Genomic DNA, 55103 nt, shown 5'->3' on the forward strand with positions numbered 1-55103 from the left:
CGGCCAAGACCTATGGCTCCATGGACAACGTCAACTCCGCCTACTGATCAGTAGCAGTAGCAGTACGCCAAGAGGGCGGCGGCACCCGGCACACCAGCCGGGGCCGCCGCCCTCTCCGCTGCCCGCCGCGCGGTGGCGTTCACCACAGGAGCGGCGTGCCCGCGTGGGGGAGTGGTTCTACCGTCCGCCGGGTGGTGAGTCGTTGGCCGATGTGGCGGTGCGTCTACGGGATCTCCCGGTGGAGCTGCGGGACGCGGCGGCCGGTCGGCGGGTCCTGGTGGTGGCGCATGACGCGGTGGCGGTGGCCGTGCGCCATGTTCTGGCCGGACTGGGCAGTCCGGTACCGGATCTCACTCCGGTGCCCAACGCGTCGATCTCCCGGTGGACCGGCGACCGTATCCGGCTGCGGCTCGCTGAGTACGGTGCGTCCGCCCACCTGAAGGGGCTCGCACCGCCATAACGGACAAATGGGAGGGGTGGGCCGGCGCGAAGGACCCGGTTGCGTGTGGTGAGGCCGGGGGTACGGTCGGAGCCCGCGGCGGGAGAGGGGGCGTGATGGGGTCTTGGCCCGGACTCGGGGTGGGCATCGGCTGGCGGGAGGAGATCGATGTCGTGGTCGAGCAACTCCCGGGCGTGGAATGGGTGGAGGTGGTCGCCGAGCACATCTGCCCGGACGAACTGCCCGTCTCCATCCGTCTGCTCCGGGAACGTGGTGTCCCCGTGGTGCCCCATGGAGTGGGGCTGGGACTGGGCGGGGCCGAGCCTCCGCAGCGGGCGAGGCTGGCGCGACTGGCCCGGGCTGCCGGGGCGTTGTCCGCCCCTCTGGTCACCGAGCACCTGGCGTTTGTCAGGAGCGGCGGGCTGGAGGCGGGACATCTGCTGCCGGTGCCGCGTACCCGGGAAACGCTGCGGGTGATCACGGAGAACGTCCGGATCGCCCAGCAGGAACTGCCGGTTCCGCTGGCCCTGGAGAACATAGCGGCCCTTTTCTCCTGGCCTGGCGATGAGTTGACCGAAGCACAGTTTCTGGCCGAACTGGTGGAGCGGACGGGCGTGGGGCTGCTGCTGGATGTCGCCAACCTGTACACCGGGCGCATCAACCTGGGCGTGGATGTGCCGGCCGAGCTCGACCGGCTGCCGCTGGAGGCGATCGCCTATGTGCATGTGGCGGGCGGCCGGCTGGACGGCGGCATCTGGCACGACACCCATGAACACCCCCTGTCCGAGCCGGTATTGGAGCTGCTGGCAGAGCTGTGTGCCCGGACGGTGCCGCCGGGAGTGCTGCTGGAGCGGGACGGGAACTACCCGCCGCCCGGCGAACTCGCCGCCGAGCTGGCGGTGATCACGGGCGTGGTGGGTGCTCGGGCGAGTGCCCCGGGGCCGTGGGCACACCCAGCTGACCGGTGAATGCCGCCCGGACAGCGGGCCGCGAGTGATGAGCCCTGGCACACTGGCTGCGACCACGCACCCGCGTGCGGCGCCGGCTTCCGTCGTCCCGGGGGACCCGTTGCCCGCGTACGCGGTACCGACCGCCCCGAGACCCGAGGGGACACCATGTGGGCCATACCCTTCCTCATCTGTGGCGTGCTGGTGGCCGTGGGCGCCTGGCGGCTGCGTGGGTCAGGGCCGGAGGCATGGCCCTCGCCGCCCAACGGCCTGACGGCGCACGACCTTTCGCTGTACGACCTTGCCTACCTCAGCGGTGGCGCGCCACGCATGGTGGTGACCGCGCTGGTGGCCATGCGGCTCGAAGGCCGGCTGATCGTCTCGCGCTCCGGCACGGTCACGGTGACCGATCCCGCGCCGGTGAACGAGGTCGAGGCCGCGATCATCGCCGCGTTGGGCGAGAGCCGCCGGCAGAAGCTGAACGCGATGGGGCGACCGGTTCTCCGCGGCCGGGCGGTCCGGGCCATTGGTGACCGGCTGGCCCGGCAGGGGTTGCTCACCCCGGCCGAGACGCCCGGCCCCGACCCGGCACTGGCCAACGTCCGTGAGTTCCATGGGTGGATGCTGGTGGTGGCGCTGGTGGTGGGAGTGGTCACCGTACCGCTCGCCACGGCGACCGGAGACGGCGGCCCATGGGCCCTGCTCGCCTTTGTCCTCCTGCTGGCCCTCGGCGCCGTACCGTTGATCGGCTTCCGGCTCCACCGGCCCGAGCGGCCCACCAGAGCCGGACGGGCCTGGCGGGCGTCCCTGAACGAGAACGCCTCCTGGTCGCCGGACGGCCTGGGCCTCGATGCCCGGACCGTCGGCAGCCTCAGGCTGTTCGCGCTGTGCCGTGCGAATGAGGTGCCCGGCCTTGAGGACGCGGAAGTGCGCCTCCTGATCGATGAGTTCGGGACCCGTCGGCGGTTGGAACGGGCGGCCCGCACCGCGGTCGGAACGGCCGCTACCGGTTCTGCGGGCGTGGCCGGCGCCTCGGCCGTCGGCTGCGGTTGCGGAACCGGCCATGGCGATGGCGGAGGCCACCATGGTGGTGGGCACAGTGGTTGTGGTGGGTGCGGAGGGGGATGCGGCTGCGGCTGCGGAGGCTGACCATAAAACAGGCGGGCATGGTTGCAAGCCCGTAGGGCGACCAGCCCGGAGAAAGGCGAGCTCGGCGCTTCGTTAGGGTGAACGGATCATTCCGGAAGAAAGGCAACGGCGTTCACGGTGACCGAGTCCCGCCCCCATACCCTGTTTTCCTTCGGCACGTTGCTGGACAAACGAGTGCAGACCGCTCTGTTCGGCCGAGCCGTGCCGAGTTCCGCGGCATCGCTGGCCGGCTATACGACCAGGCCCCTGCCGATCACCGATCCGTCCGTGATCAGCACCAGTGGACTCGATGTGCACCTGACCCTGGAGCGCAAGATCGGCGCCGCGGTCGAGGGCGCCGTGCTGCACCTCACGGATCAGGACCTGGCCGCAGCCGATGCCTATGAGGTGGATGACTACGTCCGCCGGCGGGTGCTGCTTTCCTCCGGGGAGAGCGCCTGGGCCTATCTGGACGCGAAACCGCTGCGTGCGGCAGCGCGCATCGTGATCGCGGGCGACAGCATCGCCTATGGGCGCTGCGACCCGCAGGGCGGCTGGGCAGCCCGCCTGGCGGCTGCCCATATCGCCGGGAACGAGGCCGAACACCGGCTGTTCAACCTGGCCATCCCCGGCAGCACCCTGACCGGTGTCGGCGAGCAGACGCCGCCGTTGCTGGCTCCCCGGCTGCCCGACACCCTCCTGGTCGCCGCCGGCATCAATGACTCCGCCCTGCCGCTCGCCGACGCAGGGACTCCCCGCGACTGGTCGGCGGACATCGCGGACAATCTCACCGCCCTGGCCGCCATGGCCCTGACCCATAACGCACGACTCGTGGTCATGGGACCGATATGGCTTGATGAGGCACGCACCCGCGACTACGAAGGTCTGCGCTTCACCGAGGAGCGCGCGCTGAGTCTGCGTGAGTCCATACGCGCCTGGTGCGCCGAGAGCTATGTGGACTTCCTCGATATGTGGGAGCCGCTGCGCGGCAGGCCGGAACTGCTTGTCGACGGCCTGCACCCCAACTCCGAGGGGCACCGGGTTCTTTACCGGTACCTCGACTCCATCAGCCGCTGAGGATCGAGCGGTTACCGGCTGTCGGCGCGCCCTATGATGCCGCTTGGCGCAGGGCCGCCGCGGTGGTGGCTGGATCGTAGTCCGGTGCGACGCCCTCGATGAGGACAACATCGGCCTGGGTGTGGTCCGTGCGCAGGTGCAGGATGCCTTGGTAGGCGGGGGAGCCGTACCAGGCCCGGGCGTTGGCCAGGTCCGGGAACCCGATGACCACCGCCGCCGCCCAGCGGCCCTCCAACTCGTACTGCTCGCCGCCATGGACCAGGAACCTCCCGCCGAAGGGGTCGAGGGTTTCCTGTATCCGTTCGATGTACTCGATGACCTCGGGGTGGTTGCTGGTGCGGTGGAAGTGGGCGATGGCATAGGCGGTCATGGAACGCTCCTGTGGCTTCGGACGGGGTGGGGGCGGGGTGGTTCGGCCTTCGGTGACCAGCCTGCCGTCGGTCGCCGGGCCCGTCGATTACCTGCGGGGTAAGAGGCCAGTTACCGGGCGGTCGCAGTGGCAGGATGACGGGGTGGTGACGAATCAGTTGTGGGCAGAGCTTCACGATGACCTGCTGGCGGCGAAGGTGTTGGTGTACGAACCGGGTGGTTTCGTCTGCTCATTGCCGGTGCCCGAACCGGAGAGTGCTGGTTACGCGGCTTGCGGGTTCACTCTCGACGGCCGCTCGGTCCGGTTCCGCGTGGCCAGGACCACCCCGACGAAGGTGGGCCAGTTCGTCACCGTGTGGCAGCGGTCCGAGGAGGGGCGGACCCGGCCCTTTGACGCCGACGACGGGGTGGACCTCCTCGTCATCAGCAGCCGCGACGACGGCGGCTTCGGACAGTTTGTGTTCCCCCGCGAAGCACTGTGCGAGCACGACATCTTCTCCCGCAACGGCTCCGGCGGGAAACGCGGATTCCGCGTCTACCCACCATGGGTGACCACGACCAACCGGCAGGCCCGCAGTACGCAGGCATGGCAGGTCAACTATTTCTTCCACCTCGGCCAGGACGGGCCCGCCGACCCGGGACGCGCCCACGCCCTCTATCACCCGTAGGTGCCGGCTGCGGGGCCGGACGGGAACTATGCGACCGGCGCAGCCGACTTCTCGGTCGGCACCTTCGCGGCGTCCACGCGTCCGCGGACGCCGCACCGGCCAAGGAGACAAAGCCAGTGCCGTTACGCATCAGGTACAGACGTAGTGCGACGGGTGCCACTCACACCCCTGAGTGGTTTAGCGCTCGGTCGGGGATATAGATGCGGCCGAGCGCGTGGGGATGGGTACTGCACCCGGCATGTGCGCAGATATCGCTCCCGGCGTCTATGTCAGGGAACTGCCCAGCGGGGTCCGCACCATCCAGGGAACGGGCACCTCCACTGGGCTACTCGGTGCGGCGCCCGGAGGCCGGGCCGCCCAAACTGGTGCGCAGCTGGAACGAGTTCGTGGACACCTTCCACTTCCGTTCCGAGCTGACGGCGGAGCAGGCGGGTGATGAATTCCATAGGCTTTGCGAGCCGCATGATGATTTCCAAAGGGCGGACGAACGGCTGTCGAGCGAAGCCGTTCCCGATCTGGTCGCCTCGAGTACACAGGTTCCGTGTGGCTGGCTGGCTTCCTGCTGGGGGTCCACGGAAGTGGCAGTCCGTCGCCTTCCGCGCGCGGCACGGGAAGTGGTCATCCGCGACCCAGGCGTCCTTCCCCGTAGCCCCCGTAGCCCCCGTAGCCCCCGAAGTCCTCGCCCGTAGTGCCCTGTTGCCCACAGGGTGAAGGGCCGTGGCCGGTCCGGGCCGGCTCAGTCCGTTCCCAGTTCCAGGCGGTCCAGCAGCCCGGCCGCCGCAAAGGCATCGATCAGGTGCGTGCGCCCCTCGGTGAAGTGGCCCCAGCTGTCGAAGTGGACGGGGACCACCCGGCGCGCGGCGAGGATGGCGGCGGCCTCGGCGGTCTGGGTGCTGTCCAGAGTGAGCAGGGCGCCGTCGAACAGGGCGGTCCGGGCGGCGCCGGCGAAGAGGACGGCAGTGTCCACGGGGGCGAAGCGGTCGGCTATCCGCTGGACCAGGGCCAGCGAGGCGTTGTCGCCGCTGACATAGACGGTGGGCAGGTCGGCGGCGGTCAGGACAAATCCGATCACCTCGCCGGTGACGGGTTCGCAGCCCTCGGGCCCATGCTGAGCGGGAGTGGCGGTCACGGTCACGGTGCCGCCGTCGGGGCGGGGCAGGCTGACGGTCTCCCAGGCGGCCAGGCCACGGGCGGTGCCGCCCAGGCGCCCCGCGCCGCCGTGCGTGGTGAGGACCAGGGGGACGTCGGCCAGCAGCGCCCGGCCGGAGTGGTCGAGATTGTCGGGGTGCTCGTCATGCGAGAGCAACACCACGTCCACCGGGCCGAGTTCGGCGGGGGCCACGGCGGCGGGGGCGGTCTTGGTAAGGACATAGCCGTTGCCACGGGGGTACTCGCCGGGGGCGTCAAAGGCGGGATCGGTCAGGAACCGCAGTCCGCCGTACTCGATCAGGGCGGTCGGACCGCCGAAGACGCTGACGGGGATCTGCTCGAGGGGCGTGCTGGTGCTGCCGGCCATGATGTCCTCACGGTTGAAAGAGAAGTTTTCCGTGAGAGGAAGGTAGCGGAGTCTCATGGAGAAGCGCAACGATTAACATGAGAACCATGAAGGAGACAGCGACCGGCGAGCCCGCCCACTCGGTCCCGCCGCCCGCACCGGGCGCGGAGCGCTACCGTGCGCTCGACTTCGCCAACACCGCACTCGACCTGCCCGGCGGCCAGCACCTGGACCTGCTTGATTCGCCCGGGGCCGCGGCGAGTTGGCTCATCGAACACGACCTCGCACCGGCGGACACCAAGCTCTACGCGGTGTGCACGGACCGGCTGCGCGCCCTGCGGGATCACCTGCGGGCCCTGCTCAGGTCCCGGATCGACGCCCTTCCCGCGCCGGACGACGCACTGCGTGCCGTCAACGACGCCCTCACCAGCGCCCCGGCCGCCGCGCTGCTGCGCTGGGATGCCATCCAGGGCCTGCACCGGGTCCAAGCGCATCCCACCGACCAGATCGTCAGCCACGCCCTCGCCGTACTCGCCGCCGACGCCGCCGACCTGCTCACCGGCCCCGATGCCGAGCGGCTCGCCGCCTGTGGCTCGCCCCCCTGCCGGCGCTATCTGCTGCGCACCCACGCCCGCCGCCACTGGTGCTCGGTGCGCTGCGGCGACCGCGCCCGGGCGGCCCGCGCCTATGCCCGCCGAACACAGGCCGGCGGGGGCTGATACGGGTCTCCACCGCCCCGGCGACGGTGGGGCCAGGGGGTGGTGGAAGGATTCGGTGTATGGCCGGGCTTGTGCCCGGGCCCGGGATCCGGACTGCCTTGGGGGTACGGGATGAAGGTCGTGATACCGGGTGGGACGGGCCAGGTGGGGACGATCCTGCGCCGTGCTCTGACCGCCTCCGGACATGAGGTGGTGGTGCTCACCCGGCGCCCGTCGCGCGCCGGTGATGTCCGCTGGGACGGCCGGAATCCGGGCCCTTGGGCGGAGGAGCTCAATGGCAGCGATGTTGTGATCAACCTGGCCGGACGGAGCGTCAGTTGCCGTTACACCGAGGACAACCTCCGGGAGATGATGGACTCCCGAGTGGACTCCGCCCGAGTCGTCGGTGAGGCCATCGCGGCCGCCCGCCGCCCGCCGCGTGTCTGGTTCCAGATGAGCACCGCCACCATCTACGCTCACCGCCATGACGTGCCCAACGACGAGCGGACCGGTGTCATCGGCGGCGACGAACCGGGAGTTCCGGGGTACTGGGCCTTCAGCGTCGACATCGCCCGGCGCTGGGAGCAGGCGCAACAGGATGCCACCACCCCGGACACCCGGAAGATCGCCCTGCGTTCGGCCATGGTGATGAGCCCGGACCGTGGCGGTGTCTTCGACGTGCTGCTGTGGCTGGCCAGGCTCGGCCTGGGCGGGCCCGTGGCGGGCGGCGCCCAGTACATCTCCTGGATCCACGACCAGGACTTCGTCCGTGCCATCGAGTTCCTGATCGACAGGGAGGACCTCGCGGGGGCGGTCAATCTGGCCGCCCCCGGCCCCCTTCCACAGCGAGCGTTTATGCGCACCCTGCGCACCTCCTGGGGGATGCCGGTCGGCCTGCCGGCCACCAAGTGGATGGCCGGGATCGGTGCCTTCGCCCTGCGCACCGACACCGAACTCCTCCTCAAAAGCCGCCGCGTTGTGCCGGGCCGCCTGATGGAGTCCGGCTTCGCCTTCGACTACCAGCGGTGGCAGCACGCCGCTCCCGACCTGGTGCGGCGGGTACGGCAGCGGTGAAGGCGGACCGTGCCGGGTTGGGCACCGGGCGCGGGGTCACCTGCCGCGCTCACCGGCGAGCGCGCCCCTGAGCGCCCGTTGCCGGTAGGCGCAGTAGACCTTCGCCGGGTCGGTGTAGTAGCGCCACGGCGTGGCGTTGACATAGCCGTCCACCTGCCGGAACTGCTCCAGGGCCGCCTCGTGTCTGCCCTGCTTGGTCAGGAAGTAGGCCAGCAGGTGGCGGGCGCCGGCCAGGCCGGGGTGGTCCGGGCGGGCCGCCGCGATGTCCACCAGGGCCGCATCGGTCAGCGCCCGCGTCTCCGGCCGGCCGTATGCCTCGCTGGGGGCGTCACTGTCGTGGTGCTCGTACCAGCTGATGACCGGCAGCAGGGTCAGCAGGCTGCCGGGCGGCGCCGAGGCCGCGGCGCGGGCCGCGAAGTCGCGGGCGAGTTCCGCGGAGCCCTGCCACTTCGCGCACCAGTACTGAAGGGCGCCGCAGTGGGCCGCGTAGTGGTACGGGGCGCGGGCGGTGACCTCGTCCCACAGCTTGTGCAGCGTCTCATGCGGGGCGCCGAGCCCCTTGTGGAGCGGGATCTGCTGGATGTACGGAGTGGGGTCACCCGGCAGGGCCAGCGCCTCGGCCCGGGCGAAGTCCTCCTGGGCCTCCCGCAGCACCCGGTGGAAGCCGGCGAACTGCTCGACGGTGGTGTTCCTGGCCCAGCCCGAGCCGCGGATCTCCCAGGCGAGGCACACCTTCGCGGCCGCGTGGACCACGGCCGCGTCCGGGTCGTCCGGGCGCGCCGCCTGCCAGGCACGCAGCCAGCCGTCCTCCTTGGCCGCCGGCCCGGCGATGATCTCGACGAGATGGCAGCGGCGCTCCCAGTCCGTGCCGGCGGCGGCCAGCGCCCGGGCGGCGGGCTGCCAGTCGTCCCGGGCCAGGGCGGCCAGGACGGCGTCCGCCTCGGGGTCGGGGAAGGCCCGGTCGGTCCGCTGCCGCTCCGGTGGCAGCAGGCCGGCACCGGCCTTGGCGGCGAGCGAGGCGGCCTTCGCCGAACGCCGCTTGTTGCGCAGCCAGAAGAACAGCGTCAGGGCGAGGATGGCGATGGGGACGATCCTGATCATGGATAAAGGTCTCCGGATATCCGGTCGGGTTCGGGGCGTCGGTTCAGCAAGCGAGCAGGGTGCGCAGTGATGCGGTGTCCGGGATGTCGGTGACGGCTGCCCGGACCGCGGCCGTCACCGCTTCCTCCGTGTCCTCCGTGGTGCCGGTGCCGGTGCCGGTGCCGTTCGCCGGCAGCCGGAGCCGCGCCCGGTCGGACCAGGACAGCTCCCAGCAGGCTCCGGTCTCCTCCACCAGGGCCAGTTGGGCCAGCCGGTGCAGCCCCGCCGCCAGCGCGGGGCGCTGGAACTCGCGCGCCGCCCGGCCGGTCGCCCGCGCCGCCTCCGGCGACTTGGGGAGGTGGTCCGCGACAAGCCACAGCCGCCCCATGTCGGCGGCGTCCAGCAGGGCGGCAACGTCCCCCGAAGCGCTGCCCGTTGACAGCCCGGCCGCCATCAGGGCCATCCGCAGCGGTTGCGCCGCCTCCTCGGCCTGCTGGCGCATCGCCCGGTGCACCAGCTCCGGCCAGGTCACCCGCTCCAGCGCCAGCGCCTCCGGGGTGAGGACGGCGCCCTCGAGCTCCGCCAGCACCCGCTCGGGGTCGCGCAGCAGCGCCAGTGCGGGTCCGGCGGTGGCCACCGCACGGCCGTCGTCCGGCAGGGCCTCGATGATCCGCACCCGCTCGGCCACCGGCGGGTGCGAGTCATACGGTGTCACCTCCGCCGGCGGCAGCTCGTCGCGCAGCTCCGCCAGCCTGGACCGGCGCCGGGGGTCGGCAAGGAGGTGACGCAGCCCGCCGAAGACCTCGCCGCGCGGCGGGAGGAGCCCCACCGGGACGCCCACCGTGGCATAGCTGTTCAGGTAGAAGTCCTGGGCCGCGTCCAGGACGGCGATCTCCCGCAGCGCCGAGGCCGTGGCATCGCGGCCCGCCACCCCGGCCGCGATCCGGTCGGCGGCGAGCTCCTGCTGCCGGGCCACGCTGTGTGTGGCCCGCAGATAGAAGCGGGCATACGTCTGGAACGGCTTGGCCATCATCCGGTAGCCGAACCCGGCACCCCGAGTGTCCACCCGCTTGGCCCTGCGGCCCTTGCTCAGCGCTTTGGCGGCCTTCCGCTCCTGCCGGGACCGCTCCTTGCCGATCCGCTGCTGCTCCCGCTCCCGGAACGCCTCGACCGTCCGCCCCACACAGTCGCGGCCGCGCCGGGTGATACCGGTCAGCCGGGTGTCGGCGTTGCCGTAGTGGCCCAGCTCATGGGCGATCACCGAGTGCAACTGGGGCCCGGACAGGCCGGCCAGCAGTGGCACACCGAGGTAGAGGCGACGCCGCCCGCGCAGGAGACCCAGCAGCCGGGCGTCCTCGGCAACGGCGGCGTTCACCTCCCCGGTGAGCAGGATCTCGTCGGGCGCCCGGGTGCCGGACCGCTCGGCCAACGAACGTACGGTGCGCCACAGTTCGGGCTGCTCGGCCTCACCGACCGCTAGCCCGGGCAGCTCGTCGCCCCCGCCCCGGCCGAAGGCGAAGACGCCGCGCAGCACCGGGAAGCCCAACAGGGCCAGTATCACGGTCAGTTTGATCGAGGCCGGATGTACCCCCTGGCTCCAGACCGCGACATCGGCGCCGATGAGTACGCCGAGAACGACAAGGGCGAGCAGATAAAAACCAGCCAGCAGCAGAAGTGCGCGCAGCGCGCGCAGGGATGCGCCCACAGGGCAGAGTCCCCCCAGATTTTGTCAAGGCATTGGAATGGGGGCATCGTATGTGCGATTTGCGGGTGGGCGTTGGGATTTTCGCTGATGCCTGGGCGGCGTACCTCGCGCTGGTGAGCGGCAGCGCCGGAGCGCATCGGTCAATGGCCGCCGGAGGGAACGTCGCAGCCGAAGTGGTCGGGGTAGCCGCCGAAGGAGTCCGCCCGGGCGGAGGAGGGGTTCATGGTGCCCTCCAGGCATATGGCGGTCGTGTCGATGAGGAAGCTGATCCCGGGGGAGCCGTCCTGGTGCACCCGTACCTTCCCGGCCGGATAGCCAAGGCGGATGAGCGTGCTACGGGCGCTCCCCACACTGAAGTCACCGCGTCTGCGCAGCGGTTCGAGCGCGGTCTCGATCCGCTTGGCGGCCGCGAGCCCCTCGCAGCGGCGCTGTCCGTGCAGCGGGAGGGGAAACTTGAAGCCGTTGTTCTCGGCGTAGTGGTCGGTGGGTGGTGTGGCCGGGTCCATGGTGTCCGCCGGCATCGATGGCGTCGGCGTGGGGCTCTCGCCGGGGCATGGGAAGTCCATGGGTGCGGTGGGCGTTGCCGCCGCGGGGCGCGAGGGCCCGGCCGCGCCGGCGTCATCCCCGGACCGATCCGTTCCGCATCCGGCCGCCAGTATCGCCAGCGCCGCCATCGGAAGTATTCCGAGCCGGAACCCGGTCCTTGTCCTGGTCGTCGTCATGTACCGACCTTCCCGCACCTCAGCGGCGGGTGTCATGAGTACTTCCGCTCAGGGGACTTGGCGGTGTTCTCCGGGCCGGCTACCGAACGCCCCCAGGAGAACGGGACCTTGTGCACACCGCCGGGCCGGCCAGGCGCCCGGTGCGGCCGCCGTCGGCCACACCGGACACCCAACCGTCCAGAACGTGACCCGCCGGTTCGACAGTCGCAGAACGACCGCACCGAGCAGGGGCCTTGCGAAGGGAGCGAGGCCGCCGATCCCGGTCGTACCCGGCGCGGGAAACGGCTCAGACGACCAGGACCCGGCGCCCTCGCGTATGACCGGCCTGGCTGTCGATATGCGCCGCCGCGGCCTCGGCGAGCGGGTACGACTTCTCGACCGGGATATGGAGCTTTCCCCGCGAGATAAGGCGGACGGCCTCGGCGAGTGCTTCCGGAACGCTCCCGGCCACGCCGGAGAACCGGACACCGAGGTCCGGCGCACCGAGATCGGCGATGGAGATCACCTTCTGCGGATCCCCGGTCAGCTCGATGAGCTCGCGGATCACGCCCGAGCCGGCCAGATCGAGAGCCGCGTCGACCTGGCCGAGCCGCCGCACCCGCTCGACCCAGCCCTCGCCATAGGTCGTGGCGATGGCACCCAGGCTGCGCAGGTAGTCCTGGTTCGCGGCCCCGGCCGTGCCGATCACCGTGATGCCCCGGTCGCGGGCGATCTGCAGCACCGCCGATCCGACTCCTCCGGACGCACCGCTGACCAGCAGCGTCTGCCCGGACCGCACACCGACCTCGCGGATGATGCGCAGCGCGGTCTCCACCACGGAGGGGTATCCGGCCGCCTCCTCGAACGTCAGGCCCTCGGGCATGCGGGCCCAGGCGGACAGTACGGCGAACTCGGCATAGGTGCTGGAGCCTTCGCCGAAAACATGGTCGCCGACCCTGACCCCTTCGACGCCCTCACCGATCTCGTCCACCACCCCGGAGGCGTCCAGCCCGACTCCGGAGGGCAACTCGATCGGATGGGCCTTGAGGATCTGGCCTTCACGGATTCTCCAGTCGACGGGGTTCACACCCGCCGCCCGCACGGCGATGCGTATCCGGCCGGGGCCCGCGTGGGGCTCCTCGGCATCCATGAGGTGCAGAACGTCCGGGCCGCCGAACTCGGCGAAGCTCACTCTCTTCATGCGGCCGACCATAACCCTAACGGTTAGTGTTTTGGAACTGTTCCGCCTTTGTATTTGATAGCGTCAGGGCATGACCGTGCCGTCCGGACGTCGTGAGCGCAAGAAGGCCGCGACCCGTCAGAAGATCGCTGACGCCGCCCTGCGGCTCTTCCTGGAGCGCGGGTATGACGCGGTGGGTATCCGCGAGGTGGCCGCCGAGGCCGACGTGGCCGTCACCACGCTCTTCTCCCACTTCGCCTCGAAAGAGGCCCTGGTGTTCGAGCAGGACGAGGACTTCGAGAAACGCCTCGCGCGGGCTGTCTCCGGCCGGGGGCCGGATGAGCCGTGCATCCCCGCGCTGCGCCGCGAGATGCGGGCCATGGTGCGGCATTGCGCGGGGGACGATGCCGCCCCGATCTGGCGCATGATCGACGAATCACCCGCCCTGCGGGAGTACGAGGGGGCGATGAGGCTACGCCATGCGGAATCGCTGGCAACGGCCATCGCCGCCGATCTCGGCCTGTCGCCGACCACCACGGCCTGCCGGTCGATCGCGAGGTTTGTGATCGACGCCCATTCGCTGGCCCGTGAGGCGGCCGATCCGGAGGCCGCGGTGGACGAGATCTTCCGGATGATCGAGGCGGCCTGGGAGGTCGCCTTCCCGCTGCGCAAGGACAAGGACAACGAACAGACTGCACAGCCCCCGGCGGTGGGGGGTGCGTGACCGCAGACGGTGCGGTCCTCCAGCGCCAAGTGGTGGCCCGACGCCGGGTTCGGAGCGCCGGCCGTGAATCGGTGATGCCCACGGTCGGCTTCCGATGCCGCCCGGCCGCCTTGCGTCCCGTTCCGTGCGGCCGGTGGTTCAGCGGACCCAGTTGCCGGTGAGGGTCTGGACGGCCGAGCCGTCGAGGTCGGTGAGCTTGGTGCCGACGAACTCGCGGGCCCATGCGGAGGTCTGGATCCGGAAGGCCGGGCGATCTCCGGTCAGGGCCTCGATGACCGGGGCGGCGGCCTCGGCCGGAGTCTGGGCGTTGCCGAAGGCCTGCTGGGTGCGGGCGATGTACGCCTGGAGGGCCGGGGCGTAGGGCCCGGCCTCGGCGAGCAGGGCGGGGATGTCGAGGCCGAGGTTGGCGACGAACTCACTGGCCACCGCACCCGGTTCGACCACGGTGACATCGACGCCGAAGGTGGCGGCGACGGGGGCGAGAGACTCCATAAAGCCCTCGACGGCGAACTTGGCCGCGCAGTATGCCTCGTTGAAGGGCTGGCCGACGATGCCGCCGACGCTGGTGACGGTGATCACCCGGCCCTGGGAGGCACGCAGGTGGGGGAGGGCGGCGCGGGTGGCGGACACCACGCCGAAGAAGTTGACCTCCATGGCGGTGCGGACATCGTCGAGGCTGCTCAGTTCAATGGTGCCGACCTGGGCGGCGCCGGCGTTGTTGACCAGGGCGTCGAGGCGGCCATGCTCGGCGATCACCTCGTCCAGGCAGGCGGCGATGCTCTCGGGGCCGACCACATCCAGGCGCTTGACCTGGATACGGTCGGTGACCTTGTGCTCGGCGGCGGCCTTGAGCAGGGCCTCGGCCTTGCCGGTGTCGCGCATGGTGGCGATGGTGGTCCAGCCGGCCCGGGCGGCGGCGATGGCGATGGCCAGGCCGATGCCGGAGGAGGTTCCGGTGATCAGGACGGTCTTCGGGGAGCTCATCAGGGTTCTCCTCATGCCTGTCGAAATGCCTGTCGAACAGGCCCTGGGCAATAAGCGGGGAGTTCCCCACTTAGCTTCGACGCTAACCGGGGAAGTCCCCGGTTGTCCAGCTAGACTGGCTCTTCCGACGAAGGGAACACCTTGACCAGCCACCCGAGCCCGCTGCGCGCCGATGCCCGCCGCAACCGGGAACGCATCCTCGAAGCCGCCGTGCGCGCCTTCGCCGAGCGGGGCGCGGACGTTCCGATCGACGCGATCGCCAAGGCCGCGGGGGTCGGCTCGGCCACGCTCTACCGCCACTTCCCCACCCGCGAGGCGCTGGTCGAAGCGGCCTACCGCAATGAGCTGGTCCGGGTCTGCGACAGCGTCGCGGAGCTGTTGGCCGATTTCCCGCCGGACCAGGCGTTGCGCCGGTGGATGGACCGGTTCATCGACTATCTGACCGCCAAGCAGGGCATGGCGGAAGCCCTGCGGGCCGCGGTCGCCTCCGGTGCGGACCCCTTCGCCGAGACTCTCGACAAGCTCGGCACCGCGATCAGCACCCTGCTGCACGCCGGCGCCGAAGCCGGTCTGCTGCGCTCGGACATCGACCCGCTCGATGTCGGTCTCAGCCTCTCCGGCGTCTCGCTGGTCACCAGCACTTCCGGCCAACGCGAACGAGCCGGCCGCCTCCTCGATCTGATCCTGGACGGACTCCGCTATGGAACGGACCACTGACCCGGAGGTCCCGTAGGGGTTGGTTCAGGGTCTGCTCAGGGGACTTCCGGGGGCGGCCGGGCAGGCGCCGTCCCTAAGCTTGTAGTCATGACAGCAGTGTTCCCACAAGCCGCTCCTTGGAGCGAACAGCGCGCCTCGCATGCCGACCGTGAATCGGCCGTAGGACACCTTCAGCGGGCGGCAGTTGAGGGCCGTCTCGACTTCGACGAGCTGGACGAACGACTCGAGCAGGCGCTCAACGCCAGGACGCATGGCGAACTGGCCGCATTGCTGGCCGATTTGCAGGGTCTGGAGGGGCAGGGGCACGGTCAGGAGGTTGTGCGGGACGGCCCCCTGGTGCTCAAGGGCGGGATGCATGGCGTTGTCCGCAGGGGCCGGTGGAAGGTACCGCCGCGCTTGACGGCTTATGGGGGCATGGGCGGGGTCGTTCTCGACTTCACCCAGGTCGAATGCCCGCTGCGATCCCTTGATATCGAGGTCCATGGGCAGATGGCCGGCGTCACGATCGTCATACCCGACAACTGGTCCGCCGAGACGGACGGCGTTGAATCCGGCCTGGGCGGCGTCAAGGACAGGACCACCCCTGACCACTCCCCGGACACCCCTCTGGTCCGCCTCTCCGGCACGGCCGGCCTGGCGGGTGTCGTCATCCGCCACCCCAAGGCGCGGGAACGGCGCCGGCTGGAGCGCGAGTTGAAGGCGATCGGCTCCCGGTAAGCCGGTCCACGGAGGGAGGGCGCGCGGCCCGGGCCGGCATCCGCGCCGGGACGGCCGCGCGATCCCGCGGGGGCAGCGGGATCGCCGTTTCGGGCCCGCCCGCCATTTCACCCATGGCTGCCGCATAAGTGGGCGCAAAGGGGTACCCGAAGGAGTATGCCGAGCGAGGTGGCATAGCCGGCTCGCTGTGCGACGAGAGCGAGGAGTCCCTGATGACCAGGGTGAAAGAGGCTGTAGAGGTCGATGTACCCCTCCACACCGCCTATAACCAGTGGACGCAGTTCGAGGAGTTCCCGAACTTTATGGAGGGGGTCGAAGACGTCCGGCAGATCGATGACAGCCACAACCACTGGACCACCAAGATCGGTGGCGTGCGGCGGGAATTCGACACCGAGATCGTCGACCAGCTTCCCGACGAGCGGATCACCTGGCGGACCGTCAACGGCGACACCCAGCAGAAGGGCACCGTGAGCTTCCGGCGTGTGGACGACGCCCACACACGGGTGGAGCTGGTGATGGACGTGGAGCCGCGCGGAGCGGTGGAGAAGGCCGCCGACCTGACCGGCACCATCGACCGGCGGGTCAAGGGCGATATGCGGCGCTTCAAGGACTACATCGAGAACCGCGGTGGTGAGACGGGCGGCTGGCGCGGCCGTATCAGGCCGGGCGGCTGACAGCGAGAGGCGGACGCGGGGCACGGTATCCGCGCCCAGCCGACCGCTCGCCCCCTGGGACGGCGGTCGGCTGCGGGCGGACATGCCGCCGGGTCAGCGCCAGAAGTCGCCGTTGACGGTGAGGTAGTGAGCGGTGGCCGGGCATCTGTCGCGGGCCTCGAAGTGCAGGAAGGCATGGCGTTGGGTGAGATCGCCGCAGCCATGCAGATTCCGCAGGGCAGGGGTCACAAAACGGGTGGTCCGCTCCACCTCCTGCTTCATGATCGGGAAATCCGGCCCCGGCACGCCGCAGGTCACCGTGAGCTTCGACGGTGCGGTGGCCGACCTGAGGATATGGCAGTCCGCCGAGTCGGCATGCGACACGGCAGGGGTGCCGAGCACCAGGAGAGCGGCCGTGGCGAGAACGGATCCCGCCGTCGCGGGAAGACAGCGCAGGTTCATTGGTTCAGTACTCCTCAGTGCTCCGGCTTTGCTGATGGAAAGGGCGTTGCCCACCCCTCGCTAACGAAGCCGGAGCGAACAGGTGGCGACACCTGCCGGCCCGGCCGGCTCAGCCCGCCGTCAGGGCGAAGGCGAGCAGGGCCGTCGCCGTGTAGTCCAGTGCGGGTTCGGAGGTCTGCCAGGCGCCCACATGGTCCAGATAGCCGCCGCCATGGCCGTCGAAGTCATGCCAGGAACCGCCGCCGGGCGGCTGGGCGGCGCAGGGCCGCATGGTGTCAAAGGTGTTGAGGTTGTCGGGCGTCAACTCCTTGGCTTCATTGGGCCCGTTGACGACGGCTCCACGCAGGATGGCGCCCTTGCCATGGTGGCCGCCCGCGAGATTGGCGACCTGGTGCGAGGGGCAGTGCGGGAAGGTCTCGCCCGCTCCTACCACAAAGGAGGTGCCCCAGGAGTTGGCCCCCAGGGCCCAGCCGCGCTGCCCGGCGGCGAAGGCGTCATAGCGGTGGTCGCCGGAGGCCCCGGCATAGAGACGGGCGGTGGCGACCAGGCCGAAGGCGTGCGGCGCGGAGTCGCTCTCGGTGTAGACGGCGCCGGCCCGGAACGGGTCCTTGGCGGCGCGGGCCATGCCCTCGTCCAGCTGGCGGCGCAGATCGCCCAGGAGCTCGTCCCGGGAGATACCCGTGCCCGAGCCGTCGGCAGCGAGCCGCAGCAGATCGGTGTGGGCCAGGGCGCTGACATCGGCCACGCCCAGCGTGCCCTTGGCGTCCTCGCCCAGGTAGGCCCGGGCCCAGCGGGCACCCTGATCGCGCCAGGCATCGGCCCGGTCGTCATCCAGGTCCCGGGCGGCCAGGGCGAGTTCGGTGGCGCCGAACTCCATGTCGTCCTGCCAGACGTCCTCGGGGTAGAAGGCGGCGGGGAATGCGGTCACCAGCTTGCCGCGCGGGCCGGTGTCGGCCCGGTTGTAGACGGCCGCCGCCTTGGCCAGCCATTCCCTGGCCGCCGCGGGGTCATGCCGGGCTTCCCGCTGGGCGGCGAGGGCGAACACCGCGGCCAGCCGCCCGGCCAGATTGGGGCTGATCCGGTCGCCGGGGGAGTTGGCCCGGAACACCGGGCGGTATTTGATGGCGTGGTCCCGGTGGCCCGGCGGGGCGTCCAGGGCGTCGTCCGCCTCGGGCAGCCGCCAGACATCGTGGTCGGAGCGGATGGTGCCGGCCGTCTCCGCGTTGCCCTGGCCGATGCCCACCTGGGCGTAGAGGGTGCCGGTGCGCCCGTCCCACATCCTGTCCAGCCACTCCAGTCCATGCCGGGCCTCGGCATCGAGCCCCTGGGCGGCGGGCATCGAGCGCCGGGCCAGCAGGAGTTGGGCCACCGCATAGGACGTGGTGTGGGTGAACTTGAGGAAGTCGCCGGCGTCGGACCAGCCGCCGGAGACGTCCACCGGTCCGCCGACCGGGGTGAGGCGGTCGTCCAGCAGCTTCTTGCCGTCGGCGTCATAGCGTGGCGTGGCATACACGGTCGCCGTGCGGTCGGTCAGATGGGACGGCTTGCGGGCCAGTGCGCCGGGCAGCACCCGGGAGCCGTCGCGCTGGGCCTGGAAGAACCGCACACCATCCTCGACCAGCGGGGTCATCAGCTCCCGGGCCGGGGCGATCCGGAAGGCGGGCGAGGTGGCGGAAGCGGCCCCGGTCAGCTCCAGGCGGTAGGTGCCCGGGGTGTCCACGGCCGACAGGTCCACGGTGCGGACCGAGGTGTAGGTGTCGTTCCAGCGGCCGGTCGCCGGGCCCATTCTTCCGGTGCGCACCGTATGTCCCCGGTCGTCCACCAGTCGGAACCGGGTCCGGCCGAGGGCCTCCTCGGTGCCCATGACGAAGGCGAGCTTGGACTCGCCCACGGCATAGCCGGCCTGGTCGACGCGGATGGCCAGGCGGTTCCCGGGGCGGTCGGCGCCCGGGCCTGGGGCGGGCAGCGCGCAGGCTATCGCGCTGATGCTCACCATGGCGGCCAGGAGGGCCGCCGTGCGCGGGCAGGGTTGTCGCAGGGAGCGGGGGGTAACGGTCATGGGCTCACTGTGCTGTCCCCTTGATGAGATGACGATGAGGCGGTGGGCTGCTCGCCGGGCCCCGGGGGCAGACGGAGTTCGGCGAGCAGCCCACCACCGGGTGCGTCCAGCAGGCGGGCGCTGCCGCCGTGCAGTCGCGCCACCCAGCGCACAATGGCCAGGCCGGTGCCCGTGCCGGTGTGCGGGCCCGCGCCGACGCCCCGGCGGAAGACCTTCTCCCGGTCCTGGCGTGGCACTCCCGGGCCATGGTCCCGGACGGTCACCAGCCCGGGTACGACCGTGACCGCCACCGGGTGCCGGGGCGAACCGCCGCCATGCCGCAGGGCGTTCTCCACCAGGTTGCGTACCGCCTGGGCCAGCAGCTCGGGGTCCCCGCGCACCACGGCCGGTTCGGTGCTGACGGTGACCGCGCCACGGTCCGGCAGTTCGTCGACGGTGAGTTCCACGATCTGGTCCAGGCGGAGCGGGGTGAGTTCGGCCTCGCGCAGGCCCGCCTCCACCCGGGCGCGGGCCAGCAGCCCGGTCACCAGCCGGCCGAGCCGGTCGACCAGGCCGAGCGCGGTGCCCAGGGCCGGGGCGGCCCGTCCGGGAGCGGTGCCCTGTTCCAGCACCAGGCGCAGGGTGGCCAGCGGGGTGCGCAGCTCATGGGCGGCCTCGGCGAGGAACTGCTCCTGTTGCTCCAGGCCGCGCAGGGCCGGGCGCATCGCCCGCGAGGAGAGCAGATGGCCGAGGCCGGCGGCGAGGACGACCAGGGCGGCGCAGCCCCAGGCGAGCCGGTGGACCAGGGTCCGGTGGGCGTGCTGCTGCCCGGCCGGGTCCACGCCGACCAGGACGGCGGCGTCGATCTGCCGGTCCCAGACCGGGGAGGCGGCCCAGCGCAGGGTGCGGCCGTCGCCGGAGGGCGCGGTGAACTTCACCACGGTCTCCTCATCGGTCACCAACCGCTCCCAGACCGCGCGCAGTTGGGCGGCGGGCGGCAGGGCCGCTCCGGAGCGGGTCACCATCCGTATGGCGCCGCCCGGCGCGGCCGGCGCCTGGAGGACGGCGAACGCGGCGGCCCCCTGGGTGAGTTCGTCCTCGCGCAGTGGTTCCAGGTGCACCTGGCCGGCGGTGGACCAGACGGCGCGGGAGAGGCCGACCGCCCGGATGTCCGCCTCATGGTCGAGGGCGGCGGTGCGGGATCCGGCGTCCAGCCGGGCGGCGAAGACCGCCAGGGCGACCAGGCAGCCGGTGGTCGCGGTGGCGAACAGCAAGGTGGTCACCCAGCGGGCCCGGCGCAGCCGGGCGGGGGTGCGGGAGGTGGTGGCGGGCATCAGTCGAGCAGGCGGTAGCCGACGCCGCGTACCGTCTCTATGGGCTGTGGCTCGCCCAGCCGGCGGCGTAGCTGGCCGATGAGGACATCGACCACATTGGACATGGGCTCGCCTGATTCATCCCAGCACCGTTCGATCAGCTCGCTGCGGGTGACCACCTCGCCGGCCCGCAGCATCAGCACTTCCAGCACCGCGAACTCCTTGGCGGTGAGGGCGAGCAGGGTGCCGGACCGGCGCACCCGGCGCCGGGGCAGGTCCATTTCCAGGTCCCGGGCGTGCAGCAGGGCCGGGCGGGTGCTCTGGCCGCGCCGGCACAGGGTGCGCACCCGGGCGGCGAGCTCGGCGAAGGCAAAAGGCTTGACCAGGTAGTCGTCGGCGCCGTGGTCGAATCCGGCGACCCGGTCGCCGATCGAGTCCAGTGCCGTCAACAGCAGGACGGGCAGGGTGGATCCGGTGGCGCGCAGCGCGGCGACCAGTTGCAGCGCGTCGCCGTCGGGGACGGACCGGTCGGCCACCACACAGTCATAGTCGTTGACGGCCAGCTTGAGGTCGGCCTCGGCCAGGGTGGTGGCGAGGTCGGCGGCGAGGCCGTCCTCGCGCAGGCCGTCGGCCAGTACGGGGCCGAGCTCGGGGTCGTCTTCCAGGATCAGTACGCGCATAACGGACAAGCCTAGGTTGTTGTGGCGGGAGTTGTGGGGGCTGGCCGGGGCGGCCGGCGTCCTCGGTCCAGGCGTCGGTGTGAAGTGCCCTGAGGAAGCCGGTCGGTTGCCGGGCAGGCAGGATCGGACGGGCCTCAGTGAAACGGCAGGGACTTGGAGTTGCCACTGGGAACGGGCATCATAGGGTATGGGTGCCTAAGGCAATTATTAGCGAAAGGGCAGACATGACTGACACCACGCCGACGTTACTCAGCTACGTGGAGGAGAACCTCGACGGCATGGGTGACGACCCCGGGCGTGTGGCGCTGATCCACGAGGGGCGCCAGGTCACCGTGGGGGAGTTCCATGGGCTCGTCCACCGGATGGCCAGAGCGCTGCAGGCCGAGGGCATCGGCCGCGGCGATACCGTCACCCTCCTGAGCGGGAACCTGCCCGAGATCATCGCCGCGCGGTATGCGGCCAATCTGCTGGGCTGCCGCGTCAACCACCTTTACAACAAGCTCTCGGCCGAGGTTCAGGCCGCCATTGTGCGGGACATGGAGACCCGTGCGCTGATCGTCGACCCGCGCCTCGCCGACCGCGCGGCCGAGGTGACCCAACTGTCCCCGGTGGACAAGGTCTTGGTGCTCGGGCCCGCCAAGACCGGCGCGGACCTGCTCGAACTGGCCGCCGGACACTCCGCGGACCCCTTCGCCAGCCTGGCCGAACCGCAGGACATAGCCGGCATCCGGCACACCGGCGGTACCACCGGCCACCCCAAGGGGATATGCAGCACCTATGAGCAGGTGAAGCTGTCGCACACCATCAAGGGGGACGGGGAGTACACGCCCCGTCAACTGGTCTGCACCACCATCGCCCATGCCGCGGGATTCCTCGCGGACAGCACCCTCCGCCTGGGCGGCACCCTGGTGCTGCTGGAGGACTTCGACCCGGCCACGGTGCTCGCCACCGTCGAACGCGAGCAGATCACCGACCTGTTCCTCCTTCCGCCGCTGCTCTATGAGCTCCTGGACCACCCGGACGCCGCCCGCGCCGACACCTCCAGCCTCCGCCGTCTCCTCTACGGCGGCTGCCAGGCATCGCCCGTGCGGATCGCCGAGGCGGTCCGCCGCCTCGGCCCCGTCCTTCTGCAGTTCTACGGCCAGAACGAGGCGGGCGGCATCAGCATGCTCCTGCCCGAGGACCACGACCTCGAACGGCCCGAGCGGCTGCGCAGCGCCGGCAAGGTGCTGTCCGAGGTCGAGGTGGTCATCCGGGACGAGTCCGGCCGCGAGCTGCCCACCGGCGAGCACGGTGAGATCTGTGTGCGTTCTCCGCGGGTCATGCAGGGCTACTGGAAGCAACCGGCCCTGACGGCCGAGGTGTTGCGCGATGGCTGGCTGCACACCGGCGACATCGGGTTCATCGACGACGAGGGCTATCTGACCGTCGTCGACCGCCTCAAGGACATGATCATCGTGGTGGGCGGCCATGTGTACACCACCGAGCTGGAGGATGTGCTCAACTCCCACCCGGATGTCCGGCAGAGCGCCGTGTTCGGGGTCCGCGATGCGGACAACATGGAGCGTGTGCACGCCGCGATCGTCACCACGCCCGGCACGGACGTCTCCGCGGACGGGCTGCGCGAGCTGGTCCGTGAGCGGTGCGGGGCGATGTACGAGCCGTATGGCATCCACTTCGTCACAGCGCTGCCGCTGACCGATGCTGGCAAGCACGACAAGAAGCTGCTGCGGCGGCGGGTTGAGGAGTCGGCTGCGTGACATGCGGGTGGTGCGGGAGCGCGATCGCGCCCCCGTACCCCCCTCCCCGCTGCCGCGCAGTGTCCCGGCCGCAGTGCAGACCTCGGGCAGGCGGTCGCACGGCCGGCAGCGGGGATCGTCCCGCCAAGTGGGGGCGGGCAACGGCCGGTTACGGGACCCGGGGCGTCCCGGATCAGCCGGGCAGCGCCGTCGTCCGTATGTCGGAGGACGGGCGGCCCGGCCGGCCGGAGGGGTCCACGGCGGCTCGGCGCAGCAGGGCCGTCACCAGGCCGGCGGTGGCCGCGGTGGCCGCCAGGGTGCCGGTCAGGACCATGGTGGCGGCCGCCCCGAGGGACGCCACGGCCGGTGCGCCGGCCGCGGCACCCACCACCGACATGCCCTGGACAAGGGCTCCGCCGGCGGCGAAGGTCCGGCCCCGCAAGGGCTCGGGGGTGCGCAGTCTGATCACCGCCCCCTCGCCGGCGTTGCTCATGCCATTGCCCACGCCTCCCACGATCGCCGCGGCCAGCGCGAGCGGATAGCCGGCGGCGAGCCCGATCCCCAGCACGCCCAGGCCCAGCAGCAGATTGCCGGCGGCGAGCAGGCGCTCCTCCTGCCCCCGGCCCGCCTTCCGGGCCAGGGCCTGGATGCCGATGAGTTCGCAGGCCGAGTACAGCGCCTCATAGACGCCGAAGCCGGCCGCCCCGGCGTGGAAGTCCTGGGTGAACCGGTAGGGCGCGGCGACGTTGTCGGCCAGGGCGATGCCTGCCGCCAGGGCGGTGAGCGGGATGGCCAGCCGCAGCACGCGGTCGTGTGCCAGCTGCCGGAACCCGGCCCCGGCCCGGTTGGTCCCGGCGTCCTCGGGGAGCGGAGCGCATCCGGCGGGACGCCGGCGGGCGCTCACCGCCGTCAGCGCCAGAGCGAGGAGGAGGAAGCTGCCCGCGTTGAGCAGCATGACGGTGGAGGCGCCGCTCGCGACGGTGAGGACCCCGCCGAGCGCGGGCCCCCCGATGGCTCCCAGTGCCCGGCCGGTGCCGAGCCGGGCATAGCCCCGGGTCGCGCCCGCCTCCCCGGTGATATGCGGTATCAGCGCCCCGGTGGCCGGTCGTTCCACCGCCGCCTGGGCGCCGAGCAGCGCGACCAGCGCGATGGTGGCCGGGGGACCGCCAACGGCACTCAGCAGGGCGCTGACCGCCGCCTGCCCCAGGCACACCACGATCAGCAGTCCGCGGGATTCAAGACGGTCCACCAGCGCACCGGCCAGTGGTGCCAGCACCACAAAGGGCAGGATCTCGGCGAGCAGCGCCGCCGTCACCCAGCCGCTGCCGGCGTCCCGTAGCCGTAGCACCACGGCGAGGAAGGCGGCCACCGCCCCGCGGTCAGCCGGCCGCGCCCCGGCTGCCGGGCCGCCGCAGGCGCGGGGCCCGGGCCCGCTCGTGGCTTTCCACGGCGTTGCGGTTGGCCGTATCCGGGCGCCGGCGCACGACCACTCGGCCCAGCCGGGGGCGCCGGCCGGGACTGCCGCCATCCGACCGGAGCCGTTTGCCCGGGCCGACGCGGGTTACCCGGTACCCACCGCGGTGAACCGCATAACGAAAGGGACGGTGGTGGCGGCATGGGCGGTCGCGCCGTACCCGGGGGCCGGGCCGACGACCCCGGTACGCCCTCCTCGCCCGCCCATGACGCCCTGGTGCACGAGCTGCGCCGGGCGGTCGCCGGGGAGGTCCGCTTCACCCCCGGCGACCGGGCGCTCTACGCCAATGACGCCTCCGTCTACCGGCAGGTCCCGCTCGGCGTGGTGGTGCCGCGCGATGCCGACGACGTCCTCGCCGCCCTGGAGGTGAGCCGCCGCCATGGGGCACCCATCGTGGCCCGGGGCTGTGGCACCGGCCTCGCCGGGCAGAGCGTCAATACGGCGGTGATGCTGGACTTCTCCAAGTACCTGAACCGCATCGTCGACCTCGACCCGGACCGGCGCACCGCCCGCGTACAGCCCGGCGTCATCTGCGACCAGCTGCGCGACGCCGCCGCGGTGCACGGGCTGACCTTCGCCCCCGACCCGGCGACCCATGACCGCTGCACCTTCGGCGGGATGATCGGCAACAACTCCTGCGGTGCCCACTCGCTGATGGGCGGCAAGACCGTCGACAATGTGCACGCCCTGGACGTCGTCACCTATGACGGCACCAGGATGCGCGTCGGCCCCACCGCCCAGGGGGAGTACGAGGCGATCCTGCGGGCCGGCGGCCGCCCCGCCGAGATCTACCGGGGGCTGGACGGGCTCCGCGACCGGTATGCGCCGCTGATCCGTTCCCGCTATCCCGCCATCCCCCGCCGGGTCTCCGGCTACAACCTCGACGACCTGCTGCCCGAGAAGGGATTCGACCTCGCCAAGGCGCTGGTCGGCACCGAGTCCACCTGTGTCCTGGTGCTGGAGGCGACCGTGCGGCTGCTGCCCCGGCCCCACCGGCAGACCCTGCTGGTGGCCGGATACCCGGACGCGGCCGCCGCCGCCGACGCGGTCCCCGAGCTGCTGACCACCGAGCCGATCGCCCTGGAGTGCTTTGACGCCGGAGTCCTCGCCAACCTGGACGCACATGGGGTGCATCTGCCCGGCGCGAAGGAACTCCCCTCCGGCGGCGCCTGGTTGCTCGCCGAGTACGGCGGCGACACCCAGCGCGAGGCCGACGCCCGGGCCGGGGCGGCCCGGCGCTGGGCCACCGGGGCCCGGGAGGTGGCGGTGGAGAGCGACCCCCGGCGGCAGCGCGACATCTGGGATGTGCGGCGCAGCACCATCGAGTACACCCGGGTCCCCGGCCGCCACTCCGGGCTGGCCGGCTGGGAGGACGCCGCGGTGGCCCCGGAGCGGCTCGGTGACTACCTCCGCGACTACTGTGCGCTGGTCGCCCGGCACGGGTATCACACCGTGCTCTTCGGCCACTTCGGGCAGGGCTGTGTGCACAACCGGCTCGACCTCGACCTCGCCACCGCCGAGGGCATCGACACCTTCCGCCGCTTTATCGACGAGGCCGGGGACCTGGTCGTCTCCTACGGCGGCTCGCTCTCCGGCGAACACGGCGACGGACAGCTCCGCGCCAGCCAGCTGGGCAAGATGTTCGGCCCCGAACTCGTCCAGGGCTTCCGCGAGTTCAAGCGGATCTTCGACCCCGGCGGGCGGATGAATCCCGGCAAGGTGGTGGACGCCTACCGCCCCGACCAGCACCTGCGGCTGGGCACCGACTACCACCCGCCGCGCCTGACCACCCACTTCGCCTTCCCCGAGGACGAGAAGGGGTTCGCGGACGCCGCCAACCGCTGCTTCGGCATCGGCAAGTGCCGCCGCCTGAGCGGCGGGACCATGTGCCCCAGCTTTATGGTGACCCGGGAGGAGAAGCACACCACCCGCGGCCGGGCCCGGCTCCTGTTCGAGATGACCCGAGGAGAGCGGGACGGCGAGCTCTGGCGCGACGAGGCCGTCAAGGAGGCTCTCGATCTCTGCCTCTCCTGCAAGGGATGCAAGAGCGACTGCCCGGTCGGCGTCGATATGGCCACCTACAAGGCGGAGTTCCTCTCCCACTACTACGCGGGCCGGCTGCGGCCCCGATCCGCCTATGCCCTGGGGCTCATCCCCCTCTGGGCACGGCTGGGCTCACGCCTGCCCCGGGTGGTCAACACCGTCACCCGGGCACCGCTCACCGGGCGGCTGGTGAAGCACGCCGCCGGGGTGCACCCGCGCCGCCGCGTCCCCGCCCTCGCCCCCATCACCTTCCGCCAGTGGTTCGAGGAGCGTGGTGAGCAGCCCCGCTACGGCCGGCCGCCGGTACTGCTGTGGCCGGACACCTTCACCAACCACTTCGCCCCCGATGTGGGGATCGCCGCCGTCGAGGTGCTGGAGGACGCCGGATTCACCGTGCGGCTGCCGCGCCGGCCACTGTGCTGCGGACGGCCCCTCTACGACTACGGCATGGTCACCACCGCCAGGCGGTGGCTCCGCCGGATCCTGCGCGAGCTGAGGGCACCGATCCGGGCCGGCGCCCCCCTCGTCGGCCTGGAGCCCAGCTGCCTCGCCGTCTTCCGCGACGAACTGCCCAACCTCCTCCCCGACGACCTCGACGCCCGTCGGCTGTGCCAACAGAGCGTCACCCTCGGCGAATTGCTCGACCGGCACGGCTACCGCCCGCCGCCCCTCCACCGCAGCGCCCTTGTCCAGGCCCACTGCCACCACCAGGCGGTGCTGGACTTCGGGCCGGACCAACGACTCCTCGACGCCATGGAATTGGCGAGCGAACGGCCCGACTCCGGCTGCTGTGGCATGGCCGGCGGTTTCGGCTTTGAGTACGGCGAACGGTATGAGGTCTCCGTCCGGGCCGGGGAACGCGTCCTGCTGCCCCGGGTCCGGGAGACCGCCCGGGACACCCTGATCATCGCCGATGGCTTCAGCTGCCGGGAACAGATCTCCCAGGGCACCGGCCGTGATCCCCTCCACCTCGCGCAGGTTCTCCGGCTCGCGCTGCACCACCACCGCCAAGGAGGCACTCCCGATGGCCGGTGATGAACGCACCGCCTCCGATGTGCTGTTGGACCGGCTCGCCGAGTGGGGAGTGGACACCGCCCCGGCCGAGGCCTGCGGGGCCCGGGGCGTCCGCATCGACGACCCCGCCCGGTGCCGGGACCGGCTCCGCGACGCCCTCGCCGGCGACGGGCCGGTGCTGATCGAATGCGTTGTCGACTCGCATGTTCCGCCGATCCCCGCCAAGGCCAGGAAACGGCAGGTGAAGAAGCTGGCCACGGCCCTGCGCCAGGGCACCCCCAACCGCAACCACATCGCCTGCAGATCGTCAAGGACATGCTCGACGAGTCCTCGTTCCAGGCGAGCCCCGGCCCTGTCATCCCCGACGCGGTCGGCAGCGCGGCCGCCGGACTCGCCGAACGCCTCCGCGACCGGGCCGACCCCGAACAGCCCGAGTGAGCCGACCTCCACCCCGGACGGCCCGACGCCGATCGGCCGCTCCCGGCGCCACCCTGCGGGCGACCACCCGGCGTGTGCGGCAGGGCCGGCGGCCGCGGCCACCCAGAGTGAGCCCGAGGCCGGCCCCCGGCCCGATCTCACAACGGCCTGGTCTGACAACGGCCCGACGTGACAACGGCCCGATCTCACAAGGGATGGAGACGAGACGACCGATGACGGTGACCAGCGACAACACGACAGGGGCGGAGCTCGCCGAGAGCCTGCTGAAGGAGGTGAGCGGCGAGCGGACGCGGGCGGCGACCCGGCTGCTGGGCGCGCACAGCGATGGCTACTGGCTGCGCCGCTTCCTGGAAGGGGAGTCCGAGCTCATGATCGCGGACCGGTCGGTCATCGACCGCAGCGGCCCCCATCCCTCGGTGGACTGGGACACGGTCGGCCTGCTGGGCCTGTCACGGCCCTCGGCATTCAGCAGTTCGCCCAGTGAGATGGCCGTGCTGGAAGTCGCCGCCTCCCTGGTGAACCGCTGTGGCGTCCAACTCGGCAAGCTGACCGAGGTCTTGGACGACCCCGAGTTCCGGCTGATCCTGCGAGCGCTGGAAGAGGCCCGCGGTACCGGCTGAGGCCCCGCCGCCGGTTGAGCCCGAAGACGGCTCGCCGGAGCCGTCGCAGGGGGCGGGCCGGTGCCCGGCAAGCGTTGTCGCCGGCCGGGCACCGGTGGCCTGCGGCCTCCCCTTGATATCGGCACGGGATGCCGCTGCCTTCCGGACGGGAAGGGCTCGGAAGCGCCCATGGCGCCTCTTCGCCTCCAGCATGAGACGTGTGCGCCCCGGCGCAAGGAAAAAATTGAACTTCCCCCCTCAAGGGGTGATGGTGCGGAAGCGTTTGCGGATTGGGCCCTGAGGCGAGGCGGGCAGAGCTTCCGTCCCTCATCTCATTGTTCCGTGATTCCGCGATCACATGGCGTACAGGCACGCGTCCGTCCATGCTGTCGTTCCACCTCCCGACGGGTGCGCCGGCACCGCACCCGGGGAACCCCCTTCCGGACGTTCACATGGATAGGTACCTCGTGATCAGAAAACCGATAGGGACCGTCATCGTGGTTGCGATGACGGTCCTCGCGTGGAGCGTGGTGATGGCCACGCTGGGGCAGACCGCCGCCATCGCCACGCTGGTGCCGTCGCTCGGGCTGCTCGTCCAGCAGATCAGCCAGGCCATCGCAGGATCCGGCGGCAAGTCACCGGCTACGCCCACGGATTCCGGCAGCGTCCCGCGCGACGACGGAGAGAGCCAGTGAGCCTGGTCGCCAGCTCGCCCGGCAGCAGTGATGACCCGCGCAGTCGGCCAGGGCGGAAACTCGGCCCGATCGCCGAGGGCGTGGGAACCGCCCACCGGGCCTGGCTGGAACCGGTACGCGACCGCTACTTCGCCAGCGGCCTGACCGTCAGCGATCTGGCGCGCAAAGCCGGCTGGTCGAAGTCGAAGGTCTCCGAACTGCTGCGCGGCACCGGCCTCTACCCCAGCTGGGAGTTCACCTACGGTCTGCTGCACGTCCTGGGCATGCCCACCTGGCCGATGCGCCGCCTGTGGAGCGCCGCGGCCCGGGAGGCGTGCAAGAAGCAGGAATGGATCGACGGCTGCATAGAGAAGGTGGTGCTCTCCACCGGCCCCGACCGGCCCCCGGTCGACCACCGGGCTTTCGCCGACATCAACGCGGCCGCATACCTTTCCTATGCCGGCGTCTTCGTCAGCCCCGCCGACGCCGACCGCATCGCCGACGAAGCCTTCGATGTCCTGTGGCTCCGCTGGGAGGAAGCCCTCCGCAGCGCCAACCTGCGGAAGTTCGCCTGGCAGTTCCTGCGGCGCGGTGTCATGGCCCGCACCCCCCACATCGACGGCCGTCCCCAGCTCGGTCCCGCGGCCTTCGACACCGTAGCGCTCCACCAGGCGCCCGCCTACCGGAAGTTCGCACAGATCGAGGAGTCCCTTGCCCTCTTCCAGGCCGTCAGCCGCCTCCCCGACCCGCAGCTCGACGTCATCGTGCTCATACATCTGCGCGGCATGAGCCACACCCAGGCCGCGGAGGTACTCGGCGTGCCCCACGCCTTTGTCTGCTCTGCCGAACGCCACGCCAAGCGCTCCCTGACCACTGCTCTCAGCCCCGGAGAGAACCGCCCATGACTGCCATCGACGAACTCCTCGCCCGCGCCCTGCTGTGCGACAACCCCAATCCGCGGCTCGATGTCGTTCCGCCCTCCGACCGTGACACCGGCGCCCGGGACGACGGCGAACTGCCCCCGTGGTCCGCCGCGGAGACCTACGGCCGCTACCAGACCAACCCCGCCATCACCCACGATCTCCACGCTCTCTGCGAGACCGTTGTCGCCCACACCGCCGCCACCTCACTGCGGGACTTCATCACCGGCAATCTCCCTGACCCCCGCGGCGCTCTCGTGGTCGGCTGCATCCTCCAGCTCACCGATGCCGATGACAGCAGCCGCTTCTGGTGGCAGTACGCCTCCGGCGCCGGCGACAATGTCGCCACCTACTGCCTCTATCTTCACCATCTCGCCCTTGGCGAGCACGACGCCGCCGACTGGTGGCATGAGCAGATGCGTACCGAATCCGAACTCACCGAACAGGCAGTGACGTTGGCCGACGGAGCCGGCACATCGAGGGCCGGCGCCGGCATCCCCACCATCCTGCGCATCGACTCCAGCATCCCCACCGTCCTGCGTATCCTGCGCCGGCTCGTCAGCAACTGGGACCGCTGTCCCCGACCCCGCACGGAAGCCGTCAACGCCGTGATGAGGTACGTCCCAGGAGCCGTCGCGGTCGGCTACCCCGACCACCGTGACCTCGATCTGCCCCTGCCCGGCCCGCACTTCGCCGAATGCCTCACCGCTCTCCTCGCCGCCGCCACGGCCCTCGACGCCCCGGTCACCCGGCCCCGCCTCGGGACACCCCGTCTCGTCCGCCGGCGCACCGAGCGTCCCCTCCCGGCGCAACGCCCGAGGACTTCCCGCGCTCCACACGCGCAATCCGACGACTCCACGGCCGGTTGGGGCGCCGCGCACGCTCGTTGATGTGTTGCCGTCCATCAGCGGCACACTGGGCCCATGAACCTATCGAGTACACAGGCCAAGGCCGACCTTCACTCCTACCTGCAGTCCGCCCGTGATGCCCTGCTGTGGAAGCTGGAAGGCCTCTCGGAGTACGACGTCCGCCGCCCGCTGACGCCGACCGGCACCAACCTTCTGGGCCTGGTGAAACACGTGGCCGGCATGGAGTTGAGCTACCTCGGCGACACCTTCGGACGGCCGTCCGGCGAGCCACTGCCCTGGCTCGAGGACGCTGCCGAGACCAACGCGGACATGTGGGCCACCGCAGACGAGTCGCGTGAGCAGATCGTCGGGCTCTACCGCCGGGCATGGGCGCACGCGGACGCGACGATCGACGCACTGGCGCTGGACACGACCGGCCAGGTGCCGTGGTGGCCCAAGGACCGGGGTGAGTTGACCTTGCATCACGCCGTGGTGCGGGTGATTGCCGATACCCAACGGCACGCCGGGCACGCCGATATCCTCCGCGAACTCATGGACGGTGCCACCGGGATGAACCAGGGCAATGACAGCATGGTGTCGGGCGATTCGGCATGGTGGGAGAACTACCGAAGCCGACTGGAGGGTGCGGCCCGGGAAGCAGGCGGGGACGCGTAACGCCTGGCTCGCCGTCGGTGCACTCCATGGCGCGGGGCCCGGTGTGGCCGCCACGGCGCCGCCAGTCCGTCACCGCCGCCATCGTCCGGGCGGTGCCCGAGACCGCCGGATGAGCGATCGGTACCGTTCGCCCTGTTTCATCAGGCTCGTCCCGGGGACTTGGCAGCATGCCGGCCCGAGACCGGCGATGACATGGCCGTGCCAACGGAGGAACATCATGACGAGCGGCTCTCAGGGGAACGGAGGCGGCCCCACCCCGCACCGGGATGCCAACGGCCGGTGGATCGACGCCGGCGAACGGCTGTGGCGGGACGTGGCCGCCGTGGTGCGCCAGGACGTGGGGCCGGCGAAGGAGGACATGGCCGTCACGGCACGGGAGACGGCGCTGGCCACGGCGGCCATGGCGCTGAGCGGGGCCTGCGGCATGCTCTGCCTGGTCTCGGCGCACCAGGCCGTGCTTCGTACGGCGGAGCGTTTCTGGGCGCCGCACCGGGCCGCATGGGCACTGGCCACCGGCTACGCGGCCGGCGCGACGGTATCCGCCTGGTACGGCTGCACCAGGATCCGCGACGCCCGCCGAGCCTCCCAGCAGGCGCTGGACCAGGTTCTGCCCAGCTGAGTCAGGGCCGTCCGGGGACGGCACGGCGGGGCCCTCGGATGGAGCATCGCCACGCGGCGGTGCCATGCCGTGCCAGTGCCGTCAGCCGTCGCCGTCCGCCTGCTGCTCGGGGCGGAGCCTCAGCCCCGACCGGCGGGCCTGTTCCAGCACCAGCACGGCGAAGTCCTCGTCGAGGTAGCCCGCACCGACCGCGGACGCCGCGAGCTGTGCCGCGTTCGCCGTGATGGGCATCGGCACCGCGGATTCCCGCCCGGCGGCCAGCGCGAGTTCGAGGTCCTTGCTCAGCAGCGGTGGGGTGAACGTCGGGGTGAAGTCCAGCTCGACCAGCGCCCGGGTCTTGGACCGGGTGAAGTGCGAACCCAGAACCGAGTTGTTGAGGAACTCCAGGAAAGCGGCCCGGGAGATGCCGGCCTTGTTCGCCAGCACGGTGACCTCCGACAACGACTGGATGAGGACGCCCAGTACGGCGTTGTGACAGATCTTGACCAGTCGGGCTTCTTCCTGTTCCCCGACATGGGTTGCCGCGGCGGCCAACCGCTCCAGTACCGGCCGGACCCGGGAATACGCGCTGCCGGGACCGGACACGGCCAGCGTGGCCAGTCCGTCCGCGACCGCAAACGGATTGCCGCTGACCGGCGCCGCCAGAAATGCGCTGCCCCGCTCAAGTCCGGCCCGGCGCACCTGAGATGACGCCTCCGCCGATACCGTCGAGCAGTCGATCAGCACCCCCGGCGCCACTTCGCCCCGCAGCACACCGTCCTGGCCGGTGGTCACGGCCAGCAGGTCGGCGGAGGCCGAGACCATGGTGAACACCAGGTCGCGGTCGGCCAGATCCACCGGCCGGTCCACTACCGTGGCGCTGGCCTCGGCGAGTGCCTCGGCCTTGGCGCGCGTCCGGTTGCAGACGGAGACCTGGTACCCGGCGGCCAGCAGCCGGCGGGCCATCGCGGTGCCCATCCGGCCGGCCCCGACCCAGCCGATCCTCGGCATGCCGTTGTCCTCGGTCATGGTCAGCCCCTTATGTCTTATGTCCGCATGTCTTATGTCCGCGTGGAATGAACCGGTGACGCCATCGACTCTGCCCCTGGGCACACATCACGTCCAACGGAAGCCCGCGATGCGACTCATCGCGCAGGGCGATAACGGGGCGTGGAGTTACGACAGTTGGAGTACTTCGTCGCGGTGGCCGACGAGTTGAGTTTTTCGCGCGGTGCCCGGCGGTCGCATACCGTTCAGTCCGCGGTGTCCGCGGCGATTGCCAGGCTGGAACGCGAGTTGCGAGTGGAGCTGTCCGACCGCTCAAAACGTCAGATCGTCCTCACCCATGCGGGGGCGGCCGGCCGCCGAGTTCAGCGGCCACTGGAGCCTGCAACGCCTGCCCACCGCCGTCGGTCAAAAGCGCCGACGGGCCCCGCATTACGAGAACTGCCGGCCGGCCGACAGCGAAGCCACGCTCACCCTCGACCAGGCCCGTCGCGCGCTGGTCGAGGGCGCTGAGCCCGGCGTCGGCGAGGAGCCGCACCACGAGGGCGCGGCCGAGTGTGCCGGTGCCAGCGGTTACCAGGATCGGCCTGTCCATCGTCCTACCTCCGAGGTCGGTCGTGCTGCCAGAGGTAAGTACGGCAGGGCGCTCCCGGATGTGACATGGAGTGCGCGGCTCGTCAGAGCGGGAGGAAGGTGACCACCGCCGTGCCGTCGTTGTGGTCGATCTCGCCCCCGGCCAGACAGAGCTTTCCACTGGTCAGCGAGGTGTAGACGTTGTTGCCGTTGAAGTGGTGGCCCTTGAACCACGTCCCGCCGGTGACGGTGCCGGTCCACTCGGCCACGCGCGTGCCGTCCTCGCGCGGCAGCGTGGAGACGGTGCCGGTCAGCACGCTCGTGCCGCCGTGGTGTCCACCCTCCGGGGTGGTCCAGTGGTCGGTCTCGGTGATCGAGGGCGTGACGACCTGGCCGGGGCTCGCCTGCAGGCATCCGGTGACGGACTTGACGGAGCCCTCGAAAGTGCCTTGCCAGGTGCGGGCCTTGACCAGGGGCAGCTCGGAACAGGAGTAGTCGCCCGACCAACTGGTGGTCGTCTCGCGCGGGGTGGCTCTGAGGGGCGGGTCGAAGGTGTAGTGGATCCGCCCGACGCAGGTCCCGGTCAGCGGGCCCGGCGCCTCGCCACCGGCGGAGGCGGGCGCGGGCAGACCGAGTACCAGAAGGAGGGGCAGGACGCCGGCGGTGACCGGGAGGAGAGCGCGTTTACGCATACCGCAGTGGTCCTTTCGGGAAGGGACCTCGGTTTCGCTTGCGCTCACAGTCTTCACAAGGGCCATAGCCGGCACCCCGGCCCAGGGGCGGCGTGCGGATGGACCACCCGGCGCGCGAACGCGCCCGGTGCCACCTGGCACCCTCGTGTCCCCGCCGCGTGCGGAGCGAGCCCCGCCAACATCACCAGCAGAGTCACGGCATGGGGACTGACGGGCCGCCGGTGACGCATGGCGGTGCCATGCCGTCACGCCTTCTCAGCCGATAGTGACAACCCGCGCCCAGGGCGGTGGGGCGTCCGGGACGTAGTCGGGGTCCTCCTCGTCCACGGCGTCGGCGGGACGGGGGAAGAGGCCGACGACGGTGCGGCAGGGCGGCTGTGCGGATGGCCAGGGTGTCTGGCTGTCCGTCAGGGCGACGATCACATCCGGACGGGGCCGGGAGCGGAGCGCCCGGGTGAAACCGGAGCGCAGATCCGTTCCGCCGCCGCCGATCAGGGCGATGTTCTCGGCATGGCAGAGCGGGACGGCGACATCGGCCGCCGCGTCGCAGGAGATCACCGAGACGAGGTCGCGCCGTCCACCCACCGCCCGCGAGATCGCCGCCACCTCCAGCAGGGCGCTGCCCAGTTCGGCGTCGCTCACCGATCCGGAGGTGTCGATCACGACGCAGACCCGGGGCGGTGTACGGCGCAGGCTCGGCAGCAGCGCCCCGGGGACACTCGCCGAGCGCCGGGATGGACGCCGGTAGCTGTGATCCTCGCCCACTCTCGGCGCACCCACCGCCGAGCGGACCGCTGCCCCCAGCAACTGCCGCCATGGCTGGGGCGGTTGGAATGCTTCGTCCGCCCACCGGCGCCATCCCTCCGGCGCGTCGCCCGGCCGGCCCTTGATCCCCTCGGCGACCCGGAAGCGGACCGCATCCCGCTGCTGTCTGCTCAGCGCATGCGCCCCGTCGGGCCCCAGCTCCCACGGCCGGTCCTGCTGGCCACGGTGTTCATGCCGGTCGGCCAGTGGCCGGTGCCCAAGGTTGGATTCGTCTTCGACGGAGGAGAACTCGCCGACGACGACATCAATGGCATCATCCTTGACCCTGAGGAACACTCCGCGTTCGAGGTCCGCACTTTGGCCCAGTGGGCGCCCGCCCTGGACAAGCCGACATGGCAGAGACTCACCGCCGTGCATCAAGCCCGGATGACCAGCCGGCAGCTTTATCTGGAGATCGGGCCCGATGGCGCCCACTGACCAACACCGCGTCGCAGCCGGGCTGTTCGTTCAGCGCGACTACGTACAGGCGCTGCTTGTCCATCACGCCAATACCAACGCGTGGGTCGTCCCCGGCGGCGAAGCCGGTCCCGCAGAGACTCCGCAAGGGGCGACGGGGGTGCCGAGACGGTGGCGCCCGAGCGGTTCACCAGGAGGATGGTGGCCCCTGCGTGCATGTACTGCCCCCTGAAGAGGCAGCCGAACTCCCGCTTGACCAGGGGCTATCCGGGCCCCGGTGGGTGAACAACGGGCTCACTGTGCAGACCGGCACCGGAGGGGCCTCTTCACGGTGCAACGAGACACTCCTGCGCCGACGGCAGGCGTCGTACATTCGGCTGTGCCGCCGGGACACCGGGCCGGGTGCCGTGGGGGCGATGCCTGGCCCGGTGCACATGGCCCGTCGCCCTCATGGAGCGCGTGCTGCCGCAGCGCCGGACTTCCGCGAAAGCCGCACCGGCGCTATGAGCAGGGTGATGGGATGGGCCGCCTCGGCTGATGGGTCACGGGGGTGCTCATCATGTCGTCCGCCGCCGGCTGGGAGTGCCTGCGGCCCCGGTCGGTGGTCGGGGCCGCAGGGCAGGGGGTCTTGTCAGTCGGTGAAGCAGAGGTACATCCACGGCCCGTAGGTCGACGCGTTCACATTGTCGCCGGACGACCCGTAGGCATACACCGAGCGGATGCGCGCCCGGATCCCCGACCGGCCCGGAGCGGTCAGGCGAACCACCGACCGGCCGTCCGTGTCGAGCCGGAAGAACTCCGAGTGGGTGGAGTGCCAGGACCCCTGCGCGTAGACCTGTAGATCGAGGCGGTGAGCACGGCCGGGGTAGGAGGTCATGGTGGTCCTGACGACCGGAGCGGTGTTCTTGTGGAACCAGTTGTACGGCGTCGAGCCGATCCGGCCCGTCCGGTAGGCCCCGGAGACGGTGGAGGAGACGCGAACCCGGGTCCACACCCGCGAGGTGACACTCTTGGCCGCGGTGCGCTCGTCTCCGTCGTAGACCGCGGTGACGTCCGTGTTCCGCGTCAGGGTCACCTGCGCGGAGAGGTCACCGTGGGAGTTGACGGTGCCGGTGCGCAGCAGCTTCTTGTGCTGGTCGCTGCCGGCGGGCTTCGCCCAGATCGCGACCGTCCGGTTCCGGTACGCCTGCCCCAGGTGCGCGGTGAAGGTGACGCTCCGTCCGTAGTCGTAGACCGCGCCGCCATTGCCCAGCGTCAGCGTCGGCGCCGTGCGCGGGACCGAGACGGCGCCGGACGCGGTGGCCGGTGCGTGCAGTGCGTCGCCCGCGTAGGCGACCTTGTAGGTCACCGTCCCGCCGGCCGGCGGGACGTCGGTGAAGCTGTAGGAGCCGTCCGCGTGCACCGTGACCGGTGGCAGCGCTGTGCCGCCCGGGCTCAGGGTGTCGGTGCGGGTGACCGACAGGGTGGCGCGGTTCGCCAGTGGTACGGCCGAGGACAGCTTCCCGGTCACGGTCAGCCGCTTGCCGCGGGTCGCGGTCGACGGGGTCTTCACCGTGAGCGCCGGGGCGTCCAGCGTGGGGTCGGTGAGAACCTGGAGGGAGTAGCCGCCGGCCGTCTGCGCCAGTGTGAAGAGCCGGGAGTCGTCCGGAGCCCACTTGACCGCGACCACGGGGGAGCCGTCCGCCGGGGCGGAGGACGGGACGGTGTAGCGGTGGACCGGCTTGGTGCCGCCGGGCCGGTAGACCGAAACCGTGGCGCCGTTGACCTGGGCGACAAGTCCCTGCGCATCGATGTCGGCCCGCTGCCCGCCGGGGTAGGCGCCGGCGGCGGTGAACTTCCCATTGGCGTAGGCGTCCCGGCTCGTGCCGTTGACCAGTACCTCAGGGGTGCCGGGCACGAGGTCGATGTCCGAGATACCGCTGTTCAGCGAGTAGTCGCCCTGGTACCACGCGGTCAGCTGCGGCTTCGCACCGGAGACGTCGACGATGGCCATCGAGTCCGTGGACACGCCCGTCTGGCCGATGGCCAGCACGCCCGGCGCGCCCGGGTTGGTGCTCAGGATCGCCGGGCTCCAGAGCCCGGGGTACGGATGGGGGAACTGCCCCAGGGCCACCGGGGAGGTCCCGCCCGCCGGGTCCGCCGCCGGGTTGACCGAGCCAAGGTTGCCCTCCCACTGGTCGCCGTAGGTGAACCACACTTTGCCGCCGGAGAAGGCGACATGGCGTGGCCCCGTGGTGGTGGCGATGGCGTAACGGGTCTTGACGGTGAGGGTGGCGGCATCGAGGGCCACGATCTCGTGGCTGCCCTCGGCGGCCGCGTACAGCGTGCTGCCGTCGTCGGAGACCGCCAGGTCGGAGACGCCGCTGATGCCGCTCACCGAGCCCAGGCGGGCACCGGTGTAGTCGGCGGCCACGACCGCGCCGGCCGAGCGGTCGCCCATGAAGACCCGCTTGAGCCGGCCGTCCACGACGATGCCACCGGGCACCGAGACGGAAGCGACGGCCGGAGCCGCCACGGCGGAGTCGGCCGCCGCGACCACGGTCACGGCCGTCGAACTGACAAGGACCGCCAACGCGGTCGAGATGCTGCGCCTGCGCACAGTTGCTGTATCCCCCACCAGGAAGACCCCGGCTGACCGGGGAGTATGCCGGCACCGCGCAGCACCTGGATCCACATCACGGGCGCTGCATACGGCTGTACCGGGGGAGCTTAGGGCATGCCCCTGACACCCGTGCAGGGTGCCCCGTGGGTGGGCCAATGCGTCGCCGGCTTCCGCCTGCAGGCGGATGGGTTCCCCTATCGCAGCCCGTTGAGATACCTACGGATCGTCTTGCGGCCGCGCCCGCACCGCCCGGTGGTCCTCCCGGACAGCACTGGCCGGTGCGGGCGGGTGTTCAGCACTGTGGCCGTCTGCCGTGGTTGGCGCCCTTCATACGCGCCTTCTTTTTCTTGCGGCGCCGTTTCGAGGACATGGCGTTCTCCTCTCCCATGCGCTTTCCACCAATTTAGTCCCCTTGGCGGAGATGCGCTGGTCGAGAGCTGCTTCGCGGCCGGCCAAGAGGTCTGCCGCATGGACTCCTGATCCGGCTACGACCGCAGTGCGGGCGTGTTCCTGATTAAACTGTCGAACCCCAGTGGCGGACGCCCGAGCAGCTCGGCGACGTCGTCGGTGACCCTGTCGTACCGGTTCTCGCGATGAAGCCGGGCCATGGTGGCGATGTGATCGAAGACGTGGGGCGGCAGCTCCTGCTCCTTGAGGTCGCGCTCCAGCCACTCCTCGTACGGCACATCGGTGTAGGTCACGGTGTGGCCCAGGGCGGCGGAGAACTCGGCCGCGATGGCTGTCATGTCGCGGGACCGCGCTCCGGTCAGTTCGAAGACCCGGCCGGCGGGCGGGGCCGGGTCGAGCAGAAGGCATGCGATGGCCTCCGCCACATCGGCCGCGGCGACCGGAGAGGTCCGTGCCGAGCCGAACGGCAGGCGGATCGTGCGATCCCGCAGGATCGAGGCGACGGCGATCCGCGCGAAGAGCGGATTCTCCATGAACACCGTGGGCCGGACATGGACGACCGGCACTCCCGACCAGTCGAGGACATGCTCGGCCAGCCAGTGCAGTCGTTGCTGCTGGGATTCGGCATCGCTGGTGAGGGTCATCTGTGAGACCGTCATCTGCGAGATGCTCACCAGGAGATCGAGGCCGCCGCCTTCCCGGGCGGCCGCGGCGACCGTGGTCGCGGCCGCCAGGTACGCGGGCGAGACGCTCATCCCGAAGTAGACCCGGTGGCAGCCCGCCAGCGCCTTCACCACGTCGGCGCCACGGGTGAGGTCGCCGACCACCACGTCCACGCCGTCCATGGTCCGCAGGGCCGAGGCCCGTTCGTCGTCGTGGTGCAGCAGTGCCCGAACCGGCACCCCCTGCGAGTGCAATCGGTCGAGGACGGTTCTGCCGACTCCTCCGACGCCGCCGCCGACGCCGGTGATCAGGATGGGTTGGGCGTTCACCACGATCGCCTCCTGCCTTCTGGGCCGGTCCCGCGTGGCTCTTCACCGGGATTCGCCGGACCGCTGCCTCATCGGCGGCCTACTGTACGGACACGCCGTACCGCGTACCGAGATCACATGAGGGGGAAATCTCGTGTCATCGTCCTGTGACCCCCAGCTTGCGCCCGCCGGCGATATGGCGCGGCGATCATGATGATCGACTCGGCTCAAAGCCGTCCATGAACGGCAACGACCCCGACTTCGCCACCCGCTTGATCACCGAAGCTCTGTCCCAGCCGGACAAGGCAGATGCCCGCTCACCGGGTCGCGGAACACGCAGGCGCGGGTGGTCAGAGGCGGTGGACAGTCGCAGACGTCTGGGTCCAGTGCCAGTTGACGGGTGCCCATCGCTTCTTCAAGGCGGTGCGTTGACGAGCGTAGGTGCGCAGACCCTCCTCGACGGCGGGCGCAAGGGCCGTGAGGTCGTCGGGGACCGGCACACGCAGGATCAGGTGCTGCTTGTTGTGGACGAGCAGCAGGTCGCCGGTGGGCGAGCAGGAGGTGAGGGTGAAGTGGGTCAGTGGCTTGAAGGCTTTGGTCTCGGTGTCCAGCTTGGCCCGCAGCATCCCCGCTTTGTTCCAGGCATACAGGCCATAGCGGTTGAGGTGGAAGGCATGGCCCCGATGCGGGTCGGCGGCCACGTTGAAACAGAAGCCGGTGAAGGGGGAGTCGCGCCACTTCTGCAGGCCGTTCAGGCGTCCGGTCAGCTCGCCCTGGTCGTTGACGAGGGCGAAGACAAACGGCTGGCCCCGGCTGCCGCCCCGGAAGGTCTTGGCGTAGACCGGGACGACGAACAGGTCGTCAGCCAGCGGCGCGGGCCGCCCGAGGCGCGCGTCGTGCCAGCCCGAGAGGGGGTCCTCGCCGGACAGCAGCTCGGTCAGCGCGGGCCGGGGCCGATTCGCCAGGCCGACCGGGGCGCCCTGATACGCGACATGTGGTCGCAGGTCAGCATCGCTGTGCCGGGCCGGCTCGGGGTCGAGTGAGGCGAGTGCCTGGATTCGGGGTCTGGAATCGGCGGTCAGGGCGCCGTCGGCCACGCCGACGATATTGGTGAGGGAACTGTCGTACCTCCACACGCCGTACTCGGCCACCGTGCACAGGAGGCGTCCCGAAGGTGTGACGCTGAGGGAGGTGGCGAAGGAATCGCCGGGCTTGAACTCTTGGAACGGGCGCCGTTCTCTGGCCGCGTAGGTGGCCACGACCCGGCTCAAGTCGGCTGAGATCAGGGTCGTGTTGCCCGGAAGGGCGCTGACGGCGAGGGTGTCGTCGGGCAGGACGCACAGGGTCATCTCGTTACCCTCCGCCACGGCCGAAACGGTCTCGTCGCCGTGGGCCGCGTTCCATAGAGCGCTCGCCAGCACCTCGCCTGCCGCGGAGTACCGGGTGATGATCCGGTACGCGAAGCGGGCCATGGCCGGGTCCGATGCATTGCCGACCGCGCCGTTGACGGACCGGCGCACCCCGTACAGAGCGTAGACATCCCCGTTCGGCGCGGCGGCGGCATCGTAGGCCTGGACACCCCAGCCCTGGGAGTAGAGCGCGGTCAGGTCGATGCGGTGGAGGTCCACCAACGCTCCCGGCAGAGCGAGCGGAAGTGTCTGGATCATGGCCCCCATTCTGGGGACCGGCACTGACAACCGGTGCGCACCGTGGTTCCTACCGGAGGGGCTCCGGCGTCAGTGGTGCGGCATCTGCTGGGCCATGGCCAATGTGACCTTGATGTCGTCGCTCCAGGAACACACTTCCAGCCAGGACAGGTAGCCGGCCTGGGCGAAGAGCAGGACTTCGCCGGGGCACTCCCCGTTCTTTGTGTAGATCTGTGCCGCTGCGGCTACCACCGTGCCCGGCCCGGACGGCGCGGGACGGACCGCATCCGTGTCGAGCTCGAAGTCGGTGGTGCCGCACCCGCATGTGCAACGCCCGCTCACGCGCAGATGAGGCACCTGACCGCGGAGTGCCAGGCGAACCGGGTCGTCGCCATCGAGAAGGGTGCCGAGCACCTCGGCCACGTCGGCAGGAAGTGCTTCAGCCATGCCCGCACCGTACCTTCACGGGGGCGGAGCGACGGACTCGGCCAGGGGCGTGGTACTCACCGGTCGGTGAGCCCGGTGCGGAAGACCGGCCGGCAGACTTCGGTCCGCCACAGTGTGCTGTCCGGGGTGTGGTGCCGGCCGACCGGTAGTACTCGCGGATCGAGCCGTCGACGGCGAGTGCGTGCCGTGCGACATGGGCGGCCAACACACCATAGGCGTGGTCCACTTCGGAGGGTGGCCCGCAGTGCTCGATCACGGCGAGCTCGGCCGGCGGCACAAGCAGTGGTCCGACCCGGCCGACCGGCCAGCCGCGCCCCAGGCATAGGGCCGGGCCGTCCGGTATTCACCGGCACAGCCACCGCACCATGCCTCACCTGTCGGGTGGATGGCAGGACAACGGGGCAAGTCCCGCGTACCGTCCGGCTGTTGTGCCCTGTCCCTCGATCGGGGATGGCTCACTGGCGTCGAGTCACCACGGCACCTCCCCAGCGTCGTCGAAGAAGCCGCCGGTCGGGCCGTCGTCGGGCAGGGCCGCCAGCCGGATCGCGATCGCCGCGCCCTGTTCCGGGGTGCGGACGCCGCGGAAACCATTGAGGTCGGTCGAGCAATAGCCGGGGCAGGCGGCGTTGATCAGGATGTTGGTGTCGCGCAGTTCCTTGGCGTACTGGACGGTGACGGCGTTGAGGAATGTCTTCGACGGCGAGTAAGCGACGGAAATCGGGCCTGTTTCGGCCCCGGGAGTGCTCTGCAGGGTGAGGGAGCCGACGCTGCTGGACATGTTCACGATCCGCGGTGACGCCGAGCGGCGCAGCAACGGCAGCATCGCGTTGGTGACCCGGATGACACCGATCACATTGGTCTCCACCGCCGCCAGCACCGTCGCGGGGTCGACGGTGGTGGGCATCTGTGGCGCGCTGCCGGTTATTCCGGCGTTGTTGACGAGCACATCGAGGCGTCCGGCGCGGTCCTCGACCAGACCGGCGGCGGCAGTCACGCTCGCATCGTCGGTCACGTCGAGCGGTACGGCGAAGGCGTCGACGCCGCCCGCCCGCAGCTTCCGCACGGCGGCCTCGCGCCGCTCCGCGTCCCGGGCGCCGACCCCGACGCTCCAGCCGAGGGCGCCCAGACCCGCCGCGATCTCGTAGCCAATGCCCTTGTTCGCGCCGGTCACCAGCGCGATTGTCTGTTCACTCATACGGAGGATCCTCGCCGGGATCGGCGGGAGCCGGCCAACACCGATTGGGCAGGCAGCGATACCGCACAGGTATCGACCCTGGTGGGGGGCCGGATAACATGGTGCCGTGGAGACACGGGAGTTGCGGTACTTCGCCGCCGTCGCCGAGGAGCTGCACTTCGGGAGGGCCGCGCAGCGGCTCGGCATCGCGCAGCCCCCGCTGTCGCGGGCGATCCGTCAGCTCGAACGCCGCCTCGGGGCGGAGCTACTGGAACGCACCAGCCGCACGGTCACCCTGACCGAGGCCGGGTCGGTGCTCCTGCGGGAAGCGCGGGCGGCGCTGGACGCGGTCGAGGCCGCCGAGCGTCGCACCCGCCGCGCCGCCCTCGCCGCGACCGGCCACGCCGGCGTGGTCCTTGCCGCCAAGGCCGGCGCGTCCGGTGACCTGCTGGCCGAACTGCTCGACGCCTACGCCGCCGAACCTCATGCGGTCACCGTGGATCTGCTCCTGTGCGGAATCGGCGAGCAGGAACGAATGCTGCGTGATGGCCGGGCCGATGTGGCCCTGTTGCACCGGCCGTTCGACAGCACGGCCGGTTTCGACACGGAGGAACTCCGCACGGAGAAGCAGGTCGTGGTTCTGCCGGCCGGGCATCCCCTCGCCGGCCGGACCGAGGTGCGGATGGCCGAAGTCACCGAGCTGCCGGGCCTGCCCATGCCGCGCTGGCCCGGCAGCGACGGTACATACCCGGACGGCCCCGGCCCGCAGGCTCGGGACCATGCGCAGCTGTTTCAGCTGGTCGCGCTCGGCCGCGCCTGCTGGATCGCGCCGGAGTCGTGCCGGGCCCAACTGCGCGACGACCTCGCCGTGGTGCCGGTGCTGGACGCGCCGACGGTCACGACGGTCATCGCATGGCCACCGCACAGCCGGTCCCGGGCCGTCGCCGGCCTCGTCCAGACCGCGACGCGTCTCTGAAAACCCGTAAAACGATCACGGACCGGTCTTCATCAAGGGAGACGAGGGCGCCGTGCGGGTCGAGGTGCCTGCGGATGGAGGGCGGGATACGGAACGCTCCCGCGGCACGTCCGCCCAGTCGGCGATGAGTGCGCCGTCATGGTCCGGCCCCGTCGCGATCTCACCGATGAACTGCCAGGATTTCGGCGGGCGTTGGCGAGCGGGACGGCAGCCAGGGCCCGCAGCGGATGGGCGTGGTCCACCGCGTTGGTGCCGGCCGAGCCGACCGGCAGTCTCCGCGCGGCGCCGGATGAGACCGGGACCGGGCTCAGTGGACGGTGTGCTCCGCATTCGCCGCGCGGAGCGCGACCGACTCTCTGACCGTGTCCAGCGCCGCTGCCCTTTCCTGGTCGGTCATGCGGGCCGGTCCATAGGTGACCACGGGGTCGAGAACTCGGTAGCCGACGAACTCCAGCATGCCGCGGTGGATATGGAACAGAAAGTCGTCCATCGGCCCGAGGGTGCCACCGGGCCGGAACGCCTCGCTGGGTCCACCGGTGGTGAACAGCAGCATCGCTCGCTTCCCGGCGAGAGCCGCGTCGCCGAACAGTCCGTAGTCCCCGCCGAAAACTCCGCCCATCACGAAGACCCGGTCGATCCATCCCTTGAGGATGGCGGGCAGCGAGAACCACCACATCGGGAACGACAACACAAGCAGATCAGCGTCGAGCAGCCGGTCGAGATGGGCTTGGACGGCCGTGTCGAGGGACCCGTCCTTTGCCGCGCGCATCTGCTCGGCCTGCGGCTTGAAATAGCCGTCCACGGGGGCGAATTCGGCGCGGTCGAGGACCGGGGCCCATCCCTCGGCGTAGAGGTCGACGACGTCGACTCGGTACCCGGCGTCGCGCAGGGCCTGAACCGCGGTGGTCATCTGGGCGGTGCTGAACGAGTGGGGCTCAGGGTGGGCGTGGACGATCAGGGCGGTGGGAGCAGCATCGAAGGTCGACATGAGAAGATCATATCGACATATTGCGATGCGTCAATCAGAGATTGGTGCTGATTGCCTGTGCCACCTGTGCCAGCCGCTGCTCGTCGCGCCGGTAGTGGGTCCACTTGCCCACTCGGGTGGGACGCACGAGCCCGGCCCGCTCGAGCGTGCTCATGTAACTGGAAACGGTCGACTGGGCAAGCCCCGACTTCGCCTGGATGTGTGTGACGCACACGCCGACCGACTGGCGGTCCGCGATCGGCGCATACTCGCCGAAGTGTGCATCGGGGTCCTTCAGCCATTGCATGATCTGCAAACGGGCAGGGTTGCCAAGGGCCTTGAACACCTCGATCAGGTCATCCGTCCCTGATCCCGCCGTCGCGGCCATAAGCCACCTCTCTTGTCGGATGCTCCGACACACCACGATATCTCGATATCTATGGGCATGCCTTGACGCTCGGCGGAAGCCGCTGTGAGGCCGAATCCGGCAAGGGCGGCGCGGAGTTACGGCTGCCATGAGTCGGTCGTTCAGGCCATGCCGCTGTGCTGCCCTCCGCACCCCTGATGACCGCCGGACGGTACGGCAACCCGGGCCGGGCGGCGATCAAGCTCCGCTCCGTTGTCGGCTGGTGGCGTCAGCGCGTGCTGAGGGGCGCGGTTCACCCGGCGGTGAGCTGGTGGTCGGCCCAGACATAGCTTTCGGGCAGCAAGTCGGTGATGGGTACGGTCCGGATGTGGTCGTCGTTGCCGACGATGACCTTGAGGGCGGGGAAATAGTCCAGCAGGACCTGCCGGCACCGGCCGCATGGAGGAACAACCCCTCGGTTGCGGTCGCCCACGGCGACGATGGTGTCCAGCTCGTAGGCGCCCTGGGCGGCCGCTGCGCCAATGAGGACCAGCTCGGCGCAGGGCCCTCCGGTGAAGTGGTAGGCGTTCACCGCGGTGATGATCCGGCCGTCCCGGCTGCGGGCCGCGGCGGCCATGGTGTGGTTGTCGCCCTGGCAGCGAGTACGGGCGATATGGGCCGCGGCCTGGATGAGTTCGTGGTCGACGTGGTGAGTCTGCATGTCTTCTCCGCCTTCGTCCGGTGTCAGGCGACGTTGACCCGGGTGACGAGGGGCCCTTCGGCCGGTTGATGTTGCCTCCCCCGTACGGAGGAGCCGGTTCATATCTTGAGGCGACGTCCGCCGTCCACCGTGACTGCGATCTTCGACAGAACAGGAGCCGGAATCACCGCGGGATCTGAGGAGTATCGATGAACAACGCCGCCGAGACGCCGCAGACCGGATGGCGCGGTGCCTGGCGCGCCGCTCATGCGTCCGTCACCGGGGTTCCCCGCTGGGCCCGGGCGGTCGCCCATGTCATCCCGTTCCTTGTCATGCCGTCCGGCATCTGGCGGATTGCGACTGTTGTGTTCGACGTGGCCGGCGACGGTCGACAACACAGCGCCGCGGACCCAACGGCGGGACTGCCCGACCCGGTGTATGTGACCTTCCTGTCGGTGTTCTCGGAACTCCTCGCGTTCACCGCCATCGGTCTCGTCGCCGCGTGGGGCGAGGTCTTCCCCCGTTGGATACCGGTACTGCGCGGACGCCGGGTGCCGATCCCCGCTGCCGTGATCCCCGCAGCGGCCGGTGCCACCGCCCTGACGGTTCTGTGGACGACCCTCGCCGTCCAGATCGGCTCCGGGGTCACCCTCCAGGGCAACCCGCTCCCGGACGACTTCCCCACCATCGCACTGCACGGCTGGCGCCTCGGCTTCTTCCTCGCCGCCTATGCGCCGGTCCTGCTGTGGGGGCCGCTGCTCGCCCTCCTCACCGTCGCCTACTGGCGCCGACGCCGCATTCCGGTCCTGCGCACTCCCGTACCCGATGCCACCGCATGACCGCGGGCGTGGCCCGGGCGTGCGAAGGGGCAGGTGCCCGCCCCCTGGGAGGCCGTACAGGGGGCGGGCACCGGTCTTGGCGGCTGCGATTCAGCGGCTCGGGTTCAGCACTCCGATTCAATAGGCAAGGGCCAGATCCGGAGAGCTCTGCCAGTACGTGACCCAGGCCGAGTCGTCGACGTAGGTGCCCGGGGCGCTGGGCCGCGCGGGGTCGCCCACGGAACCCTGGTTGGAGGCATCGGTGAAGTAGACGTCGATGCTGGAGACGGTATGCCCGTTGGTGCCGCTGCCGTCGGGGGAATCGGTCATGATGCCCGCATACGCGGACTGGCCGGGCTCGAGGGTGACCACGGCCTGGGGAACGCTGTCCTGGAGCACGGTGACGGGGGCCTGCTGGTCGGCGTCCCAGCGCAGCGCCGGGGCGTAGTAGGCGGCGCAGGTGCTCTTGCCGGTGTTGGTGGCGGTGAGCAGCAGATGGTTGATGGGGCGGGAGACCGGGGTCACGGTGACCTTGGTGTTGCTCGCCGTGCAGGGGGCTATGGACTGGCTCGCGCTGGACTTCGGCGTCGCGGGGGCGGCATCGGCGGCCTGGGAGCAGGCGAGGGTGAGGGCGGTCGCGGCCGCCGCCGCGGCGGCGAAGCGGGCCACGGTGATGGTCCTGGAGTTCATGGTGCGGTGCCTTTCTGCACGCCGGTCGAGGTGCCGGCAGTAGGTGATTGCGTCTGTCACGGTCCGCGAACGCGAGGCCGCCCGGGCAGGCGGCCGCGATGGCTCGTAGGCAGGAAGCGGACGCCCGGCGGGCGATGGGACCGCGGCCGTCGTCCGGTGATCAACACGCTGCACGGTGGGGCGCGAAGAGCGCAACGGGTGTGGGGACATGGGGAACGATGGGACGCCAATGCGCGTCTCAACTGCGGGAATGTATATGCCCTGGGACGCCGGGGTGGGACGCGCCGAATGCGGGCGCGGGGGATGAGAGGGGTGGCCGTGGGGGCGGGGAGCCAGGCCGGCGACTTCGCGGAGTTGCTGCGCGCGTTAAAGGAGCGGTCCGGGCTCAGTTACGGTGCGTTGGCGGGACGACTGCATATGAGTACGTCCACGCTGCATCGATACTGCAAGGGCGAAGCGGTGCCGACGGAGTACGCGCCGGTGGAACGGTTCGCCCGGCTCTGCGGGGCGACGCCGGAAGAGCGGACCGAGGTGCACCGAGCGTGGATCCTGGCGGATGCGGCCAGGGGGCAGAAACCGCGGGACGCCCGGAGCGCGCCAAGTGACCCGGGGACAGCGGGTGCTTTGAGCGAGGCGGATGCGACGCCGGTCACGGCGGCTGTTACGGAGCCCTCCGTCGCTGCCGGGCCGGACCGGCCCCAACGCCCCGTACCCGCGCGGGAGTCCGTCGCGAGAAGGCTGCCGAGGTCACGGCACCGGACCGCCGTGGCCGTGGCGGTGGCCGTGGTCGTCTCCGTCCTTACGGCCCTCGCCGTGACCTTGTGCGCCGCACTGCCCGGAGAACGGGGCCGGGGCGCGCCGGACCGGGCGGAGGGTCCGCGTCCGCGTCCGCGTCCGACCGCGCACACCGGTGACAACGGCCGGAAGTCCGGCAAGGACGATGGCGCCCGTGTCCCGTCCCCCGGCAACAGCACGGAAACGCCCGTGGATTCACCCGGCACCGGTACCGATGGCGGCGGCTCCGCCGGGCCGGACCGTACGCCCGGCAGGGACGGAGGCGACCAGGGCAGCGAGGCCGTCCCGTTCACCGTGGCCACTCGTACCCAGGCATGGAACTCTCCCTGCGGTCACAACTTCCTTGTGGACAAGGGCGCCACGCAGGTTCAAGCGCCGCCGTTCGACCAGAACATGCCCGGCTGGGTCGCCGCGCAGGGTGCCGTCGAGGGAGATGAGTCGCAGATCGAGCTGACCCTGCAAGGGCGTTCGCGAGAGGCGGTTGTGCTACGGGCCATGCATGTGCGCAAGGTGGGAGGAGACCGGCCTCCGCTTCCCTGGACGGTCTATTCGACCGGCGGCGGCTGTGGCGGCGCAATCGTTCCGGCATCCTTCGCCGTCAACCTGGACGCGGAACGCCCGTTGGCCAAGGCGGTCCCGGGGGAGCGGGAGGACAAGCCGACGCCCGTCATCGACTTTCCGATCTCGGTCTCCGCCACCGACCCACAGGTGTTGCAGGTCAATGCCCGTACCACGGGCTGCTATTGCTCCTACTACCTCGAGCTCGAGTGGAGCAGCGGCGACCGGCATGGCACGGTACGCGTAAGTGACCACGGCCGGCCGTTCAGGACCAGCGCCACCAAGGGGCGCCGGGACTATCTCTACGGCGGCCCCGATCACACCTGGGTCCGAAGCAGCGGACAGGACTTGGCCGCGTCACCCAGCCAGGCCGTCGACCGGCCGCAGGCGTCCGCACACGGCGGCACAGAGCGGCACCTGGCGGGGGTGAGCACCCCGGACCGCGCCGCCCAGGGCCAGGTATCACCTGATAAGGCCGGCTCACGGCGCCGCGATGGAAACCGGGGTGACGCGCCTGGACGCTCCGCTGCGCGGCGCCCTGGCCGATGAGTTGAGCCGGCAGCCGGGCGTCGGCCCTCAGCAGGGATGCCGCGGGCGTGGGCCTGCCGGGGTGGCGGGCAGGCCCACGCTGATGGTGGATCAGGTGGTCTGGCCGGTGGGCATGATGGTGACTTGCTGGAGGTTCACCCGCGGCGGCAGCGAGGCCAGGAAGCCGATGGTCTCGGCGACGTCCCGCCGGCGCCGGCCGGCCCGGCGACTCCCTGGCCTCGCTCGCGCCGCACAGCGACCTGCTTTTCGACCTCCCACCGGAGCGCCTGGTCACTGATGGGCCGTTGCGGTGAGGCGTCGCAGTGCGGCGTGGGCGGGTGGGCCCCAGGTGGGCTTGCCTCCGGGGTGGCCGTGGATACCGGCGTTTCCGATGTGGATGCCGGCGAGGGCGCGCAGCACCGCCCAGCCGCGAGCGCGGCGCAGGGTCGCGGCGTCCGGGCCTGGCTGATAGCCCTCGTGGAAGCGGTCAATGGCGCCGTCCGGCAGCAGGATCCAAGCGGCGGCGAGGTCGCAGGCCGGGTCGCCGGCGAAGAGGTCGCCGAAGTCGATCACGCCGGAGAAGGTGCCGTCCGTGGTCAGGATGTTGGCTGGATGCAGGTCGCCGTGCAGCCAGAGACTGGGGCCTGCCCAGTAGGGCGTGGCGGCGGCGTCTTCCCAGACCGCGCGGACGGCGTCCGGGTCGTGGATCAGCCCCAGTTCGATGGCCGAGGCGAGCTTTTGGGTGAAGTGTTCGGCGACGTCGGCCAGCGGTCCCCCGCGGTCTCGGCCTGCCGGCGCCCCCTTGGGAGCCGGGCGGTGGAGGGCGGTCAAGAAGGCGGCCAGGGTGACGGCCGCCTCCGCGGGGCGCGTTGCGGGGGCACGGTCGGCGGGCTCGCCCGGTACCCAGGTGGTGACGATCCACGGCCGGGGAAACCGTTCGGAGGGCTCACCAAGACGCTGCGGGACGGGGATCGGCAGAGGAAGGTGCGGGGCGAGGAGGGGCAGCCAGGCGTGCTCCTTGCGCAGCAGCGCGTCCGCGGACTGCGTCGCCCAGGGCAACCGGACGGCGAGGTCGTCGCCGAGCCGCCACACTTGGTTGTCCCAGCCCAGCGCTCCGAGCCTCAGGGGGCGATCAGCCAGGTCGGGGTGCTGCTCGCGCAGCAGATGCCGGATCAAGTCCTCGGTGATGTCCGTCTCGGTGGCTGTCATATGGAGCAACGGTAGTTGGGCAGCGGCCTGCCCGGGTGCCGGGCGGATCCGTGTCAGGGCAGCATGCCCTCGCGGGCATAAGGGCATCTGGGAGGGGACGCCGGTCATTACGTACCGCTCTTCCGCGCCGGTGTGATGTCGTCCGGCCGGACCGTGGTGGTGAGGATGGTCTTGCGGGTGTCGCATGTGCCGTGCTGGGTGGCCCGTTGGGGAACCTGGCCCGGGAATGGCCTTTCGGGGGGCGGGGGTTGGCGGCCTGAAGGAGCCGCACGGCAGTGGGTACGGCTCAGGGCAGCAGGCCTGTAGCACCTGGGTGGGCTGGCGATGGCGTCGGCCGTCTGGGCCTCACCAGATGCACACCACCACTCCAAAAAAATTGCCGTTTTGGAAAAGTTGCCAACTGGGCAAGCTTTGCTCTACGTTGCTCGTATGGCATCCGCAGACGAGGCTCACACCACCGGGCAGCCTGGACTCCGCGAACGTAAGAAGCGGCAGACCCGGGTCGCGCTGAGCCAGGCAGCGATCCGGCTCTGCGTGCTGCGCGGCTGGGCCGATGTGACGATCGAACAGATCGCCGCCGAAGCCGATGTCTCCGTCCGCACCTTCCGTAACTACTTCACCGGCAAGGCCGAGGCGATCGCCGCCAGCCACCTGGAGCGGATGCTCCGGGTCGCCGACGACCTGCTTGCCCGCCCGGCCGGCGAACCGCTGTGGGACTCGCTGCGCCACGCTGTCCTGGGCCAGTTCGTACCGCCGGAGGGCTCCGCGCCGCAGAACGAGCGCTGGCGCGAGGGGGTGCGGCTGATGCTGGCCGAACCCGCGCTGGCCGGTGAGATCGTCAAGGCCAACGCGGCGGCGCAGCAGGAGCTGGCCAAAGCCGTCGCGCGGCGCACCGGCACCGACGCCGAACGCGACATCTACCCGAAGCTGGTCGCGGCCGCGGTCGCGGCCGGCAGCGCGGTGGCGGTCGAGCACAGTCTGCGCGCCGACGAACCTGTGCCGCTCGGCGCGGCCTTGGCCCAGGTCTTCGAGCAACTCGCCGCCGGTCTGTCCGTCCCGTAGCGAGGCGGTGGCCCATTGGCTTCCGGTGCCGTCCCTTCCGTTCGCATCAAGGAGATCCGACCGTGATAGCCGACGTGATCATTGTGGGAGGCGGCCCGAACGGGCTGATGCTGGCCTGCGAACTGAGCCTGGCCGGCATCCGCCCGATCGTGCTGGAGCAGCTCCTCCAGCCGAGCACGGAGCCTAAGGCCAACGGCCTGCTGGGGCAGGTGGTGCGCATGGTCGACCACCGCGGCCTTTATGAGCCGCTCGGTGGCAGTCCCACGCCCCCGCTGCCGAACTCCGCCTATTTCATGTTCGCCGCCATGGGCCTCAACCTCGGTTTGCTGGAGGCCAGTCCGGTCTTCGGCCTGGCGGTCCCGCAGCACCGTATCGTCGAGGTCCTGGAGGAGCGCGCCCGCGCTCTCGGCGCCGACCTGCGGCGCGGTCACCGGGTCAGTGCCATCACCCAGGGCGAGGACGCCGTCACCCTGGAGGTCAGCGGGCCCGACGGCGATCAGCGGCTCCGCGCCCGCTATGTGGTCGGCGCGGACGGCGCGCACAGCGTGATCCGCAAGCTTTCCGGGATCGCCTTTCCCGGTGTCAGCTACGACCGCCGCACCAACCGCTCTGCCCACGCCACCGTCCCGGCCGAGTGGCTTGACCCGGTCGGCGGCGCCCTGACGATTCCCGGCCATGGGCCGGTCCTGCCCTTCCTGCCCCACCGAACCGACCAGGGCGGCTTCTCCTACGCGCCGTTCCCCGGCCAGCCGCCGCTGGTCAGCACCACCGAGTGGGACCAGCCGGCCACGCACGAGCCGATGACCCTGGCCGAGATGCGAGCAAGTATCCGGCGGGTCCTCGGAGTTGACCTGCCACTCGGCCCGCCGGACGGAGCGGGCCCGCATGTGCTGCGACGGCTGACCGGCGGCAACACCCGGGTCGCCGACCGGTTCCGCGACCGCCGGGTCTTCCTGGTCGGCGACGCCGCCCATGTCCATGCCTCCGGCGGCGGCCCCGGGCTGAACCTCGGTCTGCAGGACGCCGTCAACCTCGGCTGGAAGCTCGCCGCCGCGCTGCGTGACACCGCCCCGCCGGGCCTGCTCGACACCTATGACACCGAGCGCCGGCAGGCCGCCCGCCGCATGGTGCTCAACGCCGAGGCGCAGTCCGCGCTCACCGCACCAGGGAGCGATACCACCGCCCTGCGCGAACTCTTCACCGAGCTGCTCGACCACAAGCAGGTCGTCCAGCACCTCGCCGACCTCACCGCGGGCACCGATGTCCGCTACGACATGGGCATCACCGACCCCCACCCCGCGGTCGGCTACTTCGCACCGGAGCTGGAGCTGATCACCGGGACGGGGAAGACCCGGCTCGCCGAACTCGCCAGGAACGCCCGGCCGTTGCTCATCGACCTGACCGAGGACCATTCGGTGGCAGCGGCGTTGACGGGGGCGCGGGACGCCCTCGACCTGGTCGTCGCGCGGGGCGGCCCGGCCGGCCTCACCGGTCTGCTGATCCGCCCCGACGGCTATGTGGCCTGGGCCTGCCGCTCGCCGCGCCCAGATGTGGCCGAGCTGGCCGGCCTGCGGGCGGCCATCCAACGCTGGTTCACGGCCTGAGCAGCGGCTGCGCCGGTCGGTGGTGACCGGTCGGTGGTGGCTGCGGTGCGCAGTTACCACCGCGATCTGGTCGAGGCCCTTGACCTGGTCGCGGCCGGCAAGGTCCGCCCGATCATGGAGACCTACCCTCTGGACCGCGTCCACGAGGCATTCGCCCGCGTGGAGTCCGGCAAGGTCCGCTTCCGCGCCGTTCTCCGGATCCCGCAGGACTGAGCCAACCGGTCGCCGGTGCCGCCGACGCACAAGGCCGGCGGTATGCGGCTGACTACGGTGCTCCTTCCCGTCCACCGGTGGGGCGAGCGGCGGCAGACCTCGGCCCGCAGGTGGTCCCAAGTCCCGGGCCGAGCTGTCCGGTTAGGCGGCGCCGGTGGTCTGCTGGCCGGTGGCGCTGTCCTTCAGCCACTTGTCCCAGCCGAGGGTGAAGGCGGCGTAACCATTGTCCGCGGGGGTGTTTCCGCGCGGGGATCCCTTGATGGTGACGGGGTCGCCCAGGTGGACGTTGTTGTAGTACCACTGCGCGTCGTCCTCGGACAGGTGGATGCAGCCGTGTGACCCCTCGCCATGGCCCGGGTGGGGGTGCTGGTTGGAGAAGTGGACATAGGTGCCCGAGTTGGTGAGCTGGACGTCCCAGGGCAGGGTCGTGTCATAGAAGTTGGGGTTGCCTTTGTCGCAGGTGATGCCGACGCTGCACGAGGTCATATGCACCCAGCGCTGCCTGTCCATCACCGCCATGGTGCCGTCCCAGGAGGGGAACTCCTCACTGCCCGCGTCCATCGGCATGCTGCGCACCTCCTTGCCGTTCTGGGTGATCTTCATCTTGTGGTCCGGCACGGACACCGTGGTCTCGAAGTCGGCTCCAATGGTGAAGCTGTGCCGGTAGGCGCGGGTGCCATAGCGGCCGTTGCCGTCCCCCACGCCGTCCAGGTCGGCGTTGACCGTCACCTTGGTCCCCGACGGCCAGTAGTCCTTCGGCCGCCAGTCGACCCGGGTGTAGTGGCCGTCGTCGTCGCGGAACCAGTGCCATGCGCCGACGACCGGGGTGGAGGCGGTCACCTTCAGGTGCCGCTCGACCTCGGCCCGGGCGGAGGAGGCCACCGGCTTGGTGAACTCGACCGAGATGGGCATGGCCACTCCGACGGTGCCGCTGTCGGGGCTGATTGTCTCCAGCTTCATGGGCGGCCCGGACGGGTGCGTCGGTGACGGCTTGGCGCCGGCCGTGCCGGCTTTCGACGACGACTTCTCGTCCGAGGCCGCCGACTTCTTCCCGCCGCACGCGCTGGTTCCCGCCAGCACCGCACCGGCCAGCAGTGCGATTCCGATGTCCCGTGTTATCCGACCCATTGCCTCTGTGCCCCCCTGCTCGCAACGAAGATCACTTGTTGATCTTCCTCAGACACTCCGGCCCGGCCGGATTGGTTGCATGAGATCGGTAAATCATTGGCCAATGCTTGGGTGGGGTGTGACTTCCTGATGCTGAAGAACCCCGGTCGAGAAGGAGTGCGATGTCCCCGAGCAAGGTCGTCGCGATCGCCGCCGTGACGCCTGGGATCACGCTGTCGTCCATCGCGACGCAGGCCGCCGACGCGCCAACGGCGCGGCCCGTGGCCGCCGTTCACCACCCGGTCACCGAGTCCCCGGGCAGGCCGCAGTCGGCCTTGACAGTGAACGAAGATACTTCTGGGGTCCGGCCGACACGGCGGGCGGCTGCGGCGGCCCTGTGCGACGTGCGAATCGGGGCAGAGGGCCGCCATGCCGCGTCCTGTCGCGCAGCACCCCGACTGTATGACCGCTCACCGCGGTGGGCACTCGGACGACTTGGTGCCGGGCAAGCCATCCGGGGCGGGCCTGATCAGGAAGCGTGCTTGACCGCGCGGATGTTGGTCAGGCGGATGTCCGGGGCGGCAGCCAGCAGTTCCGGGCCGGCCTCGGCAAGCGCCGCCGGGATGCGGCCGTTGAGATGGGCCTGGCGCGCGTCCTCGTCGGCGAAGGCATCGAAGATGCCGAAGGTCGCGCTGTCGACCTGGAACGCGTACCAGACTCGGGTGCCGGGTTCGTCCTCGACGATGGCGCGGCCGGCGTCCAGGAAGGCGGCCAGCTCCGCCTCCTTACCCGGCTTGGCGGTCAGGAGGGCGAGGACTCCGAGCTTCAGTGTCATGACGGGATCTCCATGGTGAGGTGTGAAGCCGCGATACCGTCGGTGGCTTCGCAGCGGGCCGGAGAGCGGAATTCCGGTCTGGGTA

54 protein-coding genes and 3 pseudogenes are annotated in these 55103 nt (G+C 70.8%); 29 read left to right on the forward strand and 28 right to left on the reverse strand.

The features are described 5' to 3' along the window. Positions 1-118: 118 nt before the first annotated feature. The 4 genes from ACIHFE_RS30720 (at position 119) to ACIHFE_RS30735 (ending at position 3591) form a co-directional block, all read left to right on the forward strand. Positions 119-460 carry a histidine phosphatase family protein gene (locus ACIHFE_RS30720; RefSeq protein WP_400111893.1) on the forward strand — a complete coding sequence of 114 codons (342 nt, stop codon included), beginning with the start codon at positions 119-121 and terminating at the stop codon, positions 458-460. A 95-nt stretch (positions 461-555) separates the two neighbouring features. Continuing rightward, entirely contained in the window at positions 556-1407 is an 852-nt protein-coding gene (locus tag ACIHFE_RS30725; protein ID WP_400111775.1) for a DUF692 domain-containing protein, read from the forward strand. Positions 1408-1554: 147 nt separating this feature from the next. Further along, positions 1555-2535, forward strand: a complete 981-nt coding sequence (locus ACIHFE_RS30730) for a TIGR04222 domain-containing membrane protein (RefSeq protein WP_400111777.1) — start codon at positions 1555-1557, stop codon at positions 2533-2535. A gap of 117 nt (positions 2536-2652) precedes the next feature. Next, positions 2653-3591: a GDSL-type esterase/lipase family protein gene (locus tag ACIHFE_RS30735; RefSeq protein ID WP_400111779.1), complete on the forward strand. Its 939-nt coding sequence runs from the start codon at positions 2653-2655 to the stop codon at positions 3589-3591. A gap of 31 nt (positions 3592-3622) precedes the next feature. Here ACIHFE_RS30735 and ACIHFE_RS30740 read toward each other — a convergent pair whose 3' ends face one another. Beyond that, positions 3623-3961: a DUF1330 domain-containing protein gene (locus ACIHFE_RS30740; RefSeq protein WP_400111781.1), complete on the reverse strand. Its 339-nt coding sequence runs from the start codon at positions 3959-3961 to the stop codon at positions 3623-3625. Positions 3962-4103: 142 nt separating this feature from the next. Between ACIHFE_RS30740 and ACIHFE_RS30745 the strand changes: the two genes are divergently transcribed. Further along, entirely contained in the window at positions 4104-4628 is a 525-nt protein-coding gene (locus tag ACIHFE_RS30745; protein ID WP_400111895.1) for a MepB family protein, read from the forward strand. Positions 4629-5364: 736 nt separating this feature from the next. Here ACIHFE_RS30745 and ACIHFE_RS30750 read toward each other — a convergent pair. Continuing rightward, positions 5365-6144 (reverse strand): MBL fold metallo-hydrolase, encoded by a 780-nt coding sequence (locus ACIHFE_RS30750; RefSeq protein ID WP_400111782.1) that lies wholly within the window; start codon positions 6142-6144, stop codon positions 5365-5367. Positions 6145-6230: 86 nt separating this feature from the next. Here ACIHFE_RS30750 and ACIHFE_RS30755 point away from each other — a divergent pair, with 86 nt between their 5' ends. Further along, positions 6231-6842 carry an ABATE domain-containing protein gene (locus tag ACIHFE_RS30755; RefSeq protein WP_400111784.1) on the forward strand — a complete coding sequence of 204 codons (612 nt, stop codon included), beginning with the start codon at positions 6231-6233 and terminating at the stop codon, positions 6840-6842. A gap of 111 nt (positions 6843-6953) precedes the next feature. Beyond that, positions 6954-7895 (forward strand): TIGR01777 family oxidoreductase, encoded by a 942-nt coding sequence (locus ACIHFE_RS30760; RefSeq protein WP_400111786.1) that lies wholly within the window; start codon positions 6954-6956, stop codon positions 7893-7895. Between the two features lie 36 nt (positions 7896-7931). Here the strand turns inward: ACIHFE_RS30760 and ACIHFE_RS30765 are convergent, their stop codons facing one another. The 4 genes from ACIHFE_RS30765 to ACIHFE_RS30780 all read right to left on the reverse strand — a co-directional run bounded on the left by ACIHFE_RS30765 (position 7932) and on the right by ACIHFE_RS30780 (position 12582). After that, the gene (locus ACIHFE_RS30765; protein ID WP_400111788.1) at positions 7932-8996 is read right to left on the reverse strand and encodes a hypothetical protein; all 1065 of its coding nucleotides are present in this window, start codon (positions 8994-8996) and stop codon (positions 7932-7934) included. Between the two features lie 43 nt (positions 8997-9039). Beyond that, complete coding sequence (locus ACIHFE_RS30770; RefSeq protein ID WP_400111790.1) at positions 9040-10680, reverse strand: M48 family metalloprotease; 1641 nt, start codon at positions 10678-10680, stop codon at positions 9040-9042. A 140-nt stretch (positions 10681-10820) separates the two neighbouring features. Then, positions 10821-11201, reverse strand: coding sequence for a hypothetical protein (locus ACIHFE_RS30775; protein WP_400111792.1), 381 nt, complete (start codon positions 11199-11201; stop codon positions 10821-10823). Between the two features lie 487 nt (positions 11202-11688). Then, the gene (locus ACIHFE_RS30780) at positions 11689-12582 is read right to left on the reverse strand and encodes an NADP-dependent oxidoreductase (RefSeq protein ID WP_400111794.1); all 894 of its coding nucleotides are present in this window, start codon (positions 12580-12582) and stop codon (positions 11689-11691) included. A gap of 70 nt (positions 12583-12652) precedes the next feature. Here ACIHFE_RS30780 and ACIHFE_RS30785 point away from each other — a divergent pair, with 70 nt between their 5' ends. After that, a complete protein-coding gene (locus ACIHFE_RS30785; protein WP_400111796.1) occupies positions 12653-13285 on the forward strand; it encodes a TetR/AcrR family transcriptional regulator in 633 nt (210 codons plus the stop codon). 138 nt (positions 13286-13423) lie between these two features. Here the strand turns inward: ACIHFE_RS30785 and ACIHFE_RS30790 are convergent, their stop codons facing one another. Beyond that, positions 13424-14269 (reverse strand): SDR family NAD(P)-dependent oxidoreductase, encoded by an 846-nt coding sequence (locus ACIHFE_RS30790; protein WP_400111798.1) that lies wholly within the window; start codon positions 14267-14269, stop codon positions 13424-13426. A 141-nt stretch (positions 14270-14410) separates the two neighbouring features. On the opposite strand from ACIHFE_RS30790, the gene ACIHFE_RS30795 reads away from it, so the two are divergent. The 3 genes from ACIHFE_RS30795 to ACIHFE_RS30805 all read left to right on the forward strand — a co-directional run bounded on the left by ACIHFE_RS30795 (position 14411) and on the right by ACIHFE_RS30805 (position 16377). Next, entirely contained in the window at positions 14411-14986 is a 576-nt protein-coding gene (locus ACIHFE_RS30795; RefSeq protein WP_400111800.1) for a TetR/AcrR family transcriptional regulator, read from the forward strand. Positions 14987-15073: 87 nt separating this feature from the next. Then, positions 15074-15703 (forward strand): DUF1707 domain-containing protein, encoded by a 630-nt coding sequence (locus tag ACIHFE_RS30800; protein ID WP_400111802.1) that lies wholly within the window; start codon positions 15074-15076, stop codon positions 15701-15703. A 212-nt stretch (positions 15704-15915) separates the two neighbouring features. Continuing rightward, a complete protein-coding gene (locus tag ACIHFE_RS30805; RefSeq protein ID WP_400111804.1) occupies positions 15916-16377 on the forward strand; it encodes an SRPBCC family protein in 462 nt (153 codons plus the stop codon). Positions 16378-16470: 93 nt separating this feature from the next. On the opposite strand, the gene ACIHFE_RS30810 is transcribed toward ACIHFE_RS30805, so the two are convergent. From ACIHFE_RS30810 to ACIHFE_RS30825, 4 genes are all read right to left on the reverse strand, one after another. Continuing rightward, positions 16471-16818, reverse strand: a complete 348-nt coding sequence (locus ACIHFE_RS30810) for a hypothetical protein (RefSeq protein WP_400111806.1) — start codon at positions 16816-16818, stop codon at positions 16471-16473. Positions 16819-16927: 109 nt separating this feature from the next. After that, the gene (locus tag ACIHFE_RS30815; RefSeq protein WP_400111807.1) at positions 16928-18877 is read right to left on the reverse strand and encodes a glycoside hydrolase family 9 protein; all 1950 of its coding nucleotides are present in this window, start codon (positions 18875-18877) and stop codon (positions 16928-16930) included. Further along, positions 18874-20190: a sensor histidine kinase gene (locus ACIHFE_RS30820; RefSeq protein ID WP_400111809.1), complete on the reverse strand. Its 1317-nt coding sequence runs from the start codon at positions 20188-20190 to the stop codon at positions 18874-18876. Before ACIHFE_RS30820 ends, ACIHFE_RS30815 begins: the two co-directional genes overlap by 4 nt. After that, complete coding sequence (locus tag ACIHFE_RS30825) at positions 20190-20849, reverse strand: winged helix-turn-helix domain-containing protein (RefSeq protein WP_400111810.1); 660 nt, start codon at positions 20847-20849, stop codon at positions 20190-20192. Before ACIHFE_RS30825 ends, ACIHFE_RS30820 begins: the two co-directional genes overlap by 1 nt. 224 nt (positions 20850-21073) lie before the next feature. Here ACIHFE_RS30825 and ACIHFE_RS30830 point away from each other — a divergent pair, with 224 nt between their 5' ends. After that, positions 21074-22609 (forward strand): AMP-binding protein, encoded by a 1536-nt coding sequence (locus tag ACIHFE_RS30830; protein WP_400111812.1) that lies wholly within the window; start codon positions 21074-21076, stop codon positions 22607-22609. 172 nt (positions 22610-22781) lie between these two features. On the opposite strand, the gene ACIHFE_RS30835 is transcribed toward ACIHFE_RS30830, so the two are convergent. Then, the gene (locus tag ACIHFE_RS30835; RefSeq protein ID WP_400111814.1) at positions 22782-23957 is read right to left on the reverse strand and encodes an MFS transporter; all 1176 of its coding nucleotides are present in this window, start codon (positions 23955-23957) and stop codon (positions 22782-22784) included. Positions 23958-24203: 246 nt separating this feature from the next. Here ACIHFE_RS30835 and ACIHFE_RS30840 point away from each other — a divergent pair, with 246 nt between their 5' ends. The 8 genes from ACIHFE_RS30840 (at position 24204) to ACIHFE_RS30875 (ending at position 31892) form a co-directional block, all read left to right on the forward strand. Further along, positions 24204-27140, forward strand: coding sequence for an FAD-binding and (Fe-S)-binding domain-containing protein (locus tag ACIHFE_RS30840; protein ID WP_400111816.1), 2937 nt, complete (start codon positions 24204-24206; stop codon positions 27138-27140). Positions 27141-27434: 294 nt separating this feature from the next. Beyond that, on the forward strand, positions 27435-27557 hold the full coding sequence (locus ACIHFE_RS30845) for a hypothetical protein (RefSeq protein ID WP_400111817.1): 123 nt from the start codon (positions 27435-27437) through the stop codon (positions 27555-27557). Positions 27558-27769: 212 nt separating this feature from the next. Further along, a complete protein-coding gene (locus tag ACIHFE_RS30850; protein ID WP_400111819.1) occupies positions 27770-28177 on the forward strand; it encodes a hypothetical protein in 408 nt (135 codons plus the stop codon). A 485-nt stretch (positions 28178-28662) separates the two neighbouring features. Then, a complete protein-coding gene (locus ACIHFE_RS30855; RefSeq protein WP_400111820.1) occupies positions 28663-28851 on the forward strand; it encodes a hypothetical protein in 189 nt (62 codons plus the stop codon). Then, positions 28848-29735: a helix-turn-helix domain-containing protein gene (locus ACIHFE_RS30860; RefSeq protein ID WP_400111821.1), complete on the forward strand. Its 888-nt coding sequence runs from the start codon at positions 28848-28850 to the stop codon at positions 29733-29735. Before ACIHFE_RS30855 ends, ACIHFE_RS30860 begins: the two co-directional genes overlap by 4 nt. Beyond that, positions 29732-30640, forward strand: coding sequence for a hypothetical protein (locus ACIHFE_RS30865; protein WP_400111823.1), 909 nt, complete (start codon positions 29732-29734; stop codon positions 30638-30640). Before ACIHFE_RS30860 ends, ACIHFE_RS30865 begins: the two co-directional genes overlap by 4 nt. A 33-nt stretch (positions 30641-30673) precedes the next feature. After that, a complete protein-coding gene (locus tag ACIHFE_RS30870) occupies positions 30674-31273 on the forward strand; it encodes a DinB family protein (protein ID WP_400111825.1) in 600 nt (199 codons plus the stop codon). A 217-nt stretch (positions 31274-31490) separates the two neighbouring features. Then, positions 31491-31892 (forward strand): phage holin family protein, encoded by a 402-nt coding sequence (locus tag ACIHFE_RS30875; RefSeq protein WP_400111827.1) that lies wholly within the window; start codon positions 31491-31493, stop codon positions 31890-31892. A gap of 81 nt (positions 31893-31973) precedes the next feature. Here ACIHFE_RS30875 and ACIHFE_RS30880 read toward each other — a convergent pair whose 3' ends face one another. Continuing rightward, complete coding sequence (locus tag ACIHFE_RS30880; protein ID WP_400111829.1) at positions 31974-32900, reverse strand: NAD(P)-dependent oxidoreductase; 927 nt, start codon at positions 32898-32900, stop codon at positions 31974-31976. Between the two features lie 174 nt (positions 32901-33074). Between ACIHFE_RS30880 and ACIHFE_RS30885 the strand changes: the two are divergent. After that, positions 33075-33164, forward strand: a pseudogene (locus ACIHFE_RS30885) (LysR family transcriptional regulator); the annotation flags it as partial. Positions 33165-33210: 46 nt separating this feature from the next. Here ACIHFE_RS30885 and ACIHFE_RS30890 read toward each other — a convergent pair. From ACIHFE_RS30890 to ACIHFE_RS30900, 3 genes and pseudogenes are all read right to left on the reverse strand, one after another. Beyond that, positions 33211-33471 carry a hypothetical protein gene (locus ACIHFE_RS30890; protein WP_400111897.1) on the reverse strand — a complete coding sequence of 87 codons (261 nt, stop codon included), beginning with the start codon at positions 33469-33471 and terminating at the stop codon, positions 33211-33213. Positions 33472-33553: 82 nt separating this feature from the next. Then, positions 33554-34141, reverse strand: a complete 588-nt coding sequence (locus ACIHFE_RS30895) for a hypothetical protein (protein ID WP_400111831.1) — start codon at positions 34139-34141, stop codon at positions 33554-33556. Positions 34142-34396: 255 nt separating this feature from the next. Then, positions 34397-35122: pseudogene (locus ACIHFE_RS30900) on the reverse strand (VWA-like domain-containing protein); the annotation flags it as partial. Between ACIHFE_RS30900 and ACIHFE_RS30905 the strand changes: the two are divergent. Then, positions 35084-35383 carry a hypothetical protein gene (locus ACIHFE_RS30905; protein ID WP_400111899.1) on the forward strand — a complete coding sequence of 100 codons (300 nt, stop codon included), beginning with the start codon at positions 35084-35086 and terminating at the stop codon, positions 35381-35383. The pseudogene ACIHFE_RS30900 and the gene ACIHFE_RS30905 overlap by 39 nt on opposite strands. Positions 35384-35993: 610 nt before the next feature. On the opposite strand, the gene ACIHFE_RS30910 is transcribed toward ACIHFE_RS30905, so the two are convergent. The 5 genes from ACIHFE_RS30910 to ACIHFE_RS30930 form a co-directional block, all read right to left on the reverse strand. Then, entirely contained in the window at positions 35994-37934 is a 1941-nt protein-coding gene (locus tag ACIHFE_RS30910) for a YncE family protein (protein ID WP_400111833.1), read from the reverse strand. Positions 37935-38449: 515 nt separating this feature from the next. Next, positions 38450-39367 carry an NAD(P)H-binding protein gene (locus tag ACIHFE_RS30915; RefSeq protein WP_400111834.1) on the reverse strand — a complete coding sequence of 306 codons (918 nt, stop codon included), beginning with the start codon at positions 39365-39367 and terminating at the stop codon, positions 38450-38452. Positions 39368-39693: 326 nt separating this feature from the next. Continuing rightward, a complete protein-coding gene (locus ACIHFE_RS30920) occupies positions 39694-41010 on the reverse strand; it encodes a hypothetical protein (protein WP_400111836.1) in 1317 nt (438 codons plus the stop codon). Between the two features lie 69 nt (positions 41011-41079). Next, entirely contained in the window at positions 41080-41436 is a 357-nt protein-coding gene (locus tag ACIHFE_RS30925; protein WP_400111838.1) for a hypothetical protein, read from the reverse strand. 469 nt (positions 41437-41905) lie between these two features. Then, positions 41906-42631, reverse strand: a complete 726-nt coding sequence (locus ACIHFE_RS30930; protein WP_400111840.1) for an SDR family oxidoreductase — start codon at positions 42629-42631, stop codon at positions 41906-41908. 106 nt (positions 42632-42737) lie between these two features. Here ACIHFE_RS30930 and ACIHFE_RS30935 point away from each other — a divergent pair, with 106 nt between their 5' ends. After that, complete coding sequence (locus tag ACIHFE_RS30935; protein ID WP_400111842.1) at positions 42738-43586, forward strand: LysR family transcriptional regulator; 849 nt, start codon at positions 42738-42740, stop codon at positions 43584-43586. Between the two features lie 307 nt (positions 43587-43893). Here ACIHFE_RS30935 and ACIHFE_RS30940 read toward each other — a convergent pair whose 3' ends face one another. The 3 genes from ACIHFE_RS30940 to ACIHFE_RS30950 form a co-directional block, all read right to left on the reverse strand. Continuing rightward, positions 43894-44574: an NAD(P)H-dependent oxidoreductase gene (locus ACIHFE_RS30940; protein WP_400111844.1), complete on the reverse strand. Its 681-nt coding sequence runs from the start codon at positions 44572-44574 to the stop codon at positions 43894-43896. A gap of 34 nt (positions 44575-44608) precedes the next feature. After that, positions 44609-44941 carry an ArsR/SmtB family transcription factor gene (locus ACIHFE_RS30945; RefSeq protein WP_400111846.1) on the reverse strand — a complete coding sequence of 111 codons (333 nt, stop codon included), beginning with the start codon at positions 44939-44941 and terminating at the stop codon, positions 44609-44611. Between the two features lie 271 nt (positions 44942-45212). Continuing rightward, a complete protein-coding gene (locus tag ACIHFE_RS30950) occupies positions 45213-45620 on the reverse strand; it encodes a cytidine deaminase family protein (protein ID WP_400111848.1) in 408 nt (135 codons plus the stop codon). Positions 45621-45808: 188 nt separating this feature from the next. Here ACIHFE_RS30950 and ACIHFE_RS30955 point away from each other — a divergent pair, with 188 nt between their 5' ends. Then, on the forward strand, positions 45809-46438 hold the full coding sequence (locus ACIHFE_RS30955; RefSeq protein WP_400111850.1) for a hypothetical protein: 630 nt from the start codon (positions 45809-45811) through the stop codon (positions 46436-46438). A gap of 117 nt (positions 46439-46555) precedes the next feature. Here ACIHFE_RS30955 and ACIHFE_RS30960 read toward each other — a convergent pair whose 3' ends face one another. Then, a complete protein-coding gene (locus ACIHFE_RS30960; RefSeq protein ID WP_400111852.1) occupies positions 46556-47107 on the reverse strand; it encodes a DUF4232 domain-containing protein in 552 nt (183 codons plus the stop codon). A gap of 303 nt (positions 47108-47410) precedes the next feature. Between ACIHFE_RS30960 and ACIHFE_RS30965 the strand changes: the two are divergent. Together ACIHFE_RS30965 and ACIHFE_RS30970 are read left to right on the forward strand one after the other, a co-directional pair. After that, positions 47411-47626, forward strand: a pseudogene (locus ACIHFE_RS30965) (helix-turn-helix domain-containing protein); the annotation flags it as partial. A gap of 246 nt (positions 47627-47872) precedes the next feature. Next, positions 47873-49009 (forward strand): hypothetical protein, encoded by a 1137-nt coding sequence (locus tag ACIHFE_RS30970; protein ID WP_400111901.1) that lies wholly within the window; start codon positions 47873-47875, stop codon positions 49007-49009. A gap of 270 nt (positions 49010-49279) precedes the next feature. On the opposite strand, the gene ACIHFE_RS30975 is transcribed toward ACIHFE_RS30970, so the two are convergent. Further along, entirely contained in the window at positions 49280-50197 is a 918-nt protein-coding gene (locus tag ACIHFE_RS30975; protein WP_400111853.1) for an aminoglycoside phosphotransferase family protein, read from the reverse strand. Positions 50198-50626: 429 nt separating this feature from the next. Here ACIHFE_RS30975 and ACIHFE_RS30980 point away from each other — a divergent pair, with 429 nt between their 5' ends. From ACIHFE_RS30980 to ACIHFE_RS30990, 3 genes are all read left to right on the forward strand, one after another. After that, complete coding sequence (locus ACIHFE_RS30980; RefSeq protein WP_400111855.1) at positions 50627-51259, forward strand: TetR family transcriptional regulator; 633 nt, start codon at positions 50627-50629, stop codon at positions 51257-51259. A 62-nt stretch (positions 51260-51321) separates the two neighbouring features. Continuing rightward, the gene (locus tag ACIHFE_RS30985; protein ID WP_400111857.1) at positions 51322-52863 is read left to right on the forward strand and encodes an FAD-dependent monooxygenase; all 1542 of its coding nucleotides are present in this window, start codon (positions 51322-51324) and stop codon (positions 52861-52863) included. A 45-nt stretch (positions 52864-52908) separates the two neighbouring features. Further along, entirely contained in the window at positions 52909-53076 is a 168-nt protein-coding gene (locus ACIHFE_RS30990; RefSeq protein WP_400111859.1) for a zinc-binding dehydrogenase, read from the forward strand. A 141-nt stretch (positions 53077-53217) separates the two neighbouring features. Here ACIHFE_RS30990 and ACIHFE_RS30995 read toward each other — a convergent pair whose 3' ends face one another. Next, entirely contained in the window at positions 53218-54204 is a 987-nt protein-coding gene (locus ACIHFE_RS30995; protein WP_400111861.1) for an Ig-like domain-containing protein, read from the reverse strand. A 508-nt stretch (positions 54205-54712) separates the two neighbouring features. After that, positions 54713-55018: a putative quinol monooxygenase gene (locus tag ACIHFE_RS31000; protein WP_400111862.1), complete on the reverse strand. Its 306-nt coding sequence runs from the start codon at positions 55016-55018 to the stop codon at positions 54713-54715. Positions 55019-55103: the final 85 nt, after the last annotated feature.

The organism is Streptomyces sp. NPDC052396 (assembly GCF_044593195.1).
Lineage (GTDB): Bacteria > Actinomycetota > Actinomycetes > Streptomycetales > Streptomycetaceae > Streptomyces.

Coding starts and splice junctions, on each gene's coding strand:
- ACIHFE_RS30725 (WP_400111775.1), top strand. CDS start 556: ATGGGGTCTTGGCCCGGACTCGGGGTGGGCATCGGCTGGCGGGAGGAG.
- ACIHFE_RS30730 (WP_400111777.1), top strand. CDS start 1,555: ATGTGGGCCATACCCTTCCTCATCTGTGGCGTGCTGGTGGCCGTGGGC.
- ACIHFE_RS30740 (WP_400111781.1), bottom strand. CDS start 3,961: ATGACCGCCTATGCCATCGCCCACTTCCACCGCACCAGCAACCACCCC.
- ACIHFE_RS30750 (WP_400111782.1), bottom strand. CDS start 6,144: ATGGCCGGCAGCACCAGCACGCCCCTCGAGCAGATCCCCGTCAGCGTC.
- ACIHFE_RS30755 (WP_400111784.1), top strand. CDS start 6,231: ATGAAGGAGACAGCGACCGGCGAGCCCGCCCACTCGGTCCCGCCGCCC.
- ACIHFE_RS30760 (WP_400111786.1), top strand. CDS start 6,954: ATGAAGGTCGTGATACCGGGTGGGACGGGCCAGGTGGGGACGATCCTG.
- ACIHFE_RS30765 (WP_400111788.1), bottom strand. CDS start 8,996: ATGATCAGGATCGTCCCCATCGCCATCCTCGCCCTGACGCTGTTCTTC.
- ACIHFE_RS30775 (WP_400111792.1), bottom strand. CDS start 11,201: ATGCCGGCGGACACCATGGACCCGGCCACACCACCCACCGACCACTAC.
- ACIHFE_RS30780 (WP_400111794.1), bottom strand. CDS start 12,582: ATGAAGAGAGTGAGCTTCGCCGAGTTCGGCGGCCCGGACGTTCTGCAC.
- ACIHFE_RS30785 (WP_400111796.1), top strand. CDS start 12,653: ATGACCGTGCCGTCCGGACGTCGTGAGCGCAAGAAGGCCGCGACCCGT.
- ACIHFE_RS30790 (WP_400111798.1), bottom strand. CDS start 14,269: ATGAGCTCCCCGAAGACCGTCCTGATCACCGGAACCTCCTCCGGCATC.
- ACIHFE_RS30800 (WP_400111802.1), top strand. CDS start 15,074: ATGACAGCAGTGTTCCCACAAGCCGCTCCTTGGAGCGAACAGCGCGCC.
- ACIHFE_RS30805 (WP_400111804.1), top strand. CDS start 15,916: ATGACCAGGGTGAAAGAGGCTGTAGAGGTCGATGTACCCCTCCACACC.
- ACIHFE_RS30810 (WP_400111806.1), bottom strand. CDS start 16,818: ATGAACCTGCGCTGTCTTCCCGCGACGGCGGGATCCGTTCTCGCCACG.
- ACIHFE_RS30815 (WP_400111807.1), bottom strand. CDS start 18,877: ATGACCGTTACCCCCCGCTCCCTGCGACAACCCTGCCCGCGCACGGCG.
- ACIHFE_RS30820 (WP_400111809.1), bottom strand. CDS start 20,190: ATGCCCGCCACCACCTCCCGCACCCCCGCCCGGCTGCGCCGGGCCCGC.
- ACIHFE_RS30825 (WP_400111810.1), bottom strand. CDS start 20,849: ATGCGCGTACTGATCCTGGAAGACGACCCCGAGCTCGGCCCCGTACTG.
- ACIHFE_RS30830 (WP_400111812.1), top strand. CDS start 21,074: ATGACTGACACCACGCCGACGTTACTCAGCTACGTGGAGGAGAACCTC.
- ACIHFE_RS30840 (WP_400111816.1), top strand. CDS start 24,204: ATGGGCGGTCGCGCCGTACCCGGGGGCCGGGCCGACGACCCCGGTACG.
- ACIHFE_RS30845 (WP_400111817.1), top strand. CDS start 27,435: ATGCTCGACGAGTCCTCGTTCCAGGCGAGCCCCGGCCCTGTCATCCCC.
- ACIHFE_RS30850 (WP_400111819.1), top strand. CDS start 27,770: ATGACGGTGACCAGCGACAACACGACAGGGGCGGAGCTCGCCGAGAGC.
- ACIHFE_RS30855 (WP_400111820.1), top strand. CDS start 28,663: ATGACGGTCCTCGCGTGGAGCGTGGTGATGGCCACGCTGGGGCAGACC.
- ACIHFE_RS30865 (WP_400111823.1), top strand. CDS start 29,732: ATGACTGCCATCGACGAACTCCTCGCCCGCGCCCTGCTGTGCGACAAC.
- ACIHFE_RS30870 (WP_400111825.1), top strand. CDS start 30,674: ATGAACCTATCGAGTACACAGGCCAAGGCCGACCTTCACTCCTACCTG.
- ACIHFE_RS30875 (WP_400111827.1), top strand. CDS start 31,491: ATGACGAGCGGCTCTCAGGGGAACGGAGGCGGCCCCACCCCGCACCGG.
- ACIHFE_RS30880 (WP_400111829.1), bottom strand. CDS start 32,900: ATGACCGAGGACAACGGCATGCCGAGGATCGGCTGGGTCGGGGCCGGC.
- ACIHFE_RS30890 (WP_400111897.1), bottom strand. CDS start 33,471: ATGGACAGGCCGATCCTGGTAACCGCTGGCACCGGCACACTCGGCCGC.
- ACIHFE_RS30895 (WP_400111831.1), bottom strand. CDS start 34,141: ATGCGTAAACGCGCTCTCCTCCCGGTCACCGCCGGCGTCCTGCCCCTC.
- ACIHFE_RS30905 (WP_400111899.1), top strand. CDS start 35,084: ATGCGCCCCGTCGGGCCCCAGCTCCCACGGCCGGTCCTGCTGGCCACG.
- ACIHFE_RS30920 (WP_400111836.1), bottom strand. CDS start 41,010: ATGATCCAGACACTTCCGCTCGCTCTGCCGGGAGCGTTGGTGGACCTC.
- ACIHFE_RS30925 (WP_400111838.1), bottom strand. CDS start 41,436: ATGGCTGAAGCACTTCCTGCCGACGTGGCCGAGGTGCTCGGCACCCTT.
- ACIHFE_RS30930 (WP_400111840.1), bottom strand. CDS start 42,631: ATGAGTGAACAGACAATCGCGCTGGTGACCGGCGCGAACAAGGGCATT.
- ACIHFE_RS30940 (WP_400111844.1), bottom strand. CDS start 44,574: ATGTCGACCTTCGATGCTGCTCCCACCGCCCTGATCGTCCACGCCCAC.
- ACIHFE_RS30945 (WP_400111846.1), bottom strand. CDS start 44,941: ATGGCCGCGACGGCGGGATCAGGGACGGATGACCTGATCGAGGTGTTC.
- ACIHFE_RS30950 (WP_400111848.1), bottom strand. CDS start 45,620: ATGCAGACTCACCACGTCGACCACGAACTCATCCAGGCCGCGGCCCAT.
- ACIHFE_RS30955 (WP_400111850.1), top strand. CDS start 45,809: ATGAACAACGCCGCCGAGACGCCGCAGACCGGATGGCGCGGTGCCTGG.
- ACIHFE_RS30960 (WP_400111852.1), bottom strand. CDS start 47,107: ATGAACTCCAGGACCATCACCGTGGCCCGCTTCGCCGCCGCGGCGGCG.
- ACIHFE_RS30975 (WP_400111853.1), bottom strand. CDS start 50,197: ATGACAGCCACCGAGACGGACATCACCGAGGACTTGATCCGGCATCTG.
- ACIHFE_RS30980 (WP_400111855.1), top strand. CDS start 50,627: ATGGCATCCGCAGACGAGGCTCACACCACCGGGCAGCCTGGACTCCGC.
- ACIHFE_RS30995 (WP_400111861.1), bottom strand. CDS start 54,204: ATGGGTCGGATAACACGGGACATCGGAATCGCACTGCTGGCCGGTGCG.
- ACIHFE_RS31000 (WP_400111862.1), bottom strand. CDS start 55,018: ATGACACTGAAGCTCGGAGTCCTCGCCCTCCTGACCGCCAAGCCGGGT.